At 70.8% G+C, this 54,744-nt stretch carries 55 protein-coding genes and 5 pseudogenes; 40 read left to right on the top strand and 20 right to left on the bottom strand.

The features are described 5' to 3' along the window. Nucleotides 1-38: 38 nt before the first annotated feature. Nucleotides 39-384 (bottom strand): annotated as a pseudogene (locus tag ACFYOP_RS29445) (LacI family transcriptional regulator); the annotation flags it as partial. Nucleotides 385-764: 380 nt separating this feature from the next. Here ACFYOP_RS29445 and ACFYOP_RS29440 point away from each other — a divergent pair. From ACFYOP_RS29440 to ACFYOP_RS29395, 10 genes are all read left to right on the top strand, one after another. Continuing rightward, entirely contained in the window at nt 765-2,162 is a 1,398-nt protein-coding gene (locus ACFYOP_RS29440) for a cellulase family glycosylhydrolase (protein ID WP_356896566.1), read from the top strand. A gap of 175 nt (nt 2,163-2,337) precedes the next feature. Beyond that, a complete protein-coding gene (locus ACFYOP_RS29435; protein WP_356896568.1) occupies nt 2,338-2,871 on the top strand; it encodes an SNF2 helicase-associated domain-containing protein in 534 nt (177 codons plus the stop codon). Between the two features lie 45 nt (nt 2,872-2,916). Further along, nucleotides 2,917-3,471: a YbaK/EbsC family protein gene (locus ACFYOP_RS29430; protein WP_356896570.1), complete on the top strand. Its 555-nt coding sequence runs from the start codon at nt 2,917-2,919 to the stop codon at nt 3,469-3,471. Then, nucleotides 3,468-3,695, top strand: coding sequence for a hypothetical protein (locus ACFYOP_RS29425; RefSeq protein WP_356896572.1), 228 nt, complete (start codon nt 3,468-3,470; stop codon nt 3,693-3,695). The genes ACFYOP_RS29430 and ACFYOP_RS29425 overlap by 4 nt, the downstream gene beginning before the upstream one ends. 42 nt (nt 3,696-3,737) lie before the next feature. Then, nucleotides 3,738-4,157 carry an amino acid--tRNA ligase-related protein gene (locus ACFYOP_RS29420; RefSeq protein WP_356896574.1) on the top strand — a complete coding sequence of 140 codons (420 nt, stop codon included), beginning with the start codon at nt 3,738-3,740 and terminating at the stop codon, nt 4,155-4,157. Then, complete coding sequence (locus ACFYOP_RS29415) at nt 4,157-4,540, top strand: amino acid--tRNA ligase-related protein (RefSeq protein WP_356896576.1); 384 nt, start codon at nt 4,157-4,159, stop codon at nt 4,538-4,540. Before ACFYOP_RS29420 ends, ACFYOP_RS29415 begins: the two co-directional genes overlap by 1 nt. Nucleotides 4,541-4,673: 133 nt before the next feature. Beyond that, nucleotides 4,674-6,026 (top strand): MFS transporter, encoded by a 1,353-nt coding sequence (locus tag ACFYOP_RS29410; protein ID WP_356896578.1) that lies wholly within the window; start codon nt 4,674-4,676, stop codon nt 6,024-6,026. Further along, nucleotides 6,023-7,300 carry an ATP-grasp domain-containing protein gene (locus tag ACFYOP_RS29405; RefSeq protein WP_356896580.1) on the top strand — a complete coding sequence of 426 codons (1,278 nt, stop codon included), beginning with the start codon at nt 6,023-6,025 and terminating at the stop codon, nt 7,298-7,300. The genes ACFYOP_RS29410 and ACFYOP_RS29405 overlap by 4 nt, the downstream gene beginning before the upstream one ends. 516 nt (nt 7,301-7,816) lie before the next feature. After that, nucleotides 7,817-8,734: an alpha/beta fold hydrolase gene (locus ACFYOP_RS29400; RefSeq protein WP_356896582.1), complete on the top strand. Its 918-nt coding sequence runs from the start codon at nt 7,817-7,819 to the stop codon at nt 8,732-8,734. Nucleotides 8,735-9,368: 634 nt separating this feature from the next. Further along, on the top strand, nt 9,369-9,785 hold the full coding sequence (locus tag ACFYOP_RS29395; protein ID WP_356896584.1) for an ATP-binding protein: 417 nt from the start codon (nt 9,369-9,371) through the stop codon (nt 9,783-9,785). 203 nt (nt 9,786-9,988) lie between these two features. Here the strand turns inward: ACFYOP_RS29395 and ACFYOP_RS29390 are convergent, their stop codons facing one another. From ACFYOP_RS29390 to ACFYOP_RS29380, 3 genes and pseudogenes are all read right to left on the bottom strand, one after another. Further along, nucleotides 9,989-10,456: a MarR family winged helix-turn-helix transcriptional regulator gene (locus tag ACFYOP_RS29390; RefSeq protein WP_356896586.1), complete on the bottom strand. Its 468-nt coding sequence runs from the start codon at nt 10,454-10,456 to the stop codon at nt 9,989-9,991. A 190-nt stretch (nt 10,457-10,646) separates the two neighbouring features. Then, nucleotides 10,647-10,867 (bottom strand): annotated as a pseudogene (locus tag ACFYOP_RS29385) (DoxX family membrane protein); the annotation flags it as partial. A gap of 93 nt (nt 10,868-10,960) precedes the next feature. Further along, nucleotides 10,961-13,297, bottom strand: a complete 2,337-nt coding sequence (locus ACFYOP_RS29380) for a family 49 glycosyl hydrolase (protein WP_356896588.1) — start codon at nt 13,295-13,297, stop codon at nt 10,961-10,963. Nucleotides 13,298-13,801: 504 nt separating this feature from the next. Here ACFYOP_RS29380 and ACFYOP_RS29375 point away from each other — a divergent pair. From ACFYOP_RS29375 to ACFYOP_RS29355, 5 genes are all read left to right on the top strand, one after another. Further along, on the top strand, nt 13,802-14,980 hold the full coding sequence (locus tag ACFYOP_RS29375) for an ROK family protein (protein ID WP_356896590.1): 1,179 nt from the start codon (nt 13,802-13,804) through the stop codon (nt 14,978-14,980). 62 nt (nt 14,981-15,042) lie between these two features. Beyond that, nucleotides 15,043-16,770 carry an alpha-glucosidase gene (locus tag ACFYOP_RS29370; RefSeq protein WP_356896592.1) on the top strand — a complete coding sequence of 576 codons (1,728 nt, stop codon included), beginning with the start codon at nt 15,043-15,045 and terminating at the stop codon, nt 16,768-16,770. Nucleotides 16,771-16,856: 86 nt separating this feature from the next. Then, complete coding sequence (locus ACFYOP_RS29365; protein ID WP_356896594.1) at nt 16,857-18,179, top strand: extracellular solute-binding protein; 1,323 nt, start codon at nt 16,857-16,859, stop codon at nt 18,177-18,179. A 97-nt stretch (nt 18,180-18,276) separates the two neighbouring features. Next, the gene (locus tag ACFYOP_RS29360; RefSeq protein ID WP_356896596.1) at nt 18,277-19,170 is read left to right on the top strand and encodes a sugar ABC transporter permease; all 894 of its coding nucleotides are present in this window, start codon (nt 18,277-18,279) and stop codon (nt 19,168-19,170) included. 2 nt (nt 19,171-19,172) lie between these two features. Further along, on the top strand, nt 19,173-20,096 hold the full coding sequence (locus ACFYOP_RS29355) for a carbohydrate ABC transporter permease (protein WP_356896598.1): 924 nt from the start codon (nt 19,173-19,175) through the stop codon (nt 20,094-20,096). 597 nt (nt 20,097-20,693) lie between these two features. On the opposite strand, the gene ACFYOP_RS29350 is transcribed toward ACFYOP_RS29355, so the two are convergent. The 3 genes from ACFYOP_RS29350 to ACFYOP_RS29340 all read right to left on the bottom strand — a co-directional run bounded on the left by ACFYOP_RS29350 (nt 20,694) and on the right by ACFYOP_RS29340 (nt 23,497). Next, the gene (locus tag ACFYOP_RS29350; protein WP_356896600.1) at nt 20,694-21,272 is read right to left on the bottom strand and encodes a Type-2Aa cytolytic delta-endotoxin; all 579 of its coding nucleotides are present in this window, start codon (nt 21,270-21,272) and stop codon (nt 20,694-20,696) included. A 483-nt stretch (nt 21,273-21,755) separates the two neighbouring features. Continuing rightward, nucleotides 21,756-22,670: an SDR family oxidoreductase gene (locus ACFYOP_RS29345; protein WP_356896602.1), complete on the bottom strand. Its 915-nt coding sequence runs from the start codon at nt 22,668-22,670 to the stop codon at nt 21,756-21,758. Continuing rightward, nucleotides 22,667-23,497, bottom strand: a complete 831-nt coding sequence (locus ACFYOP_RS29340; protein WP_356896604.1) for an SDR family oxidoreductase — start codon at nt 23,495-23,497, stop codon at nt 22,667-22,669. The genes ACFYOP_RS29345 and ACFYOP_RS29340 overlap by 4 nt, the downstream gene beginning before the upstream one ends. Nucleotides 23,498-23,574: 77 nt before the next feature. On the opposite strand from ACFYOP_RS29340, the gene ACFYOP_RS29335 reads away from it, so the two are divergent. The 4 genes from ACFYOP_RS29335 to ACFYOP_RS29320 are packed head-to-tail and all read left to right on the top strand — an operon-like array spanning nt 23,575 to nt 27,018. Then, nucleotides 23,575-24,330: an enoyl-CoA hydratase family protein gene (locus ACFYOP_RS29335; protein WP_356896606.1), complete on the top strand. Its 756-nt coding sequence runs from the start codon at nt 23,575-23,577 to the stop codon at nt 24,328-24,330. Further along, nucleotides 24,327-25,190, top strand: a complete 864-nt coding sequence (locus tag ACFYOP_RS29330) for a CoA-transferase (RefSeq protein ID WP_356896608.1) — start codon at nt 24,327-24,329, stop codon at nt 25,188-25,190. Before ACFYOP_RS29335 ends, ACFYOP_RS29330 begins: the two co-directional genes overlap by 4 nt. Further along, a complete protein-coding gene (locus ACFYOP_RS29325) occupies nt 25,187-25,957 on the top strand; it encodes a CoA-transferase (protein WP_356896610.1) in 771 nt (256 codons plus the stop codon). Before ACFYOP_RS29330 ends, ACFYOP_RS29325 begins: the two co-directional genes overlap by 4 nt. After that, nucleotides 25,954-27,018 (top strand): nitronate monooxygenase, encoded by a 1,065-nt coding sequence (locus tag ACFYOP_RS29320; RefSeq protein WP_356896612.1) that lies wholly within the window; start codon nt 25,954-25,956, stop codon nt 27,016-27,018. The genes ACFYOP_RS29325 and ACFYOP_RS29320 overlap by 4 nt, the downstream gene beginning before the upstream one ends. Before the next feature lie 367 nt (nt 27,019-27,385). Here the strand turns inward: ACFYOP_RS29320 and ACFYOP_RS29315 are convergent, their stop codons facing one another. Genes ACFYOP_RS29315 through ACFYOP_RS29300 form a run of 4 tightly spaced genes read right to left on the bottom strand, consistent with a single transcriptional unit; the run spans nt 27,386 to nt 31,153 of the window. Then, nucleotides 27,386-28,879 carry an acetyl-CoA C-acetyltransferase gene (locus tag ACFYOP_RS29315; protein WP_356896790.1) on the bottom strand — a complete coding sequence of 498 codons (1,494 nt, stop codon included), beginning with the start codon at nt 28,877-28,879 and terminating at the stop codon, nt 27,386-27,388. Beyond that, on the bottom strand, nt 28,825-29,187 hold the full coding sequence (locus ACFYOP_RS29310; RefSeq protein WP_356896614.1) for a TetR/AcrR family transcriptional regulator: 363 nt from the start codon (nt 29,185-29,187) through the stop codon (nt 28,825-28,827). Before ACFYOP_RS29310 ends, ACFYOP_RS29315 begins: the two co-directional genes overlap by 55 nt. A 14-nt stretch (nt 29,188-29,201) precedes the next feature. Next, nucleotides 29,202-29,990 (bottom strand): SDR family oxidoreductase, encoded by a 789-nt coding sequence (locus ACFYOP_RS29305; RefSeq protein ID WP_356896616.1) that lies wholly within the window; start codon nt 29,988-29,990, stop codon nt 29,202-29,204. After that, nucleotides 29,987-31,153 carry an acyl-CoA dehydrogenase family protein gene (locus ACFYOP_RS29300; protein ID WP_356896618.1) on the bottom strand — a complete coding sequence of 389 codons (1,167 nt, stop codon included), beginning with the start codon at nt 31,151-31,153 and terminating at the stop codon, nt 29,987-29,989. Before ACFYOP_RS29300 ends, ACFYOP_RS29305 begins: the two co-directional genes overlap by 4 nt. Before the next feature lie 100 nt (nt 31,154-31,253). Here ACFYOP_RS29300 and ACFYOP_RS29295 point away from each other — a divergent pair, with 100 nt between their 5' ends. The 10 genes and pseudogenes from ACFYOP_RS29295 to ACFYOP_RS29250 all read left to right on the top strand — a co-directional run. Next, nucleotides 31,254-32,111, top strand: a complete 858-nt coding sequence (locus ACFYOP_RS29295) for an enoyl-CoA hydratase (RefSeq protein ID WP_356896620.1) — start codon at nt 31,254-31,256, stop codon at nt 32,109-32,111. After that, the gene (locus tag ACFYOP_RS29290) at nt 32,111-33,280 is read left to right on the top strand and encodes an acyl-CoA dehydrogenase family protein (protein WP_356896622.1); all 1,170 of its coding nucleotides are present in this window, start codon (nt 32,111-32,113) and stop codon (nt 33,278-33,280) included. Before ACFYOP_RS29295 ends, ACFYOP_RS29290 begins: the two co-directional genes overlap by 1 nt. Further along, a complete protein-coding gene (locus ACFYOP_RS29285; RefSeq protein WP_356896624.1) occupies nt 33,280-34,269 on the top strand; it encodes an acyl-CoA dehydrogenase family protein in 990 nt (329 codons plus the stop codon). The genes ACFYOP_RS29290 and ACFYOP_RS29285 overlap by 1 nt, the downstream gene beginning before the upstream one ends. 151 nt (nt 34,270-34,420) lie before the next feature. Continuing rightward, complete coding sequence (locus ACFYOP_RS29280) at nt 34,421-34,582, top strand: hypothetical protein (protein WP_356896626.1); 162 nt, start codon at nt 34,421-34,423, stop codon at nt 34,580-34,582. Then, the gene (locus ACFYOP_RS29275) at nt 34,579-35,664 is read left to right on the top strand and encodes an acyl-CoA dehydrogenase family protein (protein WP_356896628.1); all 1,086 of its coding nucleotides are present in this window, start codon (nt 34,579-34,581) and stop codon (nt 35,662-35,664) included. The genes ACFYOP_RS29280 and ACFYOP_RS29275 overlap by 4 nt, the downstream gene beginning before the upstream one ends. Before the next feature lie 217 nt (nt 35,665-35,881). Next, complete coding sequence (locus tag ACFYOP_RS29270; RefSeq protein ID WP_356896630.1) at nt 35,882-36,541, top strand: AMP-binding protein; 660 nt, start codon at nt 35,882-35,884, stop codon at nt 36,539-36,541. A gap of 41 nt (nt 36,542-36,582) precedes the next feature. Further along, nucleotides 36,583-37,110 carry a GNAT family protein gene (locus tag ACFYOP_RS29265; RefSeq protein WP_356896632.1) on the top strand — a complete coding sequence of 176 codons (528 nt, stop codon included), beginning with the start codon at nt 36,583-36,585 and terminating at the stop codon, nt 37,108-37,110. Nucleotides 37,111-37,631: 521 nt separating this feature from the next. Next, complete coding sequence (locus ACFYOP_RS29260) at nt 37,632-38,672, top strand: vWA domain-containing protein (RefSeq protein WP_356896634.1); 1,041 nt, start codon at nt 37,632-37,634, stop codon at nt 38,670-38,672. 167 nt (nt 38,673-38,839) lie between these two features. Continuing rightward, a pseudogene (locus ACFYOP_RS29255) lies at nt 38,840-39,088 on the top strand (DUF4259 domain-containing protein); the annotation flags it as partial. A gap of 205 nt (nt 39,089-39,293) precedes the next feature. Beyond that, nucleotides 39,294-40,004, top strand: a pseudogene (locus ACFYOP_RS29250) (alpha/beta fold hydrolase); the annotation flags it as partial. 315 nt (nt 40,005-40,319) lie between these two features. Here the strand turns inward: ACFYOP_RS29250 and ACFYOP_RS29245 are convergent. Next, nucleotides 40,320-40,484: a hypothetical protein gene (locus ACFYOP_RS29245; protein ID WP_356896636.1), complete on the bottom strand. Its 165-nt coding sequence runs from the start codon at nt 40,482-40,484 to the stop codon at nt 40,320-40,322. A 325-nt stretch (nt 40,485-40,809) separates the two neighbouring features. Between ACFYOP_RS29245 and ACFYOP_RS29240 the strand changes: the two genes are divergently transcribed. After that, on the top strand, nt 40,810-42,507 hold the full coding sequence (locus tag ACFYOP_RS29240; RefSeq protein WP_356896638.1) for a hypothetical protein: 1,698 nt from the start codon (nt 40,810-40,812) through the stop codon (nt 42,505-42,507). Nucleotides 42,508-42,650: 143 nt separating this feature from the next. Continuing rightward, a complete protein-coding gene (locus ACFYOP_RS29235) occupies nt 42,651-43,907 on the top strand; it encodes a MalY/PatB family protein (RefSeq protein ID WP_356896640.1) in 1,257 nt (418 codons plus the stop codon). Nucleotides 43,908-44,207: 300 nt separating this feature from the next. Here the strand turns inward: ACFYOP_RS29235 and ACFYOP_RS29230 are convergent, their stop codons facing one another. The 3 genes from ACFYOP_RS29230 to ACFYOP_RS29220 all read right to left on the bottom strand — a co-directional run bounded on the left by ACFYOP_RS29230 (nt 44,208) and on the right by ACFYOP_RS29220 (nt 46,085). Further along, nucleotides 44,208-44,402, bottom strand: coding sequence for a hypothetical protein (locus tag ACFYOP_RS29230; RefSeq protein WP_356896642.1), 195 nt, complete (start codon nt 44,400-44,402; stop codon nt 44,208-44,210). A 64-nt stretch (nt 44,403-44,466) separates the two neighbouring features. Beyond that, a complete protein-coding gene (locus ACFYOP_RS29225) occupies nt 44,467-45,087 on the bottom strand; it encodes a dihydrofolate reductase family protein (protein WP_356896644.1) in 621 nt (206 codons plus the stop codon). A gap of 374 nt (nt 45,088-45,461) precedes the next feature. Next, entirely contained in the window at nt 45,462-46,085 is a 624-nt protein-coding gene (locus ACFYOP_RS29220; protein ID WP_356896646.1) for a TetR/AcrR family transcriptional regulator, read from the bottom strand. Between the two features lie 91 nt (nt 46,086-46,176). Between ACFYOP_RS29220 and ACFYOP_RS29215 the strand changes: the two genes are divergently transcribed. Beyond that, a complete protein-coding gene (locus tag ACFYOP_RS29215) occupies nt 46,177-46,590 on the top strand; it encodes a nuclear transport factor 2 family protein (protein WP_356896648.1) in 414 nt (137 codons plus the stop codon). 5 nt (nt 46,591-46,595) lie between these two features. Beyond that, the gene (locus ACFYOP_RS29210; protein WP_356896650.1) at nt 46,596-47,105 is read left to right on the top strand and encodes a DUF1772 domain-containing protein; all 510 of its coding nucleotides are present in this window, start codon (nt 46,596-46,598) and stop codon (nt 47,103-47,105) included. A 369-nt stretch (nt 47,106-47,474) separates the two neighbouring features. Here the strand turns inward: ACFYOP_RS29210 and ACFYOP_RS29205 are convergent, their stop codons facing one another. Beyond that, nucleotides 47,475-47,651 (bottom strand): hypothetical protein, encoded by a 177-nt coding sequence (locus tag ACFYOP_RS29205; RefSeq protein WP_356896652.1) that lies wholly within the window; start codon nt 47,649-47,651, stop codon nt 47,475-47,477. 228 nt (nt 47,652-47,879) lie between these two features. Here ACFYOP_RS29205 and ACFYOP_RS29200 point away from each other — a divergent pair, with 228 nt between their 5' ends. Together ACFYOP_RS29200 and ACFYOP_RS29195 are read left to right on the top strand one after the other, a co-directional pair. Continuing rightward, entirely contained in the window at nt 47,880-48,203 is a 324-nt protein-coding gene (locus ACFYOP_RS29200; RefSeq protein WP_356896654.1) for an SMR family transporter, read from the top strand. Then, nucleotides 48,193-48,777 carry a TetR family transcriptional regulator gene (locus tag ACFYOP_RS29195; protein ID WP_356896656.1) on the top strand — a complete coding sequence of 195 codons (585 nt, stop codon included), beginning with the start codon at nt 48,193-48,195 and terminating at the stop codon, nt 48,775-48,777. Before ACFYOP_RS29200 ends, ACFYOP_RS29195 begins: the two co-directional genes overlap by 11 nt. A 239-nt stretch (nt 48,778-49,016) precedes the next feature. On the opposite strand, the gene ACFYOP_RS29190 is transcribed toward ACFYOP_RS29195, so the two are convergent. Next, complete coding sequence (locus ACFYOP_RS29190) at nt 49,017-49,427, bottom strand: hypothetical protein (RefSeq protein ID WP_356896658.1); 411 nt, start codon at nt 49,425-49,427, stop codon at nt 49,017-49,019. 177 nt (nt 49,428-49,604) lie between these two features. Continuing rightward, complete coding sequence (locus tag ACFYOP_RS29185) at nt 49,605-50,231, bottom strand: class I SAM-dependent methyltransferase (protein WP_356896660.1); 627 nt, start codon at nt 50,229-50,231, stop codon at nt 49,605-49,607. A 292-nt stretch (nt 50,232-50,523) separates the two neighbouring features. Here ACFYOP_RS29185 and ACFYOP_RS29180 point away from each other — a divergent pair, with 292 nt between their 5' ends. The 4 genes and pseudogenes from ACFYOP_RS29180 to ACFYOP_RS29165 all read left to right on the top strand — a co-directional run bounded on the left by ACFYOP_RS29180 (nt 50,524) and on the right by ACFYOP_RS29165 (nt 52,595). Then, entirely contained in the window at nt 50,524-50,715 is a 192-nt protein-coding gene (locus ACFYOP_RS29180; RefSeq protein ID WP_356896662.1) for a peptidoglycan-binding domain-containing protein, read from the top strand. Nucleotides 50,716-50,876: 161 nt separating this feature from the next. After that, complete coding sequence (locus ACFYOP_RS29175; protein ID WP_356896664.1) at nt 50,877-51,320, top strand: hypothetical protein; 444 nt, start codon at nt 50,877-50,879, stop codon at nt 51,318-51,320. 200 nt (nt 51,321-51,520) lie between these two features. Then, nucleotides 51,521-51,805, top strand: a pseudogene (locus tag ACFYOP_RS29170) (ABC transporter permease subunit); the annotation flags it as partial. Between the two features lie 205 nt (nt 51,806-52,010). Next, the gene (locus tag ACFYOP_RS29165) at nt 52,011-52,595 is read left to right on the top strand and encodes a hypothetical protein (protein ID WP_356896666.1); all 585 of its coding nucleotides are present in this window, start codon (nt 52,011-52,013) and stop codon (nt 52,593-52,595) included. A gap of 28 nt (nt 52,596-52,623) precedes the next feature. Here ACFYOP_RS29165 and ACFYOP_RS29160 read toward each other — a convergent pair whose 3' ends face one another. Continuing rightward, nucleotides 52,624-53,229: a TetR/AcrR family transcriptional regulator C-terminal domain-containing protein gene (locus tag ACFYOP_RS29160; protein ID WP_388453406.1), complete on the bottom strand. Its 606-nt coding sequence runs from the start codon at nt 53,227-53,229 to the stop codon at nt 52,624-52,626. Nucleotides 53,230-53,399: 170 nt separating this feature from the next. On the opposite strand from ACFYOP_RS29160, the gene ACFYOP_RS29155 reads away from it, so the two are divergent. Further along, nucleotides 53,400-54,119, top strand: coding sequence for an NAD(P)H-binding protein (locus ACFYOP_RS29155; RefSeq protein WP_356896670.1), 720 nt, complete (start codon nt 53,400-53,402; stop codon nt 54,117-54,119). A 13-nt stretch (nt 54,120-54,132) separates the two neighbouring features. On the opposite strand, the gene ACFYOP_RS29150 is transcribed toward ACFYOP_RS29155, so the two are convergent. Beyond that, entirely contained in the window at nt 54,133-54,732 is a 600-nt protein-coding gene (locus ACFYOP_RS29150; protein ID WP_356896672.1) for a GNAT family protein, read from the bottom strand. Nucleotides 54,733-54,744: the final 12 nt, after the last annotated feature.

Here is a 54,744-nt window from a genome sequence, read left to right as displayed (position 1 = left end):
AGGGCTCCGTCTGCTCGGCCGGCTCGAAGTCCTCGAAGCCGGCCACCGCCGGCCGGGTGGCCGACCGCGACGCGTGCGCCGTGACGTTGTCCATGCCCACGTAGACCACCCGCTCGCCACCCGAGCGACTGCCCAGCAGCACCATGGGCGGCCCCGCGTCGGCGAGCATGCCGGGCAGGACGTCCTCGGCCCGCACCGAGATCCGCTGCACCCCGTCGACCCGGCCTCCGCGCACGTACTCCACGAGCCGCTGCCGCTCGTCGTCCGTGCGGACGAGGGAGACACCGACGCCTTGTTGATCACTCGGGAGGCCGTGCCCCGCCGTGCTCCCGCGCGGGCGGCCACTTCCTCCAGCGCCGGTGCGCCCGAACTGCGCCTCAGGATACTGACACCCCCAAGAGCCCCTGATCTTGCGGCCGTCGAGCGCTCGGCCGATCCTCCGCAGTCGGCCGGTACGCCTCCGCGGCCGGGCCACGGTAGGGCGACCCGAACGAAATCCGCCCCTGCTCGGCAGCGGGAACTCCGCTCGCCAGGAGCCCTGGCGACCCCAAGGCACATGCCAGGAAGACGAGTTGAACGCGCATCCTTGTACAGCGGGTCCTGTCCGGGCCGTTGACGGCTCGGCACTCCAGCCACAAGTATGACCCCCGCTCCATGGGAGCGCTCCCACGCTCGAGCCTCCGCCCTGACCGGGCTTCGTCGGCCGAGATCTGCCCACGGAGCGCTCCCAGCGACTCCTTCCGACCCGCACGAGGAGGAACACTGTGAAACGCCTCTTGGCCTTGATCGCGACCGGCGCGACAGCCCTCGGACTCATGGCCCTGTCGAGCCCCCCGGCGGCGGCCGCCGCCGGCTGCACGGTCGACTACACCGTCACCAGCCAGTGGCAGGGCGGCTTCCAGGGCGGGGTGAGGATCACCAACCTGGGAGAACCCGTCAACGGGTGGACACTCGAGTTCGCCATGCCCGACGCCGGGCAGAAGGTCGTCCAGGGCTGGAACGCCACCTGGTCGCAGTCCGGTTCGACGGTCGCCGCCACCAACGTCGACTGGAACCGCACGCTGGGCACCGGCGCGTCGACCGACCTGGGCTTCGTGGGCTCCTTCACGGGCGCCAACCCGCAGCCGACGGCGTTCACGCTCAACGGCGTCGCCTGCACGGGTGCGGTCACGGACCCGCCGACCGACCCCCCGACGGACCCGCCGACCGACCCGCCCGCGGGCGGCACCCCCGTGGACGTCAACGGAAAGCTGCACGTCTGCGGCGTGCACCTGTGCAACCAGTACAACCGCCCCGTCCAGCTCCGCGGCATGAGCACGCACGGCATCCAGTGGTTCAGCAAGTGCTACAACAACGCGTCCCTCGACGCGCTGGTCGACGACTGGAAGTCGGACCTGTTCCGGGTCGCCATGTACGTGCAGGAAGGCGGCTACGAGACCGACCCGGCCGGCTTCACCAGCCGCGTGAACAGCCTCGTCGACATGGCCGAGGCCAGGGGCATGTACGCGATGATCGACTTCCACACCCTGACGCCGGGCGACCCGAACTACAACCTCGACCGGGCGAAGACCTTCTTCGCGTCCGTCGCGGCCCGCAACGCCGACAAGAAGAACGTGATCTATGAGATCGCCAACGAGCCCAACGGCGTGAGCTGGACGTCGATCAAGAACTACGCCGAGCAGGTCATCCCGGTGATCCGGGCCGCCGACCCGGACGCTGTCATCATCGTCGGCACCCGCGGCTGGTCCTCGCTGGGCGTCTCGGACGGCTCCAACGAGAGCGAGATCGTCAACAACCCCGTCAACGCCACCAACATCATGTACGCGTTCCACTTCTACGCCGCGAGCCACAAGGACGACTACCGCGCCACGGTGAACCGGGCGGCTTCGCAACTGCCGCTCTTCGTCACGGAGTTCGGCACGGTAAGCGCCACGGGCGGTGGAACGATGGACCGGGCGAGCACCACGGCCTGGCTGGACCTGCTCGATCAGCTGAAGATCGGCTACGCGAACTGGACCTACTCCGACGCACCCGAGTCCAGCGCGGCACTGCGCCCCGGCACCTGCAACGGCAGCGACTACAGCAGCAGCGGCGTGCTGACGGAGTCGGGGGCACTGATCAAGAGCCGGATCAGCAGCCCCGACAACTTCCCCACCAGCTGACCCCTGACGGGGCTCCGGCCGACCCGGAGCCCCGTCCCTGCAGCTCGAAAGCGCTCCGACGACGTCCAAGCGGCGGGAAGAACACCGCCAGCCCGACGAACGAGCGACTGCCGCCCTCCCGGCGTGAACCCGCTTCTCGCGCGCAGGCGGCCTTCAAGGAAGAAGCCAGGGGTCGATGCCGCTGTGCGCGGTGCGGCGCACCGGGCACTCGAGGAACCGCCGGTGCCCACCCCTCGGCGATACGCCATTCTCCCTCGACGACCTGCTGGACGGCCGGTGGCAGATGTCGCTCGGCGACGCCGGCCTCTCGGACCAGAACGTGGACGACATCGGCCGGGCACCACGGCCGTTGGCCGAGGTCCGCGACCAGTGGGTGCCGGTCGACAAAGGCACCGCCCGCCGTGCCGCAGGCCGCAGCATCGGCCCGATCTCGTCCGCCCAGGCCCTCCGCGCGTCCCTGACCGGGCACATCGACATCGACGGGCAGGCCGTGCCGTGCGATCACGCAGGAGGTCGTCACTCCGGTGTCGTCGTCGGCGAGGGGCCGTCCACGCCCCCGCAAGGACCGACGGCCACCGCCCCGGACGCCCGGGAATTCGCGCCGAATCGGTGTGCTGCGGCACAAGCTCTTCGGCATCCGCCGGGGCCTGATGAAGTCACCCACGGCGCATTCTCAGCCCCACTGGCCCGCCCTACCGTTTTCGCTTGAGTCAACGACTGAATGATCAGGCCGGCGCCAGTTGGGGGAAATGCAATGGCCCCGCCATCCGAACTTCTGGACCGCACACGGGACACCCGGGTCTGCGAGCGCATTCTGGACCTGCTCGAAAACGAAGGCGCACGATTCCGGCTGTTGCTCCATCAGCCGGAGGGCCGTACCGATGTCGCGAGCAGACTGCGCGGGCATCCGCTGCGCCAGGCGGCCAAGTGCATCGTGGTCCGCGTCAAGTTGTCGAAGCGGACCAGCCGCTACATTCTCGCCGTCGTTCCCGGCGATCGGCTGGTGGATCTGGAGGGGCTCCGGCTCCGCTACGGCGGCAAGGACGCCTCCTTCGCCCAGAGGGAGACCGCCGAGCAGCTGACGGGCGCGGTGTGCGGCTCGATCACCCCGTTCTCGTTCCACCCCGATCTCGAATTGGTGGTGGATTGGGAACTCCTGCAGCAGGAAGAGATCTTCTTCAATGCCGCACGGCTCGACCTCTCCGTCGCACTGAACTCCGACGACTACGTCTCGATCGCCGTGCCGCACATCGCGCCGGTCGCCATGAACGCCTCGACGAACCTTGACGAACAGGAGTGGAAACAATGACGATTCTGGACTCCGCAGCCACCGCCCCGGTGAAGCACGCCGCCATTCGGCCGCCGCACGCCTGGGGAAACGAGCCGGGTGAATTCCTACGAGCGCTCGAATCCCCTTGGTACGGACTGATAGCCGACCTTCAGGATCTGCTGCACACGACAACGGCCTCGTACGCCGCCTCGCGCGGCCTCAAGGCGCTCTACCTGCCGCTGACCGTCCGCACCATCACCTGACCGTCCGGCCTGGGCAGCGACTCGGAGCCGGTCCCGGTCACGGTGAACGAGGTCGACACCTATCTGCCGGACTCCAGCCAGTTCGTGCTCGAGTACGGCATGCGCCTGGCCCCGGGCGGCTGCTACAACATCATGCCGTCGTTCCGCGGCGAGACGCCGGACGAGACCCACCTCAACCAGTACAGCCACAGCGAGGCGGAGATCCCCGGCGGCATCGACGATCTGATCGACTACGTCGAGGGCTATGTGAAGGCGCTCGCCAAGGCGGCCCTGGAGACGTACGGCGACCGCATCGCGCCGGCCGCGGGCGACACCTCCCATCTGAGCCGTATGGCCGGCCACCAGGGGCACTTCCCGCGGATCACGTTCGAGGAGGCTGTGATCCTCCTCAAGGGCGAGGAGGGCTGGTCCGCGACGAGGGCTCCTGGCGCACGCTCACCCGCAGGGGCGAGCACAAGCTGATGGAGATCGTCAGCGAGTTCATGTGGGTCACGCACTTCGATCACCTGTCCGTGCCCTTCTACCAGGCCTTCGGCGACGAGGAGCAGCGCACCGCGGCCAACGCGGACCTGTTCTTCGGCATGGGCGAAGTGGTCGGCTCCGGCGAGCGGCACGCGGACAGCGAGCAGATGCGCAAGGCGCTCGCGATGCACGACGTCCCCGAGCGGGACTACGCCTGGTACGCCGAAATGAAGGAACGGCTGCCCATGCGCACCTCCGGTTTCGGGATGGGCCTGGAGCGCTTCCTCATGTGGGTCCTCAACCACCATGACATCCGGGACATTCCGCTGATCTCGCGGGTGGACGAGGACAAGAAGTGGCCGCAGAGCGTCCACCGGCCGTGATCCGCACCGACGTCGCGCCAGGGGGTGTCCGGTGGATCGGGGCCGGACACCCCCTGGAGAGCCCGCGTGCCGCAGCCGGTCGGCGGGCCGCGTCCGCATGCCTTCCGTCTGCATGCCTATCGAGGAGCGTGCCATGGGCGTCTATCTGAACCGCAACTTCCTGCTGTCCTACGTCGCGTCGTTCATCTCGCTGTTCGGCTCGAAGCTGCTGATGATCTCGTACGTGGCCTTCGTCTACGGCGAGACCGGCAGCGCGACGCTCGCGTCGGTCGTCTTCGCCGCGGACTGGACCGCGAATCTCTTCGTCGGCCTCCTGGCCACCCGGTACATCGACCGGGCCGATGCGCGCAGAACGCTCATACTGCTCAATGCGGTGGCCGCCGCCTTCACGCTGCTGTTCCTGGTGGCGCTGTCGCCGGACCAATTCGCGCTCGCGGTGGGGATCGTCTTCGCCCGTGCCCTGCTCAACAGCGCGGTGAACGCGGCCCGGGTGAAGGCGCTGGTGCAGTTCTTCGACGAGGAGCAGACCGACACCTATTCGACGGTGTTCAACTCCAGTCTCTTCCTGGCCATCGCCGCGGCCGGCGCGGTGGGCAGCATCGCGCTGCGGTTCATCGATCTGTCCACGATCGTGCTCGTCGACGTGGGCACCTTCCTGCTGGCGGCCGCTCTGTTCTCGCTGGTGCGGCCCAACACTCGGCGGATCGCGGCGGCCCGGCGGGCGAGCGCCGGAGTGAAGGAGAACGTGTTCGGCAATGTGCGCTCCGCCGCCGTCATCATCGCGCACAGCCCGGTGATCTCGTCCGCCGTCTTCTACATCGTGCTCTCGGTCACGGTGCTCCAGGCGACGTACGAGGTGCTGATCACGGCGGTGCCGGAACTCTGGTTCGACATGGGCCGATCCGGTATGGCGGTCTTCTTCACCACCGAGTGGCTCGCGGTGTTCGCGGGCGTCTTCGTCTACCAGTATCTGAGCCGCCGCGGGATGGTGCCGGAGAGGGTGCAGGGGCGCGCCACCGTGGCCGTCGTCGGCTTCGCCGCGCTCATGTACGCGGTGCTGCCGCTGGCGCAGGGCAGTCTCGGGCTCGCGCTCACCGTCTTCGTGCTGCTGGTGTTCGCCGGAGAGATCGCCTGGGCGCACCACTACAAGCGGCTGATCGCGCACTCCCCCGACGCCAAGGTGTCCTCGGTCGTCGGCCTGGTGACGGCGGTGTACTACAGCCTGATGGCGCTGTCCGGCGTGGTCTTCTCGCTGGGCATGGACACCCTGGGCGTCGAGTGGGCCATCGGCCTCGACGTCGGCGTTCTCGTGCTGCTCGTCGCCGGCTGGGAGCTGATCGCCCGGCGGCAGCGGGAGCGGCTGCGTGCCGCCGGGGACGCGCCGGACACGGACTTCGTACTCGCGGCCGGTGCGGCGCCCGCCCGGCCGCTCGCATCGGTGAGCGCCGCCAGGCCGGGGCGCTCCACAGAGGAGGAACTGGCATGACCGCTGCCGAGCTGGCCCCTGTCCACACGGCCGTGTTCATCGGCACCCGCGGGCTGGAGGCTTTCGACCCCGCGCTCTTCGAGGACCCGGCGGCGGTGCGGCTCGTCGGGATCTTTTCCGACCTCGACATCGGCCACCTCACGGACGCCCAGCGGGACTGGTTCGCCGAGGTCCATGTCGTGCCGGCCCTGGAGGCGGACCCGTCGCCGCTGATGACCGTGCAGATCGACGTGGACGCGGGCAGGGAGCTCGTCGCCGGGCTGCTGCGCGGCACGTCGGCCGAGCGGCTGACGGTCCACACCTATGCGGAGCAGAACGTGCTGGGCGCGGCGGAGATCCGGCAGCGGCTCGGCCTCAGGGGCCCGTACCCCGCCGAGGTGATCCCCTTCCTCGACAAGCTGGAGATGAAGCGCCGGGTGGCCGGCGCGGGCGTCCGGGCGCCGGCCTTCGGCGCCTGGGAGCCGAAACGCCACCGGGCAGGCGCGCGGGCGCACTTCGACCACATCGCCGACGCTGTCGGGCTGCCGTTCGTGCTCAAGCCCACCGACTCCGCAGGGTCCATCGGTGTCGTCACCATCGGCGGCTGGGACGACTTCGCGGCGCTTCCCGCGGACGGCGACCTCGGACGGGACTACGAGTACGAGGAGTTCGTCGACGGCCGGATCTACAGCGTCAACATCATCTCCGCACAGGGCAGAACCGTGTTCGCCGGAGTCACCGAGTATCTGGTGAACTCGGCCGACGTGGCCGGGGGCCGGGTCAATGCCGACATCAACCTCCTCGACGACGATCCGCACGTGGCCCGCATGGTGGCGTTCGCGGGCCGGGCGCTCGACGCGCTGGGCAGGCCGGACGGCGCGTCGCATCTGGAGCTGTTCCTCACCGGGGACGACGAGCTGGTCTTCCTGGAGGTCGGGGCACGCTTCAAGGGGATGTCGGGGCTCGCGGCGATGCAGCGCCACTACGGTCAGGCGCTGGTCAATGTGGCGTTCGGTATCGAGAGCGGTATCCGCAGCCGGCCGTGGGAGGGCGAGCAGGTGTACTGCTTCGACGCGTGCATGCCACTGCGCGCGGGGGTCGTCGAGGACTGTGTGGCCCCGGAGATCGGCAGCGAGTACGAGATGCGCTGGACGGTCCGGCCGGGCGATCGGGTCGAGGGGACCTCGGATCTGGTGACCGTGGGCGGGACGTTCCTGGTGTGGAACCGGGACTTCGAGGGCCTGTACCGGGACTTCAAGCTGCTGGCGGGCTATCAGCCGTTCACGTACGCGTAGTCGGGGCGGGTGGCCCGCTGTTCGTCCGGCCGTCGGTGCGTCGGACCTGGGCGATCATCCGGTCGGCCGCGGGCCGTGCTCGGTGGGGTGGCGGACCGTTCAGGCAGTGGTCGAGGAGTGCGTGCATGCGGGGGCTGGGAGGGACGGGTCGGCCGCGGCGCCCTCTGCGGTGCCGGGGCGGCGAGGAGGTCCGCCAGGGTTTCCGGCGTCAGGCTCAGGTTGGCCGCGGCGGCCCGGGCACCGACTCGTCGGAATCTTCCACCGGGGGTTCGCGCAGGGCGGGATCGGCTGCGGCCAGGGCCGCGTACTGCGGGATCCGCGTGGCCGGTGAGGTGGGTCGCGTTCGTCGGCGGGACCGGCTCTCAGCCGGTACGACTAGTTACTCCATCAGGGGCGGGCCGGCCACTTTCGCCCGCGGTCCTCGTTGGCCGGTCGAAGCGCGGCCGCGGGCCCTGACGGCCGGGTCCGCGGCGTCCGTCGGCCGCGTGCGCGCGGCGATGTCCTCGTCGAAAGCGAATGACAGTGCCCGAACAGCTCGTCCGTACGCTGCGTCATCAGGGCTACGCCTACGGCTATCGCGTGGTTCCACATTCCAGGCCGGAGCTGGCGCCGGTGCTGCTGCTCGGGGGCGCGTTCCAGGACATGTACTCCTGGCGGCGGCACGAGGCGCTGCTCGGCCGGACCGCCACCCTCGTCACCGTCGATCTCCCCGGGTGGGGCAGCGCCGACCGGTTGCCCCCGCGGATGGGGACGGACTATCTGGCCGACGCCGCCCACCGGGTCGTCGCGGAGGCGGGGCTGGGGCCGTGTCATGTGGTGGGCGCGTCCTTCGGGGCGCTGATCGCGCAGCGGTTGGCACAGCGCCACCCCGGCGCGGTGGCCTCGCTCGCGCTCAGCGGAATCGCGGACTCGATGACGGCCGAGCAAGCGGCGGAGTTGACGGAACAGACCGCGCTGCTGTCGGCCGGCGCTGCCGGGGAGTTCGCCGAGCGGGCGACCGCCTCCCTGAGCCCCCGCGACCGGACGCGGACCGTGCGCCGGGCCGAGCCGGTGCGGCGCCTGCTGACCTCCGAGTTCGCCCACTGTTCCCCGGACGCCCGGGCGAAGATGGTCGACAACCTCTGGCGCCTGCAGAACGCGCGCATGCTGCACCCGGACCCCGTCCCGGACGTGCCCGCGGTCCTGTTCACCGGGGAGCACGACACGATCACGCCGCCCGAGCACGGGCGCCGACTGGCCGCCGCCTACCCACGCGGCCGATGCGTCGTCGTCACCGAGGCCGACCACTGCGTGCACCTCCAGCGGGATGGCGAGTACTGCCGTCTGCTGCTGACGCACTTCGGCGGCGGCGACGTCCGCGAGCTGCCGTTCTGCCGGACGCCTCGGTCGGCCGAGCCGGTACTCGCACCTCCGTCGACCGGTGCCCGGGCATGAGGGGCGGGCGACGCCCTGTGCGGCCACACCCCGGCTGGGGGTCCTGCTCGCGCGGGGGCGCGAAGCCGTCGGTCCCACTGACCTCAGCCGGCTGCGTACAGCGGTGATGGCGAACTCAGGCGGCAGCGTGCCTCGGGACGGAGGCCGGCGTTGTGCGCGAGACCGGGTGGGAGGCTGGATCGCCCACCGGAACGGGGTGCTCGCGTGGGGCACAGACTGTCCGGCCGGCCGAGCGGCGAACTCGCGTGCAGATCCATGGCAGTGGCTGTCGACGCGCGAGGTGGGGCCCGACCGCAGGCAAGTTCCGTGAACCGGCGCGCTTCTGCGAGGTCGAAAGCGGTCCGGGTCGCTGGAAGGATCACGCAGAGCAAACGGGTGACGTGCCCAGCCGACGGCCGGGCTGTCGCTGCCGCATCCTCCGAGGTCGTGAGGACACGGGCCGGTCCGGGACCGTCGCGGTGCCCGCCGGGGCTGTGCAGGTCGGCTCTCCCCGCGGAGCGGCGAGCCGGGTTCTCTGTCGTCCATGCGGCTGGAACATCGCGTTTGTGAACACGCTGCGGGCGTGCGAGCGCACGCATCGGGCACAAGGCATGGCAACGCAAAAGCGAACACCCCGACACAGGTGGGAGCGCACATGGACAGCACAGGCACCACCCCCGTCCCCGTAACGCCCGCACCGACCGTGGTGCGTGGCGCCAGCGCCGCCGGTATCCACCGGGCCCGCGAAGCCGCCCGCGCCTTCACCGCCCGGCTCCATCCGCCGCCCGACCAGGCCCTGACCGACACCCTCGCCCTGGTGGTCTGCGAACTCGTCACCAACGCGCTGCGCCACGGCGGCGGCCGGTACACCCTCCGGCTCTCCGCCGGCCCGCACAGCGTGACCGCCTCGGTCAGCGACCCCAGCCCCGCGCTTCCCCGCGGGCGTACGGCGGACCTGACAGGCGCCCGAGGCGGCTTCGGCTGGCACATGGTCCGCCGCCTCACCAGCCATCTGGCCATCACACGCACTCCCGCACCCGGCAAGACCATCCACGCCCGGCTCCCGCGATGATTCGGGAACCGGAGAGTCCTCCAGTACCGGGTGGTGTCGAGGCACGCCCCGTGGCGATCAGCAAAGGAGGCTCAACCAGGCGGTGCCACGGCGAGGTCGCCTCGAGGAACGACGGGGGCTTGACTTCTCCGGACAAGCACGTCGGCCGACCTGCCGGAAACAACACAAGAGGCGGCCCGGGCTCCCGCCCGGCTCTTCGTGTGTCAGGCGGCCGTCCCGCCCGCGTTGCGGATCAAGTGCTGGAGCACCTTCACCGTGGTGACGTAGTCCGCGTCGTCGATGCCCGCGTGGAGGACGGCGCGGATCGCGGGAGCGTTGCGCGCGAGGTCGACGCGGGCCCGCTCCCCCTCCTCGGTGAGCCAGAGCCGGTCGTCGGCGTCCCGGGCCAGCCATCCGCGCTCCAGGAGCACCTGTGCCTCCGCCGCCAGATCGTCCTCGGGCCGGATGTAGGAGGTCATGGCCTGCTGCAGCTCGGACAGGGTCATGCCCTCACCGTCCGGCGAGATGTCGTTCTCCGACAGGTTGCGCAGCAGCCAGAACTGGGGCTGGGTGTAGCCCCTTTCGGCCTGCTGGGCCCGGGTGTACGCGATGAGCGCCTCGTGGGCGACACCGGTCCAGTATGCGGCGGGCTGTCCGGCAAGTTCGGCGTCGGCGATCTGCTGGGTCGTCATGGGAGGTCCCCTCTGTGCGGAGCCTGCACACCGTGCAGGTCATGGGGAGACCGTAGAACCTCAAGCGCGCTTGAGGACAAGCGACTGGGCTTCCGGACCCCGCTCCCGAGGGCAGACCAGAAGTCCCGCCCCGGCCCGCCTCCGCAGCGTCGTCCGACACCGTCCTGACCGGACGTCCTCCTCGTCAGTTCAGGAGTGCGGCAGGGCGGCCGGCGATACCGGGCAGGACGAGCGCGCCGCCGATCAGCTGGATGAGCGCCGCCCACCAGCCGGCCACTCTCCTACCGAGGGCGCCTGGCCGTGGGGCCCGCCGAGGACGTCGAAGAGGGTTGCGGCTCCGTGGCAGACGAACAGCAGGCCGACCACGGTGCGGAACGGGCCGAGAGCCTGCGTTGCGTACCTTGCTTCCACAGAGTTGCCCTTTCGTCGGGGTGAGCCAGGGGCGGGCCGGCCGCCGGCAGTGCGGGGCCGGCGGCCGTGCGGGGCGGCGAGCCCCGGGTTCCGTCAGCTCGTGAGAGTCCACTTCTGGCTGTCCCAGCCGCCGCAGTCCCACAGGTGCAGGCGGGCGCCGTCGGCCGTGCTCTGGCGCTCCATGTCGAGGCAGCGGCCGGACTTGAGGTTCTTCAGGGTGCCACCTGCCTGGAAGGTCCACTTCTGGCTGTCCCAGCCGCCGCAGTCCCACAGGTGGGCCCTGGTCCCGTTGGCGGTGTAGCCGCCTTCGACGTCCAGGCACTTGCCGCCGGACTTGAGCTGCCGGCCGTCGAGCGTCCAGGTCATCGAGGGAGTGGTGGCGCAGGACCACTGCTGGATCGCGGTGCCGTCGGCCGTGCCGGCGCCTGCGCGGTCGACGCACTTGGAGGTCGCGCCGTTGACGATCTTTCCGCCGGTGACCGGGTCGGGGTTGTTGTCGCCGGGGCCCCAGGCGTTCCAGTTGTCCCAGGTCTCGGCGTCGAAGCCGAGCCGGCCGAGCTTGTCGGCGGCCCAGTTGGTGCCGGACTTGTTGATCGCGGTGCCGCCGACGGTGTAGTTCTCCAGCTTGAGTCCGCGGCTGTCACGGGTCTCGTTGCCGAGCGTCACCTTCTGCCCGGCGGAGTTGGTGTACCGCTTGAGGAGGCTGACCTGTGGGGCGGCGTCCAGCTGACTCCACGCATCGATCTTGAGGTTCTTGACGTGGATGTTCTCGGTGCTGGAGAGGGCGAAGACGCGGATGGCGCAGTTCGTCATGCCCTCGACGGTGATGTTCTCGAACGTCATGTTCTTCACCCACGTGCTCGGGTCGGCCTTGGCGGTCGAGTCCATGTCCTGCCAGTGCGAGGAGGAGTTGAGGATGCAGGTGTTGTACTTGACGTCCTTCCAGTACATCCGGTTGTGGATGACGTGCGTGTTCCTCACTCGGACGTTGTCGATGCTGCGCGGGGTCCAGCCCCACTGGATGACGGGACCGTTCTCGTTCTTCCAGATGACGGTGTTATCGATGTCGACGTCGCTGTGGTACATCTTCAGCACGTCGTCGTTGGCGTTGAAGAACGTGTTCTTCATGGTGCTGCCGCGGTAGAGCTCGATACCGTCGGTCTGCCAGTACCAGGAGCCGACCTGCTTGTAGTTGTCGACCCGCATCTGGAACGTCTGCTCGTTGCCGTAGACGACGAACGAGTGGTACGGCGGTTCGTTGATCGTCACGCCCTGCAGGTCGAGATACTGCTGGGCGTCGGCGGACTGGAACTGGAGCATCTTCACGCAGGAGGCGTGGCAGTTCGACGCGCCGCTGAGGTGGTCGTAGTCGTTGTTGGTATCCGCCTCGTAGACGTACTGCTCACCGGAGAGCACTCCGTACCCGGTGACCTTGTACCGGCTCCGGTTGTCGTGGAAGAAGCGGAAGGCTCCCTTCACGTAGGCGCCGGGGGCGAGGTGGACCCACTTGACGTTCGGCGGGAGAACAGCGTGGTACTTCGATCCCATGGTGTAGGTGCCCGGGCGGAAGTAGATGATCTCCTGGCTGATGTCGTTCAGGTTGGCGACCCGGCCGGGCTCGGGATAGTGGATGCTCCCCGACGCGGCGGTGGGGATCAGCCGCTCCTTCTCCGCTCCGGCCGGCGCCGGCTCCGCGAAGATCATCATGGAGTTGCGGGGCTCGGTGTGGATGGCCCGCCGGCCGCTCCCGCCCTGGTCGGTGAGCTTGCCGGCGCCGTTGGCGGGGCCGGACATGTCGTTGTAGGACGTGTACAGCTGCGGGTCGAACTCCACGGAGAACCGGTAGCCCTTGGCGTCGTAGGGCACCTTGACGCGCACGGTCTTGTTGTCGACCAGTTCCTTGGCGAGGTTCAGACTGCTCGGCTTGATCTTGACCTGGTCGGCTGAGGAGACTCTCTGGCCGGAGCGCAGGGTGACGTCGACCCACACGCCGGTCGTGTACTGGAAGGACGTCCAGCTCATGGTGAGGTTCGCGCCCGAGGAGAACTCGGCGCCGTCCTCCTTGGTGTAGCCGATCTTGCCCTTCCCGCTGCGCGGGATGCTCATGTAGGCGAACGAGTCGTACTTGGTCCCCGGCGCGGCCTCGGTGGCGACCTTGACGTCGTAGAACGACGAACGCCGGACCTTGTCGTTCGCCACCGGGCTGGTGGTGTTGAACTCCTGGTTCTCGTGCCACCACGTCTGCAGCTGTGCGCTGTCGGCTGTGGTCGCCGAGTCGCCTGCCGTACGGGGAGCGGCGGCCTTCGGAGCCTTGGCGGGCCCTGGCCCGGGCGCCGCCGTGGCGGGTGCGACGACGCCGGCGAGCGACAGGGCGAGCCCGACGGCGATCGCCGCCGGCCTGGCGAGTCGTTGCGGTCTTGCTGCGGGCATTGAGGAGCCTCTCCTTCGTCACAGGGGACGTGGCCCGGCGGCGCGCGGCCGGAGGCAGTTGTGCCGGGCCGGCGGCCTTGCGGTTGCGCGAGTCGTCGGCAGGCGTGCCATGTCTGCGCAGGCAGGACGCCAGTGCACGGCTGCTGCCGGCCGGGAACACGTGGGTAGAGGACGGTCGGGCCGAGCCGCATGCCGTGACCGACGGTGCGGTGCGGGGTCCGATCGCCGCATAACGTCCCGCTATTTTTTCGCCGTGTCAATGAAATGAACGAGACTCGCCACGCGTCGGTCCCCCCGTGAATCTGCAAACACCGACTAATCGGTGCGTAAGGTGCATGCTTCGTTATCCTGTGGCGCGCGTCACGGTTGGGTAACGCCAGTTTTTCTTTCTTGACGCATGAAAAACATGGGGGTCACACTCCTGTCATACGCAGTTGTCCGGCACCGGTAGACACCACGGGGTCGGAGCATTGCTCTCGAATCCATCTGTGGAGGCATCGCGTGATGACCCCGTCCAAGATCCGTTTCTCGGAGCTGGTCAGCGAGCAGACCCGTGCGGAGATCTTCGCGACGGTCCTGACCGCGGGGCCCATTTCGCGGACCCAGCTCGCTCAGCGTCTGGGGCTGGTGCCCTCGTCGGTGACCCGGATGCTCCCACCGCTGCTCGAGCACGACTATCTGCGAGAGAGCGACACGGCGCCCCAGGGCAGAGGCCGGCCGCAGAAGATGCTGGAGGTCAATCCGGACAAACATCTGGTGGTCGGGTTGAAGATCGGTCCGGCCCAGGTGTCCGGGGTGATCACGGACATGGCGGCACGAGTTCTGGCCCGCGCGGAGGAACGGATCGCCGACTGCACACCCGAAACCGCCCTGTCCGCAGCAGCCGCCCTGACCGGCCGGCTGCTGTCCGAGGTGTCCGGAGCGGCGGACAGGGTTCTGGGCCTGGGGGTGGGGGTCAGCGGGCACGTCGATTCGGCCGCGGGCGTCTGCCGGTACTCGGCCCTGCTCGACTGGAACAAGGTGGATGTGGCCCGTCCACTGCGTGAGGCGACCGGCCTGCCGGTCGTCGTCAACAACGACGTCAACACGCTGGTCGTCGCCGAACGCTGGTTCGGCGAAGGCCGCGACATCGACTCCTTCGCCGTGGTCACGGTCGGCCCCGGTATCGGCTGTGGTCTCTTCCTCGACGGCACGCTCTTCTCCGGCGCCACCGGACTCGCCGGTGAGCTCGGCCACATGCCCCTGGACCCTGCCGGCCCCATGTGCAGTTGCGGACGGCGCGGATGTCTGGAAGCCCTGGCCGGCGACAGGGCCGTGATGCGACATCTGCAGGACGGTGGCGTCGCGTGTGAATCGATCGCCGACGCCATGGACCTTGCCCGGTCCCCGAACACCCCCGGGCACATCGTCGCCGGGTCGGCCTTTGCCGAAGCCGGCACCGCTCTGGGATGGGGCCTTGCCGGCATGTGCAACCTGCTCAACCTGCAGAAGATCATCATCGCGGGCGAGGGGGCGGTCGCGTACGACCTCTTCGGCCCGGCGATGACCACGGCCCTTGAGGCTCGCGCCTTCTCCACCGCGGCCCGCGACTGCCAGATCCACGTCGACCCGGTCCGTCACGACCTCTGGGCCAGGGGCGCCGCCTGTCTGGTCATCAGCGACGCGGTAGGCGCGGCGATCTGAACGTCCCCGAAGACTTCACCACACACGCATCCGAGTACACACGATGAGGTTCTGACGTGCCCGTGAACGAATTCAGTCCCGCGGACGCCTGGTGGAGCGAGTCGGTCGTCTACCAGATCTATCCGCGCAGCTTCGCCGACTCGAACGCGGACGGCATCGGCGACCTGCAAGGAATCGTCGAGCGTCTCGACTACCTCTCCGAGCTCGGCGTCGACGTCCTGTGGCTCTCACCCGTCTACCCGTCGCCGCACGACGACAACGGCTACGACATCAGCGACTACCAGGACATCGACCCCCTCTTCGGCACCCTCGCCGACTTCGACCGCCTCCTGGCCGCCGTCCACGAGCACGGCATGAAGCTCGTCATGGACCTCGTCGTCAACCACACCTCCGACGAGCACCCCTGGTTCACCGCCTCCCGCGACGACGGCCCGAGCGGCGACAAACGGGACTGGTACATCTGGCGCCCCGCCCGCGCGGGCATGCAGCCCGGCACGCCCGGTGCGGAGCCCAACAACTGGGGCTCCTTCTTCTCCGGCCCCGCGTGGACCTACGACGAGGCGAGCGGCGAGTACTACCTGCACCTGTTCTCCCGCAAGCAGCCCGATCTCAACTGGGAGAACCCCGCCGTCCGCCGTGCTGTCCACACGATGATGCGCTGGTGGCTGGACCGCGGCGTCGACGGCTTCCGCATGGACGTCATCAACCTCATCTCCAAGACCCCAGGCATGCCCGACGGCACCCTTCACGAAGGGGACCGGTACGGCGACGGCAGCCCCTACTACATCTGCGGCCCCCGGATCCACGACTACCTCGCCGAGATGCACCGCGAAGTCTTCGCCGGCCATCCGAGCAAGCTGCTGACCGTCGGCGAGATGCCCGGCGTCACCGTGGAAGAGGCCAGGCTCTTCACCGACCCCGCCCGCCGCGAACTCGACATGGTCTTCCAGTTCGAGCACGTCGGCCTCGACCAGGGACCGGGCGGAAAATTCGACGTCCGCCCCCTGAGACTGACCGACCTCAAAGCCAGCCTCGGACGCTGGCAGACCGGCCTCGGCGACACCGGCTGGAACAGCCTCTACTGGAACAACCACGACCAGCCCCGCGTCGTCTCCCGCTTCGGCGACGACGGCCCCGCCCACCGCGACCGCTCCGCCAAACTCCTCGCCACCGTGCTCCATCTCCACCGCGGCACGCCCTACGTCTACCAGGGCGAAGAACTGGGCATGGCCAACGCCCCCTTCACCTCGATCGAGGACTTCCGCGACGTCGAGTCGCTGAACCACTACTCCGAGCAGACCGCCCTGGGCGCCGACGAGGAAAGCGTCCTGGACGGCCTGCGCCACCGCAGCCGCGACAACGCCCGCACTCCCATGCAGTGGGACGCCACCGATCACGCCGGATTCACCGCCGGCACACCGTGGATCGCGGTCAACCCCGACCACCGCACCGTCAACGCGAAGGCCCAGCTCGCCGACCCCGACTCGGTCTTCCACCACTACCGTCGCCTGATCGACCTGCGTCACACCGAGCCCGCGATCACGCACGGCGACTTCCGCATGCTCCACCCCACCCACGAACAGCTCTACGCCTTCACCCGCCACGACGTGGCCTCCGGCACCGAACTGCTCGTCCTCGCCAACTTCAGCGGGGACGACCTCACCGTCGACCTGCCCGACGGCTGGGAACACAGCGAGACCCTCATCGCCAACATCCCCGCCGCCACGGCCCTTGCCGCCCGGTACACCCTGCAGCCCTGGGAGGCCCGCGTCCACCGGCGCAACGCCTGACGCCCCCACCGTCCTGCCGAAAGTACCCCCACAGCCCCACCGTCTCCCCCCGCACCGCCCTACCCGTGCAGACCCAAGGAACTCTCATGACGAACATGCGCCTCCGCGCCACCCGCCGGACCACACGCCGAGCCCTGCTCGCCGTGTCAGCCCTGGTACTCGTGGCACCTCTCGCCGCATGCGGCGGCGGATCCGACACCGCGGAGGGGGACGGCAAGACCCTGCGCCTGTGGCACTACGAGCAGGAGGACGGCGCCCTCAGCAATGCCTGGGACGCGGCCATAGCGGAATTCAAGAAGACGCACCCCGAGGTGAAGGTCGTCTTCGAACGCAAGACGTTCGAGCAGGTACAGCAGAACGCGGGCATGATCCTCAACTCCGACAAGGCGCCCGACGTCATGGAGTACAACAAGGGCAACGCCACCACCGGCCTGCTCGCCAAGCAGGGCCTGCTCACCGACCTGACCGCCACCGCGAAGGAACGCGGCTGGGACGAGAAGATCAGCGAGCGCACCTCCGTCACCGCCCGGTACGACGCCAAGGGCGAGATGGGCGGCGACAAGTGGTACGGCATACCCAACTACGGGGAGTTCGTCCTCACCTACTACAACGACGACCTCTTCCAGAAGCACAACGTCGCCAAGCCCACCGACCTCAAGAGCTTCGAAGCCGCCCTGGCCAAGTTCAAGGCCGCCGGGATCACCCCGCTCGCCAACGCCGGCAACGACCACCCCGCCGGCCACTGGCTCTACCTGCTCGCCCTGTCCAAGGCCGACGAAACCTGGGTCGACAACTACCAGCTCTACCAGGGCAAGGTCGACTTCCACGGCCCTGCGTGGACCTACGCCGTCAACACGTACCAGGACTGGCTTGACAAGGGCTACTTCGAGAAGAAGGACGTCGGCCTCAAGGGGTCCGACATGACAGAGCAGTTCGTCTCCCAGAAGCGGCCCATCATGGTCGGCGGCAACTGGTGGTTCGGCGGGCTGACCACCGACATCAACGACTTCAAGTGGTCCACCGCCCCCTACCCGGGCGGCCAGAAGACCCTGGGCTCGGGCGGCAACCACTGGGTCATCCCCGCCAAGGCGAAGAACAAGAAGCTCGCCGAGGACTTCATCGACATCACCATGTCCGAGAAGATCCAGAAGCTCCTCGGCGAAGAAGGAAACATCCCCGTGGCGGCCAAGGCCGACACCATCAGCAACCCGCGCTCCCGCGAACTGATCCAGGCATTCGCCGCCTACCAGGACGGCAGCGGACTGGCCTTCTACCCGGACTGGCCCGTCGCCGGCTACTACGACACCTGGCTGGCGGCCACCCAGAACCTCATGAACGGCGGCAAGCCCCACGCGGTTCTCGATGAGTTGGCAGCCCCCTACGAGAAGTACGCGGCGACCCGATCCTGAGGCTCGACCGGTCCTCGCCCCGCCGGTCCCTCACCCTTCCTCCGGGGACGGCGGCCCGCCCGCGGCAGGCCGCCGTCCCGTCCACCTAGGAGCAACAGTGAAAGCCACGCGTCACCCGCGGGCCACAGGTTACGCAGTCTTCCTCGCACCCGGCCTGCTCCTCAGCCTGCTCTTCCTCGTCGTCCCGCTGGTGATGACCTTCTACTACAGCCTCACGGAATGGCAGGGCATCGGCGAGCCCGTCTTCACCGGCCTGGACAACTACGTCCGCCTCTTCCAGGACGCCGACTTCTGGGCCTCGTTCCGCAACATCGCCTTCGTCATCATCGGCATCGCGGTCGTTCCCACCCTCCTCGGCCTCTTCCTCGCCGCCCTGCTGTTCGACTACATCGGCAAGAAGCACGGCGACGGCATCGTCAGTGTCTTCCGGTCCGGCCTCTACCAGCCCCAGGTCATCCCGGTCGCGGTCACCGGCCTGATGTGGGGCTGGATTCTGGCTCCTGAAGGCGCCGTGAACAGCGTGCTCGAGACGGTCGGCCTCGCGTCCCTCGCGGAGAACTGGCTCGGCGACCCCGGCCTCGCCCTGTGGGTGGTCCTCGCCGTCCTCGTCTGGATGCAACTCGGCTACCCCTTGGTGCTGTTCCTGTCGGGACTGCAGCGCATCGACCCCGAACTCTACGAAGCCGCGGCGCTCGACGGCGCCACCTGGTGGCAGCGCTTCACCCGCATCACCGTGCCGATCCTCCGCCCCGAAATCTACGTCGTCCTGGTCACGACCACCATCGCCGGCCTGAAGGTCTTCGCACAGATCTTCGTCCTCACCGGCGGCGGCCCCGGAAACTCGACCCTGGTCCCCGCGTACTTCGCCTACCAGAACTTCTTCGAGCGCGCCGACGTCGGCTATGGATCAGCCATCTCCAGCACCATCACCCTGCTCGTGCTGATCATCGCCGGAACGATGCTCACCCGCCAGGCCCGCGAGGACGGATGACCATGACCATGACGACCGAACGCACCGCAAAGAACCGTCCTCACAAGGCGGCATATGCAGCACCCGCGGCCCCTCGGCTCGGAAAGGAGGCACACACGCGCAAGCGTCGCAGCGCCGGCTCCTACGCCGTCGCCACCGCTGTCGGCGTCTTCGTCCTGGCCTTTCTCTCCCCGTTCGTCATCATCCTGCTCAATTCGTTCAAGACCAGCGCCGACTACCGGACCAATGGCTCACTCTCCTGGCCCACGCAGTGGAACTGGCAGATCATCAGCGACGTCTGGGAACGCGTCGATTTCAGCCAGAAGCTGGTCAACAGCATCCAGATCAGCCTCGGCGTCGTCCTCATCGCCGTGCTGCTCGCCCTCTTCAATGCCTACGCGATCGGCATCGGCCGGGTGCGCTGGCGCACCGCGTTCCTCGTCTTCTTCCTCGGCGCGAACGTGCTGCCCCAGGAAGGTCTCGTCTACCCCGTCTACTACCTCTTCAAGGAGACGGGGCTCTACGACGGGAAGCTCGGCTACACGATTCTCGTCGGCATCACCTACAGCGCCTTCGGCACCTACCTGCTCTCCTCCGTCTTCAGCAGCTTCCCCCGGGAGCTGATCGAAGCCGCGTCCATGGACGGAGCCGGCCGATGGACCATCCTGTGGCGCATCGTTCTCCCCATGAGCTGGCCTACGCTCTCGGTGATGTGCGTCTTCTTCTTCGTCTGGAGCTGGAACGAGTTCCTCTACCCCCTCGTCCTGCTCATCTCCAACGACAACCAGACCGTCCCGCTCGGACTGTCGGTCATGCAGGGGCAGTACACCAGCGACCCCACCGCCATGAGTGCCGCAGCCCTTCTCGGCGTCATCCCCATGGTCGTGTTCTTCCTCATCTTCCAACGCTCCCTCACCCGCGGCCTGACGGCCGGCGCCGTGAAGTAGCCACCCACCAACCCCGGAGCCTCTCCCAGGCCGATCACAACGCCCGGTACCGCGGCCGGACGCATCGAGCGCACATAAGGGCCCAGGTCCGCCGGACGAATACGCCGGCAGGCCTGGGCCTCTCCGGCCCCGTGACATGCAACCCACGGCGCCGGATCCGCAGGCAGTGGCAGCGCCGGACCGCTCGGCGGCGGCACCGGCGGCGTTCGGGGGACACGGCTGCTCGACTCTTTCCAGTATCTCCGTGAGGGTGGGCCGGGCCTCGGCAGTGTCAGCGGGCTCGCTTTCCAGTCCGCCGGAGCTTGTCTTCTCGGTGCCGCAGGCGGCGAGCGCCAGAGCGGCAAGGGCTGTCATGACGAACGTGTGCCGTGAGCGGCTCGGGAAGCGGGTGACCGCGCCGGTCAGGGCAGGGGTTCGTCTCATGCGCCAAGTCTGTGGGCGGCGTGCGGCAGCAGCGCGCGGCGGGAGGCCGGGCGGTGCGGCGCCGGCAGGCTCCGGACCGGGGGTGGGCGCGGAGGCGAACTCGAGAGCGAGGGCGAGCGTCGCGTCCAGGCCCGGAGGGGACGGCCCGGGACGGCGGGCCGACACGCGTCGAGGTCAGGCCGCGACCGACAATTCCTGGCGGAGCACGATCGCGTTGAGCAGGATCGAGAACGGCACCACGTCTGTGGCCTCCAGGGCGCCTGCCCGGGTCTTGTCCACGCCGAGGGTCACGTCGATGCAGCAGACGATCGCGTACACGTGCTCGCCGGTCTCCGCGTCCTGCACGGCGAAGAACAGGTCCCGGTAGTAACTCGTGCGGTCCGCACTCTCCTCGTAGTACGACAGCCCCGGCGTGCCCTCCTGCGCGGCGAGCCCGGTGAAGGCGCGGAGCAGTTCCTGCTCGACGGTCTCCCAGAAACCGGCCTCGGCCAACTCCGGCGGCACGGCCTGCCGCACCGCCTCCTTCAGCGACAGCACCATGACCATGACCGGGGCGTTCTCCTGGAGCCTCCAGCCGCGCACCATCCGCACGATCTCACTGCCGGGCACGGCGGCGGCCGCCTCCCTGATGTGCCCGAAATCGAAGTTGACGGTCGCGGGAGCGATCGCGTTCTGGAACAACCGGTCGACGGCCCGGGCCTGTTCGAGGTGCTCCGCACCCACCTCGACGACGGTTCTGAAACTGGCAGCCATGCTTCCTCCTACGCGTTGCAGTGGTGATCAAGAGCGGCCAGTATGCCGACCATGCCGGCCGGGCAGGACCCCCGATCCGGCATGCGGACGGCGTCCACCGCGCCATCCGGTCCTGGCGGCCGTTGCCCGCCCCGCGCGGTCGCGGGCCGCTTCTCGTGCACCAGCCGCCCCGCGGCAACGAGCGTCCGGGAGGGGCCCGGTCAGCGGGGCAACCGGGGTACGGCGGTGCTCGGCGAAGCGCCGGATCTCCGCCGCGTGTTGCCTCTATGGGTCCGTGAGCATGGGGTCCTCTGTGGTGCGTCGGGTTGTCGGGGGAGGCTGAGCGGGTGCTCCCGGGGCGGGGAGCGGGGAATCCCGCTGACCGGGAAAGGCCGCGGCCCGCAGACGCGGAACGGCCCCGGGGAACCGCGGTCGGCGGCTTCTCGGGACCGTTGTCCGTGGCAGGCGCCGGGCGATCCGGGCATCCGGCCGGTCCGGCGGCTGCTATCGCGCCCCGTACACCGGCTGCGGTGTCTCGGACGCGGTCAGGAGCTTCCGGGCGGTCTCGCCCGCCTCCGCCGGGGTCCAGCGGGCGCCCTTGTCGGCGGTGGGGCCGGGCCGCCAGCCCTCCATGACGGTGATCCGGCCGGCCTCGGCCTCGAAGACGCGGCCCGTCACCCCGGCGCAGGCGGCGGAGCCGAGCCAGACGACGAGCGGCGAGACGTTCTCCGGGGCCATGGCGTCGAACGCGTCGTCCTCGGGGGCGGCCATGGTGTCGGCGAACGCATGCTCGGTCATCCGGGTGCGGGCGGCCGGGGCGATGGCGTTGACCTGGACGCCGTAGGGCGCCGCCTCCGCCGAGGCGACGAGCGTCAGGCCGACGATCCCGGCCTTGGCGGCGGCGTAGTTGCCCTGGCCGACGCTGCCGAGCAGGCCGGCTCCGGAGCTGGTGTTGATCACGCGGGCCTCGGGCGCACGGCCGGCCTTGGCCTCCGTGCGCCAATGCGCGACGGCGTACTTGAGCGGCAGGAAGTGACCCTTGAGGTGGACGCGCACGACGGCGTCCCAGTCGTCCTCGTCGAGATTGACGAGCATGCGGTCGCGCAGGAATCCGGCGTTGTTGACGAGGGTGTCGAGGCGGCCGAAGGCGTCCCGTGCGGTGGCGATGAGGGAGGCCGCGCCGGCGGCGGTGGCGATGTCCCCGTCGTGGGCGACCGCCTGCCCGCCGAGCGCGCGGATCTCGGCGGCGACCTCCTGGGCGGGCCCGCCGGCTCCACCGGTGCCGTCGAGGCCGACGCCGAGGTCGTTGACGACGACCTTCGCGCCCTCGGCGGCGAAGGCGAGGGCGTGCGCGCGGCCGAGGCCGCGGCCCGCCCCGGTGACGACGGCGACGCGGCCGGTGCAGATTCCGGTGGTCATGGCATGTCCTTTCGGTGGGCCGGCGTTTCCGGCGGGGGGCGGTCAGCAGGGCGGCCGTTGACGGTGGCGGCGTCGAGGAACGCCGGGCGTTCCCCTCCGCCGTGGACGTGCAGGGCGGCGCCGCTGATGTACGCGGCCCGGCCGGAGGCGAGGAAGACGCAGGCGTCGCCGATGTCGGCCGGGTCGGCGAGCCGGCCGAGCGGCACGGTGCGGCCGACGGCGGCGATGCCGTCCTCGTCCCCGTAGTGCAGGGCGGACAGATCGGTGCGGACCATGCCGAGGACGAGCGTGTTGACCCGTATCCGGGGCGCCCATTCCACGGCCATGGAGCGGGCGAGGCTTTCCAGTCCCGCCTTGGCGGCTCCGTACGCCGCGGTGCCCGGGGACGGCCGGGTCCCGCTGACGCTGCCGATCATCACGATCGATCCCCCGGCGCTCTGCCCGCGCATCACCTCGTACGCGGCGAGCGAGGCGTGCAGCGGCGCGACGAGGTTCAACTCGACGACCCGGGCGTGCCGTTCGGCTCCGCCCTCGTCGAGCATCCGGAACGGGGTTCCCCCGGCGTTGTTGACCAGGGTGTCCAGCCGCCCGTACTCGCCGCGCACCCGTGCGAAGAACTCCCCGGTCGCTTCCGGATCGCGGAGGTCGACGGGGAGGAAGCGGGCGGTGCGCCCCGCCGCCTCGACGGGCTCGTCCGGAGCCCGTCGTGCGCAGGTCACGACTTGCGCACCGGCTTCGAGCAGGGCGCGGGCAATGCCCGCGCCGATGCCCCGGGTTCCGCCGGTGACGACGGCGACGGAACCCGAAAGGTCGGTGATCGCTGCCAATGGACACCTCCCGCAGCGCGCGGACCGCTGCTATCTTCACCTAACAAACGTTTGGTGGAAAGGTAGCTGATCTGCTCATGGGTGTCTCCACCTCCGCCCCGGAAGAGGGCATCGCCGTCGTCACCGTCGACTTCCCGCCGGTCAACGCCCTCCCGGTGCAGGGCTGGTACGACGTCGCCGCCGCGGTGCGCGCCGCAGGGGCCGACCCGACGGTGCGCTGCGTGGTGCTCACCGCCGCGGGCCGCGGCTTCAACGCCGGCGTGGACATCAAGGAAATGCAGCGCACGGCCGGGCACGGCGCACTGATCGGGGCCAACCGCGGCTGCTACGAGGCGTTCGCCGCGGTCTACGACTGCGAGGTCCCGGTGGTCGCCGCCGTGCACGGGTTCTGCCTCGGCGGCGGCATCGGACTGGTCGGCAACGCCGACGCCATCGTCGCCGCCGACGACGCGACCTTCGGACTGCCCGAGCTGGACCGGGGCGCGCTCGGCGCGGCGACCCACCTCGCCAGGCTGGTCCCCCAGCACCTGATGCGGGCGCTGTACTACACCTCCCGCACGGTCACCGCGCAGGAGCTGCACCGGCACGGTTCGGTGTGGCGGGTCGTCCCCGGCGGTCATCTCCACGACGCCGCGCTGGAACTGGCCCGGGAGATCGCCGCCAAGGACGGCTCCCTGCTCCGCCTCGCCAAGGCCGCGATCAACGGGATCGACCCGGTGGACGTCCGCCGCAGCTACCGCTTCGAGCAGGGCTTCACCTTCGAGGCCGGCCTCGGCGGCGTCGCCGACCGGCACCGCGACGCGTTCGTCTCGGCCAAGGAGGAGGAGCGGTGAGCGACAAGACGATGACCGCCGACGAGGTGGCCGGCCGCCTGCGGAGCGGGATGACGATCGGCATCGGCGGCTGGGGCTCGCGGCGCAAGCCGATGGCGCTGGTCCGCGCGCTGCTGCGTTCGGACGTCACGGATCTGACCGTCGTGTCCTACGGCGGGCCGGACGTGGGGCTGCTCGCTGCCGCCGGGAAGATCCGCAAACTGGTCGCGGCGTTCGCCACACTCGACTCCGTCCCCCTCGAACCGCACTTCGGGGCGGCCCGGCAGCGCGCCGCGTTCGAGATGGTGGAGCTGGACGAGGCCATGGTCATGTGGGGCCTGACCGCCGCCGCGCAGCGGCTGCCGTTCATGCCGGTCCGGGCAGGTCTCGCCTCGGACGTGATGACCGTCAACCCGTCGCTGCGCACGGTCACTTCCCCCTACGGGGACGGTGAGGAGCTGGTCGCGGTCCCGGCCCTGCGGCTGGACGTCGCGCTCGTCCATCTCAACCGGGCCGACACGCGGGGCAACGCCCAGTACCTGGGCCCGGACCCGTACTTCGACGATCTGTTCTGCGAGGCCGCCGACGCGGCGTACGTCTCCTGCGAACGCATCGTGGACACCGCGGACCTGCGGGGGGACGCCGGTCCGCAGTCCCTGCTGCTCAAGCGCGCGTTCGTCAGCGGCGTCGTCGAGACCCCGAACGGCGCGCACTTCACCTCCTGCGCACCCGACCACGACCGCGACGAGGCGTTCCAGCGCGCCTACGTCCGGGCGGCCCGCACCCCGGAGGCCTGGCGGGCCTTCGGTGAGCGGTTCCTGTCGGGCGACGAGGACGCGTACCGGGCCGCGGTGGCGGCGTTCCACGAGGAGGAAGCATGAGCAGCGGTACACCGACGGCGACGCGGGCCGAGTACTGCGTGGTGGCGTGCGCCGAGGCATGGCGGGGCGCGGGCGAGGTGCTGGCGAGCCCGATGGGCGCCGTCCCGACGATCGGCGCCCGGCTGGCGAAGCTCACCTTCTCCCCCGACCTGCTGCTGACGGACGGCGAAGCGCTGCTCATCGGAGACGTGCCGGCGGTCGGTGCCCCGGCGGGGGTCGTGGAGGGCTGGCTGCCGTACCGGCAGCACCTGGCCCTGGTCGCGACCGGGCGGCGCCACGTGATGATGGGCGCGAGCCAGATCGACCGGTACGGCAACCAGAACATCTCCTGCATCGGGCCGTGGGACCGGCCCGAGCGGCAGCTGCTGGGCGTGCGCGGCGCGCCCGTGAACACCCTCAACAACCCGACGAGCTACTGGATTCCCCGGCACCGGCCCCGGGTCTTCGTCGAGCGGGTCGACATGGTGTCCGGCGTCGGCTACGACCGCGCCGCCGCGGCCGGTCCCTCCGCGACCCGCCACCACCGCATCCCGGACGTCATCAGCGACCTGGGCGTGTTCGACTTCGAGACCCGGGACCGGACGATGCGGCTGCGCTCGCTGCACCCCGGCGTGACGGTCGAGCAGGTCGCCCGGGCCACCGGCTTCGCGCTCACCGTCCCCGACGACGTCCCGTACACCCGCGAGCCCACCGCCGAGGAGCTGCGGCTGATCAGGGATGTCGTCGACCCGGAGGGGCTGCGCGACCGCGAGGTGCCGGCCGCATGAGCGACGTCACGCTCCGCACCCCGCTCACCGAACTGGTCGGCGTCCGGCATCCGCTCGTGCAGACCGGCATGGGCTGGGTGGCCGGCCCCCGTCTGGTCTCGGCCACCGCCCATGCGGGCGCCCTCGGGATCCTCGCCTCCGCCACCATGACCCCCGACCGGCTCCGCTCCGCCGTCCGCGAGGTCAAGTCCCGTACGGACGCGCCGTTCGGGGTGAATCTGCGGGCGGACGCGGGGGACGCGGCCGAGCGGGTACGGATCATCGTCGACGAGGGCGTGAAGGTCGCCTCGTTCGCGCTCGCGCCCTCCCGGGACCTGATCGCCCGGCTGAAGGACGCGGGGGTCGTCGTCATCCCGTCCGTCGGTGCCAGGCGGCACGCCGAGAAGGTCGCCGCGTGGGGCGCCGACGCGGTGCTGGTGCAGGGCGGCGAGGGCGGCGGGCACACCGGCGATGTCGCGACCACCGTCCTGCTCCCGCAGGTCGTGGACGCCGTCGGCATCCCGGTCGTCGCGGCGGGCGGCTTCCACGACGGGCGCGGTCTGGTCGCCGCACTCGCCTACGGCGCCGCCGGAATCGCCATGGGCACCCGCTTCCTGCTCACCTCGGACAGCACCGTCCCCGACGCGGTCAAGGCCGCCTACCTGTCCGCGACCGTCAAGGACGTCACCGTCACCGCCAAGGTGGACGGCCTGCCCCACCGGATGCTCCGCACGGAGTTGGTCGACGCGCTGGAACGTTCGGGCCGGACCGCCGCGCTGCTGCGGGCGGTCCGGCACGCCGCGCTCTTCCGGCGCGAGAGCGGCCTGAGCTGGGCACAGATGATCCGCGACGGCCTGGCGACGAGGCACGGCAAGGAACTGACCTGGAGTCAGCTCCTGCTGGCCGCCAACACTCCCATGCTGCTGAGGGCCTCGATGGTCGAGGGCCGCACCGATCTCGGTGTGATGGCCGCCGGCCAGGTGGCGGGGCTGATCGACGACCTGCCGTCCTGCGCCGAGCTCGTCGACCGTGTGATGGCCGAAGCCCACGCCACCCTCCGCTCCCTCCCCCTCACGGGCTGAGCCCCCGCTCCGCCCCACTTCCTGCGGGAACTCCCGGCCACCACTCGCGCTCCGGGGCGCGGTCAACGTCCGTGACCTCGGCGGCTGCCGCACCGACCAGAGGCGTCGGGTGCGCTACGGCCAGGTCTTCCGCGCCGACGCGCTCGGCAGGCTGACCGAAGCCGACGTCTCGGCGCCGGCCGCGCTGGACCGTGCGCACCGTGGTCGCCTTCCGCGTCCCACCGGAGGTGGAGAAGGACGGCGCCGACCGCCTCCCGGCCGGACCACTGGACCTGCGTGGACCGGTGGTTCGGCGGTGACGTCCCCGGCGGCGGGATCGTGGCGCCGGGTCCGGTCCGTGTCTGGCGCCGGTACGACGGTGGGGACGTCAGAGGCGCTCGATGATCGTCACGTTCGCCTGCCCGCCGCCCTCGCACATCGTCTGGAGGCCGTACCGGCCACCGGTGCGCTCCAGTTCGTGCAGCAGGGTGGTCATCAGCTTGGTGCCGGTGGCGCCGAGCGGGTGGCCGAGGGCGATGGCGCCGCCGTTGGCGTTGACCTTCGCCGGGTCTGCCCCGGTCTCCTTCAGCCACGCCAGGACGACCGAGGCGAACGCCTCGTTGATCTCGACCAGGTCGATGTCGTCCAGCGTCATCCCGGCCTTCTTCAGGGCGTACGCCGTGGCCGGGATCGGCGCGGACAGCATGCGGATCGGGTCCTCGCCGCGTACCGAGAGGTGGTGGACGCGGGCGCGCGGCGTGAGCCCGTGCTCCCGTACCGCGCGTTCACCGGCGAGCAGTATCGCGGACGCCCCGTCGGACACCTGGGAGGAGACCGCGGCGGTCAGCCGGCCGCCTTCGACCAGCGGATTCAGGCCCGCCATCTTCTCCAGGGTGGTGTCGCGGCGCGGGCCCTCGTCGGTGGTGACATCGCCGTGGGGAACGAGTTCGCGGGCGAAGCGGCCCTCGTCGATGGCGCGAAGCGCCCGCCGGTGCGAGCGGAGGGCGAACTCCTCCATGTCGCGCCGGGAGACGTCCCATTTCCGCGCGATCAGTTCCGCGCCGTGGAACTGGTTGACCGGCTGGTCGCCGTAGCGGGCCCGCCAGCCCGCGGAGCCGGCGTACGGGCCCTCGGTCAGGCCGAGCGGCTCGGCGGCCCGGCGGCTCGCGAAGGCGATCGGCACCTGCGACATGTTCTGGACGCCGCCGGCCACCACCAGGTCGCTGGTGCCGGACAGCACCGCCTGCGCGGCGAAGTGCACGGCCTGCTGGGAGGAGCCGCACTGGCGGTCCACCGTCACGCCGGGCACCTCCTCCGGCAGCCCCGCGGCCAGCCAGCAGGTGCGGGCGATGTCGCCGGCCTGGGGCCCGACGGTGTCCAGGCAGCCGAAGACGACGTCCTCGACGGCCGCCGGGTCGACGCCCGAGCGCGCCATGAGCGCCTTGAGCACGTGCGCGCCGAGGTCGGCCGGGTGGACGGCGGACAGTCCGCCGTTCCGCCTGCCGACCGGGGTGCGTACCGCTTCGACGATGTATGCCTCGGTCATGGCCGCTCCTTCTCGATTCCAGGGTGACGTGCGCGCCGCGGCGATGCCCTCCAGCACCATCGACAGGTACTGGCGGGCGATCTCCTCCGGGCTGTGCTGCCCGTCCGGCCGGTACCAGGACGCGGCGACCCATACGGTGTCGCGCACGAACCGGTAGGTGAGCCGGACGTCGAGGTCGGCCCGGAACACCTCGACGGCCACGCCGCGTTCGAGGGTGCCGAGCCAGGCCCTCTCGAACTTCTGCTGAGCGTCGGCGAGACAGCCGAAACGCGGCCGGCTCCTCAGGCGCCGGGACTCCTTCCGGTAGAGGGCGACGGCGGGGCGATGCCGGTCGATCTCCCGGAAGGACTCGGTGACGAGGCCTCGATGGTCTCCCTGGGGGCGAGCCCGGCGGCGAGCACGGCGTCGTACCGGGCCCACCGGTCGTCCAGGAAACGGGAGAGGATCTCGTCGAACATCGACTCCTTCGAGTCGAAGTGGTAGTAGAGGCTGTTCGCGAGGATCCCCGCCACATCCGCGATCTTGCGGACGGTGGTGGCGTTGTAGCCCTGGGCGGCGAACACCTCGGCCGCGGTGGCGAGGAGTTCCTCGCGCCGCTCGGGCGGCGGGTTCGTCGTGGTCTTCCTTCTGCTGTTCCCGGGCACGCGATCATTTGGCCTCACGCGTGCTGGCTGCTGACGGACAGGACCTCCCCGGTCAGGTACGAGGAGTAGCCGCTGGCCAGGAACACGATGACGTTGGCCACCTCCCACGGCTCGGCGTGGCGGCCGAACGCCTCGCGGGAGGTCAGCTCCTCCAGCAGCTCGGGGGTGGTGACCTTCACCAGGTGCGGGTGCATCGCGAGGCTGGGCGAGACGGCGTTGACGCGTACGCCGTATTCGGCTGCCTCCAGTGCGGCGCAGCGGGTGAGCGCCATCACCCCGGCCTTGGCGGCGGCGTAGTGCGCCTGGCCCCGCTGCGCGCGCCAGCCGAGCACCGAGGCGTTGTTCACGATGACGCCTCCGGCGCCCGCGGCCTTCATGCGGCGCAGAGCGGCACGGGTGCAGCGGAACGTGCCGTTCAGTGTGACGTCGAGGACCTTGTGCCACTGTTCGTCGGGCATGTCGACGAGATCGGCCGTGCCGCCGAGACCGGCGTTGTTGACCACGATGTCGAGGCGTCCGTGCCGTTCCCGGGCCGCGTCGAAGAGTGCGGAGACCTGGGCGTCGTCCGTGACGTCGCAGGGCAGTGCCGTCACGCGGTCCGCCCCGAACCCGGCGGCGAGTTCCGCCTCGGACTCCAGCAGTCTGCGGGCGTGCGCGTCGGAGACGACGACGTTCGCCCCCTCCTCCAGGAGCCGTCTGACGGTCGCGCCGCCGATCCCCGCGCCGGCCGCGGCGGTGACGACGGCGGTCCGGCCGGCGAGCAGGCGGTGACCGGGCTCGTACGGCGGCGGGGCCGGGGTCATGGGCGGGCCTCCTTGGGCAGGCCGAGCACGCGCTCGGCGATGATGTTGCGCTGGATCTCGTTCGATCCGGCGTAGACGGTGTCGGAGCGGGAGAAGAGGAACAGCCGCTGGAAGTCGTCGAGGTCGTAGGGCTCGCCGGCCGCCAGCATGCCGTCGGCGCCGCAGACTTCCATGGCGAGCTCACCGAGCTCGCGGTGCCAGGTGGCCCAGAAGATCTTGCCGATGGAGGCCTCGGGGCCCGGTGCGCCGGCCGCGACGCCGTCGAGCATGCGCAGCGCGTTGACGCGGATGATCTCCAGTCCGATCCAGGCCCGGGCGATCCGGTCGCGGATCAGCGGGTCCTGGGCCGTGCCGTTGCGCCCGGCCCGTTCGATGACGGCCTCCAGCTCACGGCGGAAGCCGACCTGCTGGCCGAGGGTGGAGACCCCGCGCTCGAAGCCGAGGGTGGCCATGGCGACCTTCCAGCCCTCGCCCGGCGCTCCGACGATGTTCGCCGCCGGGGTACGGGCGCCGTCGAAGAACACCTCGTTGAACTCGTGGGTGCCGGTCAGCTGTGTGATCGGCCGGACCGCTACGCCCGGCTGGTCCAGTGGCACCAGCAGACAGGACAGGCCGCGGTGGCGGGTGGAACCGGGCGCGGTGCGGGCGAGGACGAAGCACCAGTCCGACTCGTGGGCGAGTGACGTCCAGATCTTCTGGCCGGTGACCGTCCACTCCGCGCCGTCGAGTTGGGCCCGCGTCCGTACGCCCGCCAGGTCGGACCCGGCGTCCGGTTCGCTGTATCCCTGGCACCACAGCTCCTCGACGGCGGCGATCCGGGGGAGGAAGCGCTCGCGCTGCTCCGGCGTGCCGAGGGCGATGAGGGTCGGGCCGAGCAGCTGCTCCCCGATGTGGCCCACGCGGGCGGGGGCATCGGCGAGGGCGTACTCCTCGTGGAAGGCGATCTGCAGTTCGAGGGTGGCGCCGCGGCCGCCGTACTGCTCCGGCCAGCCGACGCAGGTCCAGCCGGCGGCGGCCATGTGCCGCTCCCAGGCGAGGCGTTCGGAAAATGCCTCGTGTTCCCTGCCGGGTCCGCCGCACCCGCGCAGGGGCGCGAACCTGCCCGTGAGGTTGGCCCGGAGCCAGCCGCGGACCTCGGTGCGGAACTCCTCGACGCTGCTCATGGCGGCTCCGGACGGCTCTCGGGGAATGGGCGACTCGGCTTCTCGACGGCCGACGACCCGTACGTTAACCTACCAAACACTTGTTAGGGAAGGAGGGCAGATGTCCGCTGCCCGCGCCGCATCCGCCGAGCCCGTCCGCTACGAGCGCCACGACGCCGTCGCCGTGATCACCCTGGACCGGCCCGACCACCGCAACGCCCAGAACTCCGCGATGACCTACGCCCTCGACCGCGCCTTCTACCGCGCCGCCGCCGACGACGCGGTGAAGGCCGTGGTCCTCGCCGGAGCGGGAAAGCACTTCTCGGCCGGCCATGACATCGGCACCCCTGAGCGGGACGCCCACCTGCCGTTCGACCGCAAGGCGGGCCTGTGGTGGGACCACTCGGACAAGCAGGGCGCGGAGAGCCGCTACGCCCGCGAGTCCGAGGTCTACCTGGGCATGTGCCGGCGCTGGCGCGAACTGCCCAAGCCGGTGATCGCGTCCGTGCAGGGCGCCTGCGTCGCGGGCGGCCTGATGCTCGCCTGGGTCTGCGACCTGATCATCGCCTCCGACGACGCCTTCTTCGCCGACCCGGTGGTACGCATGGGCATCCCCGGTGTGGAGTACTTCGCCCACCCGTGGGTGATGCCGCCGCGGATCGCCAAGGAGTTCCTCTTCACCGGCGACCGGATGAGCGCGCGGCGCGCCCACGAGGTCGGGATGGTCAACCGGGTCGTGCCCCGCGCCGAACTGGCCGAGCGGACCATGGAGCTGGCACACCGGATCGCCGTCATGCCGCGCCTGGGCCTGGCGCTGACCAAGCGGGCCGTCAACCAGGCCGAGGATCTCCAGGGCATGCACGCCGGAATGGACGCGGTCTTCGGGCTGCACCACCTGGCGCACGCGCACAACGCCGAGACCGCTCAGGACGCGCTCGGCGGCATGGACGTCCGCGCGATGAAGGAGGCTTCGGCCTGATGGACCTCGACTTCACCGACGAGGAGGAGGCGTTCCGTGCCGAGGCCCGCGCCTGGCTCGCCGCCCATGTCCCGGACGCGCCCCTCCCCTCCCTGGAGACCGCGGAGGGCTTCGCCGCCCACCGCGCATGGGAGCGCACCCTGGCCGCGGACCGCTGGTCGGCGGTTTCCTGGCCCGAGGAGTACGGCGGCCGGGGCGCCTCGATCCTCGAGTGGCTGATCTTCGAGGAGGAGTACTACGCCGCGGGCGCACCCGGCCGGGTCGGCCAGAACGGCATCAGCCTCCTCGCCCCCACCCTCCTGGAGCACGGCACACCCGGGCAGTTGGCCCGGGTCCTCCCGCCGATGGCGGGCGGCGAGGTGATCTGGGCCCAGGCCTGGTCGGAGCCGGAGTCCGGCTCGGACCTCGCGAGCCTGCGCTCCACGGCCGAACGGACCGACGGCGGCTGGCGGCTGAACGGCCAGAAGACCTGGTCGTCCCGGGCGGCCTTCGCCGACCGCGCGTTCGGGCTCTTTCGCAGCGACCCCGGCGCCGGCCGGCCGCACCGCGGCCTGACGTACCTCATGTTCCCGCTGGACGCGGAGGGGGTGACGGTACGGCCCATCGGCCGGCTCGACGGCAAGCCCGCCTTCGCCGAACTCTTCCTCGACGACGTCTTCGTCCCGGACCGGGACGTGATCGGCGAGCCGGGCCAGGGGTGGCAGATCGCCATGAGCACCGCGGGCAACGAGCGCGGGCTGACCCTGCGCAGCCCCGGCCGGTTCACCGCGGCGGCCGACCGCCTGGCGGCTCTGTGGCGCGCGACGGCGGATCCGAGCGACACGGCGCTTGGCGAGCGGGTCGCCGACGCGGTCATCGGCGCCCGCGCGTACCGGCTCTTCGCCTACGCGGGCGCCTCAAGGGTCACCGCCGGAGAGGCGGTCGGCGCCGAGTCGAGCCTCAGCAAGGTCTTCTGGTCCGAGCTGGACATCGCCCTCCACGAGACCGCGCTGGACCTGCTGGGTCCGTACGGCGAACTGGCCGACACGGCCGCGGATGCGCCCGCGCACGGCAGCTGGGCCGAGGGGTACACCTTCTCCCTCGCCGGCCCCGTATACGCCGGCACCAACGAGATCCAGCGCGACATCATCGCCGAGCGGCTGCTCGGCCTGCCGAAGGGACGCCGGTGATGCGGTTCCTCCTCGACGACGAGCAGCAGACGTTCGCCCGTTCCCTGGACGGCATGCTCGCTGCGGCGGGCACCCCCGCCGTCGTACGGGCCTGGGCGGCCGGGGATCCTTCGCCCGGCCGCGAGGTGTGGGCGAAGCTGGCCGAGGCCGGCGTCTTCGCCCTCGCCGTGCCCCAGCGGCACGACGGCCTCGGCCCGCTGCCCGTCGAACTCACCACCGCCTTCACCGTGCTGGGCCGCCACGCGGTGCCCGGCCCGCTGGTGGAGACGGTGGCCGTGGCGGCATTCCTCGACCGCCTGGGGGACGACTCGGCGGCCACCGCGTGGCTGCCGGGCATCGCGTCCGGCAAGACGGCCGCCTCACTCTGCCTGCTCTCGAACGACAGTCCCTACGCCCTGGACGCCGACGCCGCCGACGCGGTCTTCGTCGTGGCAGGCGACGCCGTACGCCTGGCGGCGGCGACCGGGCTCGTCCAGCCGTCCGCCGACCCGGCCCGCCGGCTGGCCCGCCCGCTCGGCGGAACCGTCCTGGCGCGAGGCCCGGAGGTGGTCTCCGCGGCCGCGCACGCCGCCGACGTCGCGGCACTCGCGACGGCGGCCCAGGCCCTCGGTCTGGGCCGCGCCCTGCTCGTACGCACCGTCGCGTACGCCCGGCAGCGCACCCAGTTCGGGGTGGCGGTCGGCTCGTTCCAGGCGGTGAAGCACCGGCTGGCCGACGCGCTCGTCGCGCTGGAGTTCACCGAACCGCTGGTCCACGGCGCGGCCGTGGCCCTGGCCGCGCGGGAGCCGGCCTCCGGACGCGAGATCGCGGCGGCGAAGGCCGCGGCGTGCGAGGCGGCCTGCACCGCCGCCCGCACCGCCCTGCAGATCCACGGCGCGCTCGGCTACACCGACGAACTCGACCTCTCGCTGTGGATCCGCAAGGCCCGTGCGCTGCGGTCCGCCTGGGGCACGCCGGCCGCCTGCCGCGCCCGCGTGCTCGCCTCCTGAACCCGCGGATCGCCGCTCCACGTCCCCGCCCGGCCCCGACCGCACCACGGAGTCAGCCATGTCCACCGCACCGCCGCCTCCGCCACGACGCGAGAGAGCCGGGAGAACCGAGGGACCGGCCGCGGTCCCCGACCCCGCTCCGCTGCGGAAAGTGGCGCCGTCCAGCCTGCTCGGCACGGTCGTCGAGTCCTACGACTTCCCGCTCTACGGCACGATGGCCGCCCTCGCGTTCAGCCGGCTGTTCTTCCCCGAGTCCCATCCGACAGTCGGCACGATCGGCGCGTTCGGCCCGCAGAAGGGAACCTGCCGGTGAGACCCACCGAGGAGGAGAAGGAGCTGCGGTCGGCCGTGCGCGCCCTGCTGGCACGGCACGAAGGCGCGGCGGCCTGGCGGCCGTTGACCGAGCAGATCGGCGCCGCCGGGCTCGCCGTCCCCGAGGAGTACGGCGGCGCGGGCCGCGGGGCCCGCGAAGTCCACGTCGTCATGGAGGAGTTGGGCCGGACCCTGAGCCCCGTCCCCTATCTCGGCTCCGCGGTGCTCGCGGTGCAGGCCCTGCTCGTCTCCGGCGACGCGCGGACCTGTGCGCGGCTGCTGCCGGGGCTCGCCGGGGGCCGGAGTGTCGGGGCCCTGGCGTGGGCCGAGAGCGGGTCCTGGGACCCTGCGGCCATCCGGGCCGACGCCGCCCGTGGTCCGGGAGACGTCTGGCGGCTCACCGGGACCAAGGAGTTCGTGCTGCACGGGGCCGAGGCCGATGTACTGCTCGTGGCGGCGCGCACGAAGGCCGGAATCTCTCTCTTCCAGGTACCCGTCGACGGCGTGGGGGTACGCCGCGTCGCGACAGTCCCCATGGACCAGACACGGGCGCAGGCCCGCCTCGTACTCGACGGCGCGGAGGGCCGGCTCATCGGCGCGGACGGCGACGGCGGCCGGGTTCTGCGGCACGTACGGGACCTGGCCTGCACGGCGCTCGCCGCCGAGCAGACCGGCGCGGCCGAGCGCTGCCTGGAGCTCACCGTCGCCTACGCGAGGGAACGCATCCAGTTCGGCCGGCCGATCGGCTCCTTCCAGGCGGTCAAGCACCGGCTGGCGGACGCGTACGTGCTGGTGGAGTCGGCGCGGTCGGCCGCGCTCGGCGCGGCTTTCGCGGCGGACGCCGGCTCGGCGGAGCTGTCCCGCCGCGCGGCCGCCGCCAAGTCCGCGTGCTCGGAGGCGTTCTCCGCGGTGGCGGGCGAGACGATCCAGTTGCACGGCGGCATCGGCATCACCTGGGAGCACGTTGCCCACCGTTACTTCAAGCGGGCGCACGGCTCGGCCCAGTTGTTCGGCCCGCCGGCAGGACACCGGCTCCGGCTCGCCGAGGAGCTGGGGCTGACATCGGCCGGGAACACGGCCTGACCGGCGCCGGCCTGCCGGCGCCGCTGGCAAGCGACGGGGACCTTCGCGGAGCGCCCCCTCGGGTCGTCGCGGGCATCTCCGTGGAGCGCGCACGGAATCCCGGTGCGCGGGAACTGCCTCCTGCGCAGCACCGGCCCTGCCTGCACGTCTGCGACCGGCTGTGGTTCCGGGCCCGCGCCCCGAGGGGCGGAGGGCGGCAGGGAGGACGTGACGGGTCATGAGCGGCGCGCGGACGATCGCCCGGCTCGCACGGACCGCTGCCGTCCGCCCCACCGGCACGGCCGGCTTCCTCTGCACCGCCGGCACCACCGGTCGCCCCAAGGGCGTCCCCTCGGCCCCCGGGCAGAACCCGCGCGTCTACGGCGCCGGGGCCCGTAGGGTCAGGCTCCGGCACGGCGACCGACACCTCCTGGCGAACCCCTTCTTCCACACCTTCGGCTACAAGTCCGGTGTCATCGTCGGCCTGTTGCTCGGGACCACGATCGTCCCGGAGCCGGTCTTCGACGCGAAGACCGTTCTCGGACGGATACAGGACGAGCGGATCTACGTCCTGACCGGCGGCCCGCACAGTCTTCACCCCGCTCGTCCACCACCCCGAGCGCGGGGCGCACGACCCGGCCTCGATGTGGACGGCCGCCACCGGCGCGGCGAACATCCCCACCGCGCTCATCGGACGGCGAAGTGGCCCCGCTTCGCTCCGCAGTCGAGAGGCGCGGAGCCCTTGGCCGCGCATGGCCATGGGAGTGCCCCCGACGTTGGGGGCATCTGGACCTGCCGGACAGCGCTCGCGTATGGGCGCGGTCGCGCGACACGAACTGCGCGATCGACTCGGTCCGCCTGCGGGCGTAGGGGCAGCGGCGCGGACGCCCTCGCATAGGCTGGCCGTCTCATCCGACGCACCGCGACGAGGATCCACCCATGCGCAGCAGCACCGGAATCCGGCTGATCGAGCCCACCGACGCCGCCCCGATCGCTGCGCACCGGGTGCGGGACTTCGAGGCCTTCCGGCCGTGGGAACCGGCCCAGCCGGCCGACTTCTTCACCCCGGAGGGCCAGGCGGAGCGGATCGACGGCCTGCTTGAGGGATACCGGGCCGGCACTGTCTGGCCCGGTGTGGTGCTCGCCGACGACCAGGTGATCGGGCAGGTCACCGTCGGCGGCATCCTGCAGCAGCCGCACCTGCGCCGCGGCTCCGTCGGATACTGGATCGCCGGCGTCGCCCAGAATCAAGGGCACGCCGGGCGCGCCGTCGGGCTGGTACTGCGGGTGATGACGGACGAACTCGGGTTGCACCGCGCCGAGGCGTCCACCAATCTGGAGAACCTTCCGTCGCAGCGGGTGCTGCGCCGCAACGGGTTCAACCCGTACGGCGTCGCGCACTCCTCGATCTTTCTCGACGGGAGCTGGCGGGACGGGCTGCTGTGGGAGCGGATCCTCGGCGACTGACCTCGCCGCGCCAGACCGACTGACCCAGGTCGCTTCCCCTCCCGCCATGCCGACGGCACTGCCACCTGTTGTGAACTCGCCTCACGGCGATCGGTCTCCTCGCCGGCCCGTGACCTCCTGCGCGGGTCTCGGTGACCCCTGGTCCTGGGGGCGTACGAACGGGCCAAGGCCTCCACCGCCGTGCCGCACCGCCCCGACGTGTTGCCTGACCCGCGGCACCGCGGTCCCAAGGACACGGGGAGAATCCCTACCCGACCATCGCGCCGGGGACTCCACCATGCCCAAGCGGCAAAGCACCTCCAACCAGCGGCAGTTGGTGGTCCATGCGGCCGCCTCAGCCCAACCCGGTCGGCGAGGCGAACCGACCCGGCCCAGGCCCTGGGGGCCGTCGTGGCAGCGCCCGGGGGGCCTCAAACTGCGCCCCGGACCGGGTTGGCTCTCGTCCGCTCCGGGAGTCGAGATCGATTGTCAGTGGTGGGTGAGACGGTAGGAACATCAAGTCGGAAAGAGGGGGCGCCGTCATGTCGGGGAACCAGAACTACATCAATCACGTTGCTCTTGTGCTGGATGCCAGTTCGTCCATGTCACACCTGAGCCGCAAGGTCGTCGAAGTCGCCGACCAGCAGATCGCGTACCTTGCCCGCCGGTCGAGGGAACTGGACCAGGAAACCCGCGTCACGGTGTACGTCTTCGCGGACAAGGTGCAGTGCGTCATCTACGACAAGGACGTGCTGCGGATGCCGTCGCTGAAGCAGCTGTACCGGGTCGGCGGCATGACGGCTCTGCTGGCGGCCGCGCTGAAGTCGCAGCGGGAGCTGGCGCAGACAGCCCAACTGTACGGCGACCACAGCTTCCTGACGTTCGTGCTCACCGACGGCCAGGAGAACGCAAGTCATCGCTCCCCGGATGCCCCCGCGAGGGATCCGCGTGAACTGGTGAAGGGCGTGGCCGAGATGATCGAGACGCAGGAGGACAACTGGACGCTGGCCGTCCTCGTGCCGGACCAGATGGGCAAGCGGGAGGCCATGCAATGCGGTTTCCCGAAGGAGAACATAGCCATCTGGGACGCCACGAGCACACAGGGTCTGGAGGAGGCCGGACAGGTCATCCGGCAGGCCACCGAGAAGTTCATGGTGGGCCGCGCCCAGGGCATCCGGGGGTCGCGGGCGGTGTTCTCCACGGGCGCCGAGACAGTCAACAAGGACACCATCAAGGCGGCCGGCCTCACCCCGGTGAATCCGTCGGAGTACCAGCTGGTCCCGGTGACGCGTGACGTGGCGATCCGGGACTGGGTCATCGAATGCGGACACACCTACCGGACCGGTGGTGCGTTCTACCAGCTGGGCAAGTCGGAGAAGGTCCAGGCGCGGAAGCAGATCGCGGTGCTGGAGAAGAAGACGGACCGGGTGTACGCGGGGCCGGAAGCCCGAGCCCTGCTCGGCCTGCCGGACAGCGAAGTCCGCGTCAAGCCCGACCACAACGACGACTTCACGATCTTCGTGCAGAGCACCAGCGTGAACCGCAAGCTCGTACCCAACACGCGGCTGCTCCTGATGAACTGACACCGTGGAACTCCTCCGGGGCCGGGAGGCTTCGCCGGCTCGGCACCACACCGGCGACGGAGTCGTGGCGGCCATGCCCGCGACGAAGGATCTGAACAAGGCGCAGCAGGCGTCCCAGCGCGGCCCGGCGGCCCTCGCACCGAGGCAGAACAGGAAGGCGACCGCCGGTGCCGCGCGGCGTACTCAGGCGTGCCGCGGATCCTGCGGGTCACCTGGACGCTCCCGATGCCGAGCGGAGCCGTGGCCGCGGCAGCCCTGGTTGTTGCACGGCATCCCGCCGGCCGGCGTGTTCGCACTATGGCCCGTCGGAACCACTGCCGGAGCTCCCCGCAGACCTCCGCACGCTCGCCGTCGACGCCCTGGACCAAGTGGTCGCAGAGCAGTCCGAACTCGCCGAGCTGTGGGGCGAAGCCCCGGACGTCCCGACAAGGCGTCAAGTCGTCACTTGCCTCCGCGACGTCCTCGACCCTCCGGTCCCCCCACAGGAGGAAGTCCTCTTCGCGATCCAAGCGGTGACCGCAGTTCCGGATCACAACTGGAGGCGCCCGTCCGGCCGACGTATCCCGGGCCGTGAGGAACACCGGAATCCGCCCGGAACCGTGGGGCAGACCGACCGCTTTGTTGGGGGAACAGTCCGCCGTGATCGTCGGGCACGACTGGGGGTCGGCCATCGCCGCCGACTCCGCCCTGCTCAGGCCGGACGTCTTCCGCGCGGTCGGGATGCTCAGCGTGCCCTACGCCCCACGCGGCGGGCCGCGGCCCAGCGCGATCTTCACGCAGTTGGGCGGGGACGAGGAATTCTACGTCTCCTACTTCCAGGAGCCCGGCCGGGCCGAATCGGAGATGGAGCCCGACGTACGCGGCTGGCTCGCGGGCTTCTACGCCGCCCTGTCCGCCGACACCATGTCCGCGCCCGGCGCACCCGGCCCGCACTTCGTCGGCCCGGGCGGGAGACTGCGCGACCGTTTCCCCACCGGCCGGCTGCCCCACTGGCTCAGCGAGAGCGACCTCGACGTCTACGCCGGGGAGTTCGAGCGGACCGGCGTGAGCGGGGCGCTGGCCCGCTACCGGAACATGGACCGGGACTGGGAAGACCTCGCCGGCTTCGACGGCGCCCCCATCACCCAGCCGTCCCTGTTCATCGGCGGCGGCCTGGACGCGTCCACCACATGGATGGCGGACGCGATCAACGCCTTCCCCGTCACCCTCCCGGGCCTGACCGCCTCCCACATCCTCGACGGCTGCGGCCACTGGATCCAGCAGGAACGCCCCGCCGAGATCAACCGGCTCCTGACCGACTGGCTCACCTCCCTGCCCGCCCCGCCCGCCTGAAACCCCTCCGGGAACCCGGGACCGCCTCCCGGAACGGCGGCCGCCGGCCCACCAGGATCCTCCGCGCCGTCGCACCCCATGAACACCCGAATCGCTCGCGGTCGCTCGACCGCCTCTCCAACCGCAGCCGGCATGCTGCTGATGAAGCCGCGCACGGACGTCCAGAAGCACGCGCGGGCCGAGGTTCCGACCGCTGCGCCACCACCCGAGCCCGAGCCGGACAGCGAGCAGCCGGCTGACAGACGCGCCGAGGAACACCGCGCCGGAGGATCGGCCCGCAAACGCCGGCCGCCGAACGGAGGCCGGGCTTGTTCATCAGGCGGGGTCCATCCCGCCGTCTCCGCCCTCCCCCGACGGAACCGACTCGTCGGGGCCCTCCGTCGAGGGCTCATCGGCATGGGTGGGGCTCGTGTGCTCGTCCGCGAAGTCGGGCTCCTCCTCCGGTTCGGGAGGTGTGGATCCGTTGCCCTGCTCAGCCATGACCCCGATTCCTTCCTGTGCCAGATCTGTACGGCTCCATCGTCGTCCCCTTGGCCCCCGGCCGCACGCCCTTGGGCCGGTACTGACGGCGGTTCTGGGCGAGGGCGACGGCTCGACCACGTGCGCACGCCGGAAGGCGCGCCTTTCCGGCGCGGTGTGGCGGGGCCGACGGCCGGCTGTCGGCCTGTCTACGCTGGGCTGCGGTGTCCCCGCAGGCATTCACGCCGTTGGGACAGTGCGTGCCGGTCGCGGCGCGTCCACTTGTCCGGCCGGGCGGAGCGGCTCGTCCGCGCACCCTGGCCGACCGTAGCCTCAGGAGAGACGGATGGACTACTACGACCTCGGCACTCACACCCGCCCTGTGACGACGTCCTCACCGTCCGCCCAGATGTGGTTCGACCGCGGGCTGGTCTGGTCGTATGCCTTCCATCACGAGGAAGCGGTCTCCTGCTTCGAGGCCGCCGCCGCGGCGGATCCCGGCTGTGCGATGGCCTACTGGGGCATCGCCTACGCCCTCGGTCCGAACTACAACAAGCCCTGGGAGTTCTTCGAGGGCGAGGAACTGGCACGGACCGTCGAGCGCACTCACGCAGCCGTCGAACGCGCCCACGAGAAGGCGGACGGCGCCACTGCCGTGGAGCAAGCCCTGATCCGAGCGCTGCGGGACCGGTACCCGCAGGCGGAGGCGGTCGAGGACTGCTCGGTGTGGAACAAGGGCTACGCCGACAGCATGCGCGCCGTACACGCGCTCGCGCCCGACGACCTCGATGTCACCGCGCTCCACGCCGACGCGCAGATGAACCTCACGCCCTGGCAGTTGTGGGACCTGCGGACCGGTCTGCCCGCGGAAGGCGCCCGCACGCTGGAGGCCAAGGCGGCCCTCGAGCAAGCGATCAGCACCGGACCGGGGAAGAAGCATCCCGGCCTGCTGCACATGTACATCCATCTCATGGAGATGTCCCCCACCCCGGAGGCCGCGCTGTCCGTCGCGGACCGGCTCCGCGGCCTCGTGCCCGACGCCGGCCACCTCCAGCACATGCCCACACACCTGGACGTGCTCTGCGGCGACTACCGGCGCGTGGTGTCGGACAACACCAGCGCCATCGCCGCCGACGAGAAATACCGTGCCCGGGCCGGCGCGATGAACTTCTACACCCTCTACCGATCGCACAACTACCACTTCAAGATCTACGGTGCGATGTTCCTCGGCCGGTCGACGACCGCCCTGGAGACCGCCGCACAACTCGAAGCCTCCATCCCCGAAGAACTGCTGAGGGTGCCGAGTCCGCCCATGGCCGACTGGCTGGAGAGCTTTCTGGCCATGCGGGTGCACGTCCTCATCCGCTTCGGCCGCTGGTCCGACATCATGGAACTGCCTCTGCCCAACGACCCGCAGCTGTACTGCGTGACCACCGCGATGCTCCACTACGCGCGCAGCGTCGCATGCTCGGCGACCGGCCGGATCCCCGAGGCCGAAACCGAACGCGAGCTGTTCCGTCAGGCCGTGTCCCGAGTACCCGGGACACGCATGCTGTTCAACAACACCTGCCTCGACATCCTCGCGATCGCGTCGGCGATGCTCGACGGCGAACTGGAGTACCGCAAGGGCAACCACGACGCCGCCTTCGCCGCGCTGGAGCGATCGATCACACTCGACGACAACCTTCCCTACGACGAGCCGTGGGGGTGGATGCAGCCCACCCGTCACGCGTACGGCGCTCTGCTCCTCGAACAGGGACGCATCGAGGAGGCGGAGGCCGTCTACCGGGCCGACCTCGGCCTCGAAGAAACCCTGCCGCGTGCCTCACAACACCCCGGCAACGTTTGGTCGCTGCACGGGTTTCACGAGTGTCTCGTGCGGCTGGGCAGAGCGGGAGAAGCGCAGATCGTGGCCCAGCAGCTGAAGCTCGCGCTCGCCGTGGCGGACGTACCGATCAACTCGTCCTGCTTCTGCCGCCTCGAAGCCGTCCCGGGCGAGGCGGAAGGCGACCGTCGACCAACGCCCAGGACCCCCGGACCCTGAAGCCGATGCTGTCCCATGTCGGACATGAATCCACGCAGCCGACTCCAAACCCAGCGCCTTGACGCATACAAGGCGTAACGACGTCCTCACCGCCTGCCGCTCCGCGCTTGCGCCGAGGGCGAGATGGCGGTCCAATGCTGAAGATGACTTCCGATGGTGTGGGCGGCTCCGAAGGCGCCGGGACCGGACAGTGTGCGAACCCTCTCGAGGAGCTTTCGCTCGAGCAGCTCCGCCGGCGCAAGAGCATGAAATGGCGCACGTATCCGGATGACGTCCTGCCCCTGTGGGTGGCGGAGATGGATGTCCCGCTCGCGCTGCCGGTCGCCGACGCCCTGCGCGAGGCCATCGATACCGGTGACACCGGGTACCCCGCCGGAACCGAGTTCGCCGAGTCGCTGGCCGGTTTTGCCTCGCGCCGCTGGAAGTGGGACGGCGTGGCTCTCGACCGCGTCGCCGTGCTCCCGGACGTGATGATGGGCGCGGTCCAGGTGCTGCGGCTGATCACCGATCCCGGCGACCCCGTCGTCGTCAACTCCCCGGTGTACGCGCCCTTCTACGCCTTCGTCGCTCATGACGACCGCCGGATCGTGGAGGCGCCGCTCGGGCAGGACCTGCGGATCGGCCTGGACACCCTCGAGGAGACGTTCCGGCGTATCCGGCAGGAGAACGGCAAGGGCGGGATCGCCTATCTCCTCAGCAATCCGCACAACCCCACCGGCACGGTTCACACCTTCGAGGAGCTCGCCGGCGTGGCGGAGCTGGCTCGCCGGTACGCGGTCCGTGTCGTCGCCGACGAGATCCACGCCCCGCTCGTGCTGCCGGGAGCCGAGTTCACGCCCTACCTGAGCGTGCCCGGGGCCGAGAACGCCTGCTCGCTCATGTCGGCGACCAAGGGCTGGAACCTGGCCGGGATCAAGGCGGCGCTCGCCGTCGCGGGGCCTGAGGCAGCCGCGGATCTGCGCCGGATGCCCGAGGAGGTCCACCACGGCGCCAGCTACCTGGGCGTCATCGCCCACACGGCGGCCTACCGCCACGGGGACCAGTGGCTCGATGCGCTGCTGGCAGGGCTCGACGCGAACCGGGCCCTGTTGGGTCGGCTCATCACCGAACACCTGCCGGGGATCGGCTACGCCAGGCCGGAGGGAACCTACCTGGCCTGGCTCGACTGCCGGTCCCTCGGCCTCGACCGGGAAGAAGACACTGCGGACCTCGCCGTCGTCACCGATCTGGCCGGCCCAGCACAGCTGTTCCTGGAGCACGCCAGGGTGGCCCTGTCCTCCGGCCACATCTTCGGAACGGGCGGAACCGGGCACGTCCGCCTGAACTTCGCCACCTCCCAGGCCGTCCTCACCGAGGCGGTCACCCGCATGGGACGGACAGCGGCCCTCCACACGCGCTAGGCGAATGGGCTCCCGTCCCGCACGCCGCGCACAGTAGCCGCCGGGGTGCGGGCTGCGGTCATACACCGCTGGTCGGCGGGGTCAGCTAGCGGCGCGTACATCGAGGACGCTCCGCAGGGCGGCGAGCGCGGGCGGCAGATCGAGTGTCACGAGTGCGGAGTGCTGGAGTTGCTGTGTGCGCATCGCCGGTCTCTTCACGGCCACGGACCGGCCACCGGGCGAACAGCCGAGGTACACACGGCCCATGCCGCCCGAGCCGACCCGGTGCCGTAGGACGCGTTGGTCCGTACGTGACGACGGCTACGCCTCGGGCGCCGCAGCAAAGCGGATGAAGCCCGCGATGCTGGGTGAGAACGTGAGCGGGCACTGATCGCCGAGCGCCGCGCGGACGCCCGCCGTCACCTCGGCATCCGGCTCGCCGAACGCCTCGAAGCGCTCCACTCGGCAGTGTTGCATCACCTCCTGGATGTACGGGTCCGCGAGTTGCCAGTGCACCCGGACGCTTGCAGGGGGCCTGCTGCGGCGGGGGCATCGGGTGCTGCTCTGTACGGCCCTTCAGTCAGGTCAGCACGCGGTAGGTCACGTGGGTGACCGAGTTCCCTGCTCGCGACTCCACCTGCTCAAGATCCAGTGACGGCACTCCGTCGAACAGCCGTGTGCCGGCGCCGAGCGTGAACGGCACAATGTGGAGCCGCAGCTCGTCGATCAACCCTGCGGCCAGGTACTGGTTAATGGTGGTCGCGCCTCCGTGGATCGACACATTGCGCTCTCCGGCCGCCTCGCGAGCCTGTCGCAGTGCCGATTCGATGCCGTCGGTGACGAAGTGAAACGTGGTGCCGCCGTCCATGGGTTGCGGCTCGCGCGGGTGGTGGGTGAGGACGAAGACCGGCGCGTGGTACGGCGGGTTGTCGCCCCACCAGCCCTTCCACTGCCGGTCCCACGCGCCGCGTACGGGGCCGAACATGTTGCGCCCCATGATGAAGGCGCCGACTGCCGTCAGCCGGTCGAGTTCTGCCTGCCGCTGCTCCGGGGTTTCGAACATCCAGGCGTGCAGCCTGTCGCCCCAGCCATCACTGGCGTCGTCGCCGAAGGGGCGCTGCTCGGTCTGGTTGAGCCCGGCCGAGTACCCGTCGACGGAGATCGAGAGGTCGCAGGTCACCCTGCCCAGACGTGTGGTCACTGTGCCGTCCTCCTGGTGGCGATCTTCCGTCGCCGTCGCGGTGAGTATCTTGATCCGTTCACTACTTGGGTAGACCGTTCCGGGCCCGCGAACTCATCGCGCGGCCGTTTCGCTGCTTTCGGCGGAGCTGCGCCATCGGGGTGTGCCGTGGACCGGAAGGCGGAGCGGCGTGAGTGGCTTCAGCCAGCGGCGAGGGCGCGATTCCGCGGTGGACGGGCACCTGTGTACCGGTGCATGGCAAGGCGCCGCCGGCGCGGGAAATCGCCGCCGGTGCGGGAGAGCGGTGTCGGCGCGGGAGAGCGGTGTCGGGCCGGGCCGTACCGCGTGGGGCGGCGGTCTGTCTGCGGCCTGGCCGGTGAATCCGCGCGAACCGACTAGGGTGCCGGACTGCCGGGCCTGACGCCCAGGAGAGCGAGTGTGGAGGTCCGTAGCCACGTTGCCGCCTCCTCCACGGACATGCGTCCCGCCCCGACCTCGTCGCCTGCCGCGTGGCCGAGAGCGGTGACTGCGGCCACCAGCCAGGTGGCTGGCGGTGCGGGGTCGAACTCGCCCGACGCCTGGCCCTGCTCGATCAGCCGGGTGAGGCGGGCTGCGACGGGCTCATGACGAGCGTGGTCGGCGGCGGCGCCGGCGCGGGTGCTTCCGAGCTGGAGGAGCACCGGGTTGCCTTCGAACAGCCGCCAGCCGATGTCCTGGAGCTGCAGCAACTGGTCCAGGGCGGGACCGCCGTTCTTCTCCGCCTCGTCCATCGCGGCCATGGCCTGGTCCGTGATCCGGTCGGCGACAGCGTCCAGCAGCGCGTCACGGGTGCCGAAGTGCGCGTACACGGTCTGGCGAGTCACGCCGGCCGCGGCGGCGATGACGGCCATTCCCGCGTCGGGCCGCTCGGCCAGCAGTCGGACCGCCGCGTCCAGCACCGCGATCCTGCTGCGCTCAGCGTCGGCGCGACGGCGCGGCCGTGCTCGCGACGCGTCGCCCGGGGTCTCGAAAGCAGTCAACTCTTACACCCTTGTCAAAAATGGCCGCCCGGCTATATCTTACGGAAGTGTAAGAGATCGCGGCGACGCGGCGCCTATGTATGGCAGGAGCATGATGAAGCCTCTCCACACGAAGCCTCCCGAGCAGTTCATCGCCGACTTCTTCACGAGCTTCACCGACGCCGTGGTCCACGGCTCGGAGGACGCCGCTGACCTGATGGCCAGGTACTACACCCGCGACATCGTTCAAGTAGCCGACGGCGTACCCCTCGACTGGGACCGCCTCCTCGCTCACCTCCGTCCGGTGCGCAAGAACCTGCGACAGTTCCGATTCGAGGTGCACGAGGCGTTCATGGACGGCGGCCGGATCGCGACCCGCTTCACGATCCACGCCCAGATGCGCAAGGGCGGGCCAGTGTCCACACGAGTCCACATGTTCGCCGAGTTCACCCCCGACGGCCTGCTGCGACGAGCCGAGCAGCTCACGCGGCCGGTCACCGCCGCCGAACCGGAGCCGGGGAAGTGAGCCGGATGCGCATCCGGCTCGTCCTGGGCCTGGCCCTGCTGTCCACCGGCGTCCTCGCGGGCGCCTTCGGCTACGGTGCGGCCAACCTCGTCCCCACGTTCAACGCCGTACCGCTCGACATGAGGCTGTCCTTCCACAGCCGGTTGATGCAGATGAACGGCATCACCATGCAAGGGGCCATGGGCCTGTCGGCGCTCAGCGCCCTCGCGCTTGCGGCCATGACCCGTGGCGCCGCGCGGCGGCTGGCCGGCGGGGCCGGGCTCCTCGCCGTTGCGTCCTTCCTGATCACCCGTCTCGGCAACGTCCCCATCAACGGCCGGATCAAGTCGTGGGCGGCCACCGCGGCACCCGCCGATCACGCCGAGATCCTGGCCCGCTGGGAGACGTTCAACTACGCCCGCACGGGCGCCGCCTTCGCTGCCTTCGCGCTGCTGATCCTTCTCTCCCAGCTGCCCTTGCGCCATAGCCGCTCTGCTCGAGATCCGGACAACAAGCCCATAGCCGTACGCCGCTGACGCCTGCGGGCACTGGCCGGACCCGTCGAGGCGGGCCGCTGCGGCCGGTGGCGGAGACCGCGCTGCCGTCGGCAGCATCGGCCCGGCACCGCCGGCCCTCTCGGAGGCGGGCGCTGCCCGGCCCCCTGATGTCAGCGGTTGCGCCGGACCAGGCTGTGCACAAGGACGGACAGCGCCACCACCATCACCAGCACGTGCAGCCATCCGGGAGCAGCCGCGGCATCCGCGGCCACCGTTCTCATCAGGGCCATCCTGTCCTCCGGTTCGACACACCGAGTGGGCCGCGCGCCGAGCGGGCCGTCCGCGCCTGCCGCGCCGACAGGGCGGCGCGGGCAACGGCACGAGGCAACGGCGAGGGCCGCAGGGCTCTCAGCGCCGGCGGGTCCCGGACCTCCAGGACGTGCCGACGCCTGCGACATGGAGTGCGAGCAGCATCAGACCCAGGAGCATCACGTTCGTCGACGCGAAGACTTCGTTCGTGTCGATCTCCGCGGCGTTGACGAGGAACGCGATGAAGAACATCACCGCGGCGGCCAAACCCAGCATCGGACAACTCCCTCACGGTCGTGGTCGCTTACGGCTCGTCTGCCCCCGCATCCCCAAGTCAGACCCTCCCGTCGCCACAGCCGGGAGGGGCGGCCGCCGCTGTCGGTCCGCGAGGCAGGGACCGCCGGGTCGGCCGCGCAGACGTAGCGGGCAGGACGCCTGCGGTCCCCGGATGACGTAGGCTGGCATTACTGGACAGACGTCCAGGTTGTTTTACGGGAGGCCGACATGACATGGCTCCTGCTCGCCGGCGCGATCATTGCCGAAGTGACCGCGACCGTCTCGCTGCGCATGTCCGACGGGTTTTCGAAGCCCGCGTGGGCGGCGGTCGTCGTCGTCGGGTACGTCACGGCGTTCACGCTGCTCGGCTTCACTCTCAAACGGGGAATGGCGATCGGCGTCGCATACGGCGTCTGGGCCGCCGCCGGCGTGGCCCTGGTCGCGCTCATCGGAGCCGCGTTCCTCGGTGACGGCCTGACAAAGGTCCAGGTCACGGGCCTGGTGCTGGTGATGGCCGGCGTCGTGGCACTGAAGGTGGGCAGTGCCCACTGAACCGCTCCACGGCGCTGTGGGCGATCCTTCGCCGGACGGGCGCCTGGCCCGTGGCGCGCAGACCCGCCGACGTCTGCTGGACGCCACCGTGCTGCTCATCGCCGAGGAAGGAACGGCCGCGGTCACGCACCGTGCGGTGGCGGCACGGGCCGGAGTGTCGAAATCGGTCGCCACCTACCACTACCCGGCAGTGGACGACCTGCTCGTCGCAGCTCTCGAAGACTGTGCCGACTCCTACGCCCGCGGCCTCGCCGCGGAACTCCCGGCCGACTGCACCGTGTCCGAGCTGTCGGCCTTCCTGGCCCGCTACCACAACGACCACTGGGCCCGTTCCCAGGCCGGGTACGAGCTCTACCTGTTCGCCGCCCGTCGCCCCACCCTGCGACCGGCGGCACTGCGGTGGCTGGAGGTGCTGAGTTCGCTGGCCCGCCGCTACACCCGGAACCCGGAGGCGGTCACCGCCTTCGCCGCCGTCGTCGACGGCCTCAGCCTGCAGGCGCTGCTGCTCGGTGAGCCCCTGGACCCGCAGGCCCTTTCCCGGCAGTTGCAGCACGCGCTCCGGTCTTCAGACTGACGCCGCCGGTCCGGTGGGCCCGGTGTCCGGCCCATCGGCCCTCAGCCATCGGGAGCCGGGGCGCGCCGGCGGTGCTGTGCTCGGGCCGTGGAACCGTGACCGCCCGGCTTCCCACGCGGGCAGCGCGCGAGCGGGCACCGCGTCGACGCCCCGTCCATCACCCTCGCTCCGACACGCGCGGCGCCTCGCCGCAGGACGAGGCCGGCGGCCCACCGCGGGCCGGGTCGCACCGTCCTGGGCTACGGGGGCACCTGCCACCGGCGGTCCGCCTCGGCGCGAGCCACTTCGGCGTCGTACTGACTCGCGTCGAAGTGCCGCTCCGGCGGGGAGTGAGGGGTAGGAGTGCGCGCTTTCCACGGAACCTCCCAGTCCGACCACTGCACCATCTCCCCGAACCGCTGCACGACCACGGTCGGGAAGCCGCAGCAGCCACCGGTGCCGTCGGGTTCCCCCAGCTCCAGCCGGCGCGCCTCGCCGGTGGCCCGGAGAGGGCTGGGCCGGCCGGCCGGCAGGGCATCGGCCGCGTACGGTCCGCGGCCGCCTTCGCCGACCGCCTCCTCGACCGCGTCCTCGCCATTGACCCAGAACCGGAGCTGAGCGGCGAACCGGGGTCCTGGCGGAGATACCGTGATCTCCAAACGATCGAACATCGGGCCACCTTACGGGGGCGCGCTGACGCCGGCGGGCGGCCCAGCCGGTGCCTGCCTCCGCCCCACCCGGCCGGCGAGAGATCCACGAAGTGCCTGCTGTTCCAGTGCGGTCCGGTCACGGCCCCGTGGTCGGGGGCGTGCCCGGGCCCCGGGACCGTCAGGGAGAAGGGCGCGGACTCACGTGGCGGGGAGGGAGTGCACACTCACGGCGTAGCCGCAGCCCGGGTAGTACGGGTCGCCGTTCCAGGTGGCGTAGCGCCGCTGCAAGGTCAGTCCGGCCCGGGTGCACCAGTCGTCGAACTCCGTGAGGGTCACCGGCGGTTCCGGCAGCGGCAGGTGTGCCGCGTCCAGGCCCATGCCCGTGACCAGCAGACCGCCGGGGCGCAGTGCGGCGGACAGCTGCCGAACAACGACTGACCCGGTCCCGGGGGCCAGCAGGGGGATGACGTTCCCGGCGGCGAGTGCGAGGTCGAAGTCCTGATTCAGGCCGAGGGTGTCCAGACGGGCCAGGTCACCGAGGAGCCACTCCTGCGCGGGGGCGTCACGGCGGGCTACGGCGAGCATCGAGGAGTCGACGTCCACGCCGGTGCAGTGGTGGCCCAGCTCCGCGAGCCGGATCGCGATCCGGCCGGTGCCGCAGCCGGCGTCGAGTACCCGGGCGGCGGGCTCCAGCAATGCGGCGCAGAAGGCGGCCTCGCCATGGATGTCGTGACCTGACTCGGCGAGCCGCGCGAAACGCCGAGCGTACTCCTCCCCGGCTTGCCCGCCGGTCAGTTCCGCCCAGCGGTCACGTCGCCCAGCCATGTGGAGATGCCTTCCTGTCAGCCTCGCCCGGCAGGAGCGAAGACGGTGCCACCACACACTACGTGCGGCGTCGGGTGTGCACCGCACAGGGACGCCGCCAACGTACGGCAGGGTGCCGCGTGGGCGCCGCTGTCGACGACGGGGCAGACGGTGCCCCGTACGACGTCCCACGCCGCAGCGGGCGTCAGCAGGTCGGCGGCTCGGAGACCCCTGGCCCCGAGGCCGTCCAGTTGCCACCTCCACGGCCACGGTGGTCGCCGATGCGGTGCGGGGCAGACAGGTGAGGGCGTGCTTGATCCGGTCGTTGCAGGTACGCCTGGTCCAGATGCCGAACGTCTACGCCGGCGGTGCGATCGACGGCCGCTACGGCAAGCAGGTGCGGGCGGCCGTGGCCAGGTTCCAGCAGTGGTACAGCATCCGCGGCGGCGAGACCGGCGTCTACGGCGACAACACGCGCCGCGCGCTCATGCTGCGGACCGAATAGCCGGCAGGGGCGGTGCGTCTGCGCCAGCGCCTCCGCCCGTCGCCGGCCCACAGGCCGATGAACAACGCGGCCGTCGCCTCCAGCGGTCCGGTCAGGCGGCTGACCCGAGGACTCGGCGCGGCGGCCGGTTGGACGGGCCGGGTCCGGGGAACCGGTGGGGGATGAACGACGACGACGCAGACGAGACGCCGCAGGAGCGAATGGCCAAGGCCGAGCTCTACCTGGAGTCGGTCAAGGCCCGGATGGACCCGGAGGACTTCGAGACGCTGCACCAGGCCGTGCAGGAGATGAGCCGGCTGATCGCCGAGGGAGACGAAGGCGTTCTGGAGGCCGGCGACCGTGAGAACTTCGCGGGCGACGTCCAGCGCGAGTTCCTGGCCGTGATGGCGATCGTGACCACCGGGCGCATGGACCACCATGTCATCGACATGCCAGGCCCCGACGGCAGTCCCGGTTACGCGGTCGTCACCCCGGAGGTCGCCAACGATCCGGCGGCACTCGCGGAGCTGCGCCGACAGGTGCACCAGTGGAGCTCCGACCAGCAGGCGATCAACAGCGAGCTGGACGGCATCGCCCGGGCCAGCGGCATGGACCCCGACGACTGACCCGCTCCCGCTGCAGCGACGGTCGACGCCGGTTTCACCGCCGGCGGCCGCAGCGGCGGGAACGGCGCCGACGCCGCCCGACTCCGAACGGCGACCGCGACGCCCGGCCGCCGGACCACGTGCCCGGCGCCGTCCGCAGCCGTGGCCCGGTCTCCTGTCACCGGACCTGGGGTCGCGCAGCATGGCGACACCGGCCTCGAACCCTCATGGGCACGGTGCTGGTCATGCTGCTGGGCGTCACCCTCGGCGTGTGGAGGGGACGCAGCCGGCTCGTGGACCGGCTCGTCCGGCCCACCCCGGACGCCGCGCAGGTCATGCCACCCTTCGTGTACGTCGTACCGTTCCTCGCGCTCTTCGGAGCGACGCGCTCCACGGCCCATCGTCGCGGCCGTCGTCCATGCCGCACCGGTCGCCATGAAGATCATCGCCGTAACGGCACACGATCCGTCGCCGAGACGACCGTGGAAGCGGCCCGGCCGGGCGGGCGGCACGGGTGTTGTGGCGGCCGCGGAGGGCGGGACGGCTCCGGGTGAACGGCGCCTGCCTCGCGGGGCCGTTCGCGTTCCTCGCCCGCGGGCGACACGTGCGCCCGATCCGTCCGTGCGGTGAACCCGAAGCCCGTTTCCGGCGTGTTTCCGTGCATCCGCACACTGCTGCCGGACACCCCGGCGAAAGGGAACGATGCCCACCGTGTCCACCGAACACGCCTGCCAGACGGCGGCCGAGCAGGCCGCCCACTGCCTCCAGCCCGTGTGCACCGCCCTGACGCCCCGGGGCCGCTCCGCCGAGTCGCTCCAGGCCGACGCCATGCCCGTCGTCCTGCGCAACTACCTCGGTGTGGACGTCCGCGCACCGGAGCCCGTCGCGCAGGCTCCCGTGGCCGACGCCTCGACCGGCGCGGCGGTCCTGCGCCTGTGCCTCGACGGGCTGTGCGCCGAGACGGCAGGCTCGCTCGCGTCATGGCACACGAGTCTCGGCCGCAGCCTGCCCGAACTCCTGCACGCGGCGAAGCCGTCGGCGAACTACTGGGAGCTCGTGGCCGATCTGCAGTACGGCGCCCATGAGGTCCTGACCGCTCTGACCCGTCCGGGCCGCGACGGCAGCCGGGGTCCACGGACGCTGACCGAGCGTCTGGCCCTCCTGGAGGACCTGCTCGCGGGGACGCTGAGACGCTCGGCCGTCCCTGCCGAGACGGCCGCCGTGTGTGCCACCGGACTTATGGACGCTGTCGCGTCGCTGTTCGGGCTCGCCCCCTCCGGCGACGGCGAGCGCTGAGCGACGGCGCCCCCGCTGCCCGCCACCGCTAGGCGCTCGCGCCCTCGTCCGGGTGCAGGGCGTCGAGGATGAGGGCGAGACCGAAGGTGAACTCGTCGGCGTAGTCGTAGCCGGGTCTGAGGGCGTGCTCGGTGACGAGTTCGGTGAGGTGGGGGTAGGCGTCGGCGGGCATCTCGCTCAGGAGCGCGCCCGCCACCTCTTCCAGCTCCGCCGAGCCGCTGAAGGGCAGGCTCACCTCCTGGATCACGAAGCCGTACAGATAGCTGTCGATCAGCGAGAAGGCGTGCGCGGCCATCGGGACGGAGAACCCTGCGGCGCGCAACGCTCCGATGACGGCGTCGTGGTGACGCAGCGTCATGGGGCCCGGCCGCGTACGGGAGTCCATCAGGGCGACGGCCCACGGATGGCTCCGGAGCACGGCGCGGGCGGACGTCGCGCGATGGCGCATGGCGCTCTTCCAGTCCGTGTCGCGCGGCGGAAGATTGATCTCGCCGAACACCGCGTCCACCATGCCGTCGAGGACGTCCTCCCTGCCTGCGACATGGTGGTACAGCGACATCGCCTCGACGCCCAGCGGTCCGGCGATGGCCCGCATGGTGAGCGCGGCCGTGCCTTTCTCGTCCGCCACCGCCATCGCCGCGCGGATCACCCGCTCGCGATTGAGGGGAGTGCGCGCCGACGCCTTCCTTTGACCTTTGCCTGCCCCGGGCATCCGCCTCTTCCTTCCCCTCCCTTGACCGCCTTACGGCATAAGGCTACCTTGCCTTACAACATAAGGTCAGCATTCCGGCGAAGGGCTGCGCCATGGGCACGGATCGCGTGAAGAAGGTCTGCATCATCGGAGCGTCGGGGAAGCTCGGGCAGTACATGGTCCGGCACGCACTGGACCGCGGTTACGAGGTGGTCGGCGTGTGCCGGGAGCGCAGCGTGCAGAAACTGGCCGCGTTCGAGGGCCGGATGACCGTCGTCCCCGGACCCACGGACGACCCCGAGGTGATCCGGCCGGCGGTCGCCGGGTGCGACGGGGTGCTGACGGTACTGGTGCCCTGGGGCGTGCGGCAGTACGCGTCGGGCACGGCGCAGGCGGTGCTCGACCACGCGCGGCCGGACGCGCGCCTGGTCTTCTCGTGCGGCTGGCACATCACGCGCGACGGCAAGGACTCGTACTCGTGGATGTTCCGGGCGGGCGTCCGGATCGCGACCGTACTGGCCAAGCTCGTCCGCGCCGTCGAGATCGACGACCAGGTGGAGGCGTGCCGCCGGGTGTTCGCGAGCGACACCCGGTGGACCGTGGTGCGCGGCAGCTCCCTGGAGGAGGGCGAGAGCCAGGGCCTGCCCGTGTGGAGCCGGCACGTGGGCGACCCGATCCTGGCGGGCAACCTGACGCGCCGCGTGGACTTCGCGCTGTTCATGGTCGAGGCGCTCACCGACGACGCGCTCGTCCAGGAGGCCCCGGCGATCGTCGGCCGCCTCACGTCCGGCGCCCTGGCGCACGCGGGGGTCGTCGACGACCGCGGGCGGTAGGCGCGACCGCGGGTCAGGCGTCCCAGGCGCGAGGGCGCTTCAGCTCTTCCCATTCGGGGCGGAGCAGCGAGAACACGGCGAGATCGTGGCGGCGGCCACGATGGAGGCAGGCGGCACGGCTGATGCCCTCTTGCACGAAGCCGGACTTGGCGAGGACCGCCAGGGCGGGCGCGTTGTCGGTGTGGGTCTCCGCCGTGAGGCGGTACAGCGGGAGTTCGCCGAACGCCAGGTCCACCAGGGCGTCGAGGGCGTCGGTGCCGTGACCGTGCCCGCGATGCTGAGCAGCCGGCATCAGCTCGACCTGTGCTGTGCCGTTGACGATGTGCTGGCCGCTCAACGCGACATGGCCGACAGGGGTGCCGTCAGGGAGCAGGACGAGGAAGTCGTCGCGATCGTCGTCGTCGCTGTCACGCTCGATGCGTTCGCGCATGGCGGTCAGTGAGCGCGGCCAGATGCCGATTTCGTAGGCGGCCACGGGGTCGGACCGCCAACCGTGCAGGAGCTCGGCGTCGTCCGTGTCGACTGCCGCCAGACCGACAGACCTGGCGCGCCAGCAGATTTCCGTGGCAGCCTCGTCGTTGTCGTCGCCCGCGGTCCCGGTGTCTTCGGTCATGGGCGGATGGTC

The sequence above is a fragment of the Streptomyces sp. NPDC006294 genome, assembly GCF_042870895.1.
In the GTDB taxonomy this organism is placed as follows: Bacteria; Actinomycetota; Actinomycetes; order Streptomycetales; family Streptomycetaceae; genus Streptomyces.
The sequence above is the reverse complement of the archived record's forward strand: the minus strand, read 5'-3'. Positions and strand labels throughout refer to the sequence as shown.

What these genes read in the sequence shown, in the direction of transcription:
- ACFYOP_RS29425 (WP_356896572.1), top strand. Translation starts at nt 3,468, where the DNA reads ATGACGATTCTGGACTCCGCAGCCACCGCCCCGGTGAAGCACGCCGCC.
- ACFYOP_RS29155 (WP_356896670.1), top strand. Translation starts at nt 53,400, where the DNA reads ATGGGCACGGATCGCGTGAAGAAGGTCTGCATCATCGGAGCGTCGGGG.
- ACFYOP_RS29435 (WP_356896568.1), top strand. Translation starts at nt 2,338, where the DNA reads ATGCCGCTGTGCGCGGTGCGGCGCACCGGGCACTCGAGGAACCGCCGG.
- ACFYOP_RS29375 (WP_356896590.1), top strand. Translation starts at nt 13,802, where the DNA reads ATGACCCCGTCCAAGATCCGTTTCTCGGAGCTGGTCAGCGAGCAGACC.
- ACFYOP_RS29305 (WP_356896616.1), bottom strand. Translation starts at nt 29,990, where the DNA reads ATGACCCCGGCCCCGCCGCCGTACGAGCCCGGTCACCGCCTGCTCGCC.
- ACFYOP_RS29355 (WP_356896598.1), top strand. Translation starts at nt 19,173, where the DNA reads ATGACCATGACGACCGAACGCACCGCAAAGAACCGTCCTCACAAGGCG.
- ACFYOP_RS29185 (WP_356896660.1), bottom strand. Translation starts at nt 50,231, where the DNA reads ATGGCTGGGCGACGTGACCGCTGGGCGGAACTGACCGGCGGGCAAGCC.
- ACFYOP_RS29335 (WP_356896606.1), top strand. Translation starts at nt 23,575, where the DNA reads ATGGGTGTCTCCACCTCCGCCCCGGAAGAGGGCATCGCCGTCGTCACC.
- ACFYOP_RS29150 (WP_356896672.1), bottom strand. Translation starts at nt 54,732, where the DNA reads ATGACCGAAGACACCGGGACCGCGGGCGACGACAACGACGAGGCTGCC.
- ACFYOP_RS29300 (WP_356896618.1), bottom strand. Translation starts at nt 31,153, where the DNA reads ATGAGCAGCGTCGAGGAGTTCCGCACCGAGGTCCGCGGCTGGCTCCGG.
- ACFYOP_RS29175 (WP_356896664.1), top strand. Translation starts at nt 50,877, where the DNA reads ATGAACGACGACGACGCAGACGAGACGCCGCAGGAGCGAATGGCCAAG.
- ACFYOP_RS29285 (WP_356896624.1), top strand. Translation starts at nt 33,280, where the DNA reads ATGCGGTTCCTCCTCGACGACGAGCAGCAGACGTTCGCCCGTTCCCTG.
- ACFYOP_RS29215 (WP_356896648.1), top strand. Translation starts at nt 46,177, where the DNA reads ATGATGAAGCCTCTCCACACGAAGCCTCCCGAGCAGTTCATCGCCGAC.
- ACFYOP_RS29270 (WP_356896630.1), top strand. Translation starts at nt 35,882, where the DNA reads ATGAGCGGCGCGCGGACGATCGCCCGGCTCGCACGGACCGCTGCCGTC.
- ACFYOP_RS29245 (WP_356896636.1), bottom strand. Translation starts at nt 40,484, where the DNA reads ATGGCTGAGCAGGGCAACGGATCCACACCTCCCGAACCGGAGGAGGAG.
- ACFYOP_RS29295 (WP_356896620.1), top strand. Translation starts at nt 31,254, where the DNA reads ATGTCCGCTGCCCGCGCCGCATCCGCCGAGCCCGTCCGCTACGAGCGC.
- ACFYOP_RS29205 (WP_356896652.1), bottom strand. Translation starts at nt 47,651, where the DNA reads ATGCTGGGTTTGGCCGCCGCGGTGATGTTCTTCATCGCGTTCCTCGTC.
- ACFYOP_RS29395 (WP_356896584.1), top strand. Translation starts at nt 9,369, where the DNA reads ATGGACAGCACAGGCACCACCCCCGTCCCCGTAACGCCCGCACCGACC.
- ACFYOP_RS29410 (WP_356896578.1), top strand. Translation starts at nt 4,674, where the DNA reads ATGGGCGTCTATCTGAACCGCAACTTCCTGCTGTCCTACGTCGCGTCG.
- ACFYOP_RS29235 (WP_356896640.1), top strand. Translation starts at nt 42,651, where the DNA reads ATGACTTCCGATGGTGTGGGCGGCTCCGAAGGCGCCGGGACCGGACAG.
- ACFYOP_RS29290 (WP_356896622.1), top strand. Translation starts at nt 32,111, where the DNA reads ATGGACCTCGACTTCACCGACGAGGAGGAGGCGTTCCGTGCCGAGGCC.
- ACFYOP_RS29345 (WP_356896602.1), bottom strand. Translation starts at nt 22,670, where the DNA reads ATGACCACCGGAATCTGCACCGGCCGCGTCGCCGTCGTCACCGGGGCG.
- ACFYOP_RS29190 (WP_356896658.1), bottom strand. Translation starts at nt 49,427, where the DNA reads ATGTTCGATCGTTTGGAGATCACGGTATCTCCGCCAGGACCCCGGTTC.
- ACFYOP_RS29260 (WP_356896634.1), top strand. Translation starts at nt 37,632, where the DNA reads ATGTCGGGGAACCAGAACTACATCAATCACGTTGCTCTTGTGCTGGAT.
- ACFYOP_RS29240 (WP_356896638.1), top strand. Translation starts at nt 40,810, where the DNA reads ATGGACTACTACGACCTCGGCACTCACACCCGCCCTGTGACGACGTCC.
- ACFYOP_RS29365 (WP_356896594.1), top strand. Translation starts at nt 16,857, where the DNA reads ATGACGAACATGCGCCTCCGCGCCACCCGCCGGACCACACGCCGAGCC.
- ACFYOP_RS29265 (WP_356896632.1), top strand. Translation starts at nt 36,583, where the DNA reads ATGCGCAGCAGCACCGGAATCCGGCTGATCGAGCCCACCGACGCCGCC.
- ACFYOP_RS29210 (WP_356896650.1), top strand. Translation starts at nt 46,596, where the DNA reads ATGCGCATCCGGCTCGTCCTGGGCCTGGCCCTGCTGTCCACCGGCGTC.
- ACFYOP_RS29415 (WP_356896576.1), top strand. Translation starts at nt 4,157, where the DNA reads ATGGAGATCGTCAGCGAGTTCATGTGGGTCACGCACTTCGATCACCTG.
- ACFYOP_RS29320 (WP_356896612.1), top strand. Translation starts at nt 25,954, where the DNA reads ATGAGCGACGTCACGCTCCGCACCCCGCTCACCGAACTGGTCGGCGTC.
- ACFYOP_RS29380 (WP_356896588.1), bottom strand. Translation starts at nt 13,297, where the DNA reads ATGCCCGCAGCAAGACCGCAACGACTCGCCAGGCCGGCGGCGATCGCC.
- ACFYOP_RS29350 (WP_356896600.1), bottom strand. Translation starts at nt 21,272, where the DNA reads ATGGCTGCCAGTTTCAGAACCGTCGTCGAGGTGGGTGCGGAGCACCTC.
- ACFYOP_RS29390 (WP_356896586.1), bottom strand. Translation starts at nt 10,456, where the DNA reads ATGACGACCCAGCAGATCGCCGACGCCGAACTTGCCGGACAGCCCGCC.
- ACFYOP_RS29430 (WP_356896570.1), top strand. Translation starts at nt 2,917, where the DNA reads ATGGCCCCGCCATCCGAACTTCTGGACCGCACACGGGACACCCGGGTC.
- ACFYOP_RS29400 (WP_356896582.1), top strand. Translation starts at nt 7,817, where the DNA reads ATGACAGTGCCCGAACAGCTCGTCCGTACGCTGCGTCATCAGGGCTAC.
- ACFYOP_RS29200 (WP_356896654.1), top strand. Translation starts at nt 47,880, where the DNA reads ATGACATGGCTCCTGCTCGCCGGCGCGATCATTGCCGAAGTGACCGCG.
- ACFYOP_RS29160 (WP_388453406.1), bottom strand. Translation starts at nt 53,229, where the DNA reads ATGGCGGTGGCGGACGAGAAAGGCACGGCCGCGCTCACCATGCGGGCC.
- ACFYOP_RS29325 (WP_356896610.1), top strand. Translation starts at nt 25,187, where the DNA reads ATGAGCAGCGGTACACCGACGGCGACGCGGGCCGAGTACTGCGTGGTG.
- ACFYOP_RS29405 (WP_356896580.1), top strand. Translation starts at nt 6,023, where the DNA reads ATGACCGCTGCCGAGCTGGCCCCTGTCCACACGGCCGTGTTCATCGGC.